Here is a 57,334-nt window from a genome sequence, read left to right as displayed (position 1 = left end):
TCCTGGGTCGAATCCGGTGTTCTCGGGAATATCTCGCTCCCGGACAACACCGCAGTTGCGATCCGGTCCCGGCAATGGCTCGGTGCATTTCTTTCATGAAAGAACTTTCCCGAATAACCGTGCCGCACGTCAATATTCGTTCTACTTAAAATAAGTCGGAGTCAAACGGCCGCCTCCAGCGCGCGCAGCGGAGTGTGGAACAGGCTGTGCAGCACTACCGCGCCCGCGGACATCTCCAGGACTCGTCCCTCGAACGACGAACCGACCACCAGTTCGGCCGGGTCGGTACACAACAGCGAATGTTCGCGAACGGCCGCGAGATACGCCTCCCACACGCCGCCGACGCGACGGCCGCGGTCGACCACTACCACCGATTCGGGATCGAGCAGATCGATCAGCGCCGCGACGACCCGGCCGAGCACGCGGGCGCGCTCCAGGAACAGCCCGCGCACGGGCGCGCCTTCGGCCGCCACCGCCACCAACTCGGGCATGGTCGACGCCACGCCGCAGCGCTCGAGCAGCGCATGATCGGAGTAGTAGTCGTCGAGCGAGGAGCCCCCCTGCGGGCCCGCGCTCTTTCCCGCGCCCAGGCCGAGCAGCGACTCGATCGATCCGGCTCCAGACCTCGGCCCATAGTGCACCTGCCCGTGCACCGCGATGGCCACATCGATCACGTTGCCGACGAACAGCACCACCGAGCTCGCCGTCGCGCCCATGCGGCCGAACAGCTGCTCGGCGTGCATCAGCGCTCTGGTGTGACTGTCGAGCTGGGTCGGCAATCCGGTGCGCGCGGCGAGATACTCCCGCACCGGGACGTCACGCCAGCGCAGGAAGGAATGGTCCACCACCGACCCCGCCGTTCGGTCGACCCGGCCGCCGGTAGCGACGCCCAGACCCACGATCCGCAGGCCGCCGGACTCGTCGCGGACCCGGCACACCTCGGCGGCGGCGGTGGCCAGGATGTCGTACGGGGCGTGCGTGCGGTGCGGCACCTTCGTGCTGTGCCGGAGCGTGCCGCCGATGTCCACCAGCGCGACGGTGGTGTGGGTGGCCGCGATGTGCACCGCTATGGCCACGTTGTCGGCGGTGTCGAGCGCCAGCGGGCTGTGCGGTCGGCCGATCCCGGACGCGCCCGCGGTCTCGGGCAGCTCGACGATCAACCCCGCCTCCAGCAGCGCGCGAGTCTGCCACGTCACCGTGGCGGGTGAGATTCCCGCGTGTCTGGCGATCGAACTGCGCGGAGCCGGACCCAGCTCGAGCAACGCTCGAAGTACCGCTCCCGCGCTGCCGTCCGCCATCGCCGTCACCTCTTCATCGCCGCGCTGCCCAGCCACGCTACGGACGCGGCCCGCGGCTGCGAAGCATTTGGCGCAGGCCGATCCGAACACACCGGCGGCACAGGCCCTAAACTGAGCGGATGCCGAGTTACAGCTATCGGTGCCGCAGCTGCGGTGACACGTTCGAGGTGACCCGTCCGATGGCGGAGTCGGCCGCGCCGGCGACCTGCCCGATCGGCCACGACGACACGGTCAAGTTGCTGACCACCTTCGCCACCGTCTCCCGAGGCGGCGCGGGCGCGCCCGCACCAACCCCGGCGGCGCCCCCGGCGGGCGGCGGCTGCTGCGGTGGCGGCTGCTGCGGCTGAGTTCCCGGCGCGGTCTCACTCGCGCCGGTCGACATGACCGAGGTCGCGCTCGGGTGCGACCCGGTCGCGCACCCGCTGCTTCAGCACCGTGATGTCGGGAAATCCGCCGTCGGCCTTGCGCTCCCAGATCTGTTCGCCGTCCACGGTGATCCGGAAGACCCCGCCCGAACCCGGCAGCAGCGCGACTTCGTCCAGGTCGGTAGCGAAGGTGCTGAGCAATTCCTGCGCCATCCAGCTCGCCCGCAGCAGCCAGCGGCATTGGGTGCAGTACTCGATCGCGACGCGTGCCATGCCCGCTGACGCTACCGCTCAGTCGTCGTGCGTGCCGTCCAGGTAGACCCAGGCGCCGTCGGATCGGGCGAACCGGCTGGTCTCGTGCAGTGCGCCGCGACCGCCCGCGTCGCGGTAGTGCGCGACGAACTCCACCCTGCCGGTGTCGTCGAACAGTCCACCTCGATCGGTCCGGGTGATTTCCAGGAACAACCAGCGCTGGGCGGGATCGAGGGTCAAGGCGGCCGGGCGAGTGCGCGGATGCCACGAACGCAGCAGATAGTCGACATCGCCCACCGCGAACGCGGTGTAGCGCGACCGCATCAGGGCTTCGGCGGTGGGAGCGGGACGCTCGCCGCTCAACACCGGACCGCAGCAGTCCTCGAATGCCTCGCCACGCCCACACGGGCAGCGCCGTGCCTTGTTCATTCCGCGCCCTTCCGACCTGTGTCAGGAATCCCGGCGCGCCCGCACCGCCGCCAGGTCCTCGGCCAAGGCTACGGTCTGCTCCCGCCAGCGCCGCAGATCGGTGACGCTCGGCGCGAGTTCGTAGTCGTGATGGTGCGCGGCGCGCGACAACGCCGCCCAGAGCACGGCCACGCGCGCCGCCACGTCCGGTCCCGCGAAGGCGCGCAGCGCGATGAGCTGTGCCCGCATCGGACAGCGGACCAGCGGGGGCGCCAGCCGCAGCCACAGTTCGTCGACGGCCTGCTCCAGAGCGATCCGCAGAATCCAGGCCGTCGCGCGGGACCACAGCCCGCCCGCGGCGGTCACCGATCCGGCGAGCAACAGATCCACGGTTTCCAGCCGCTCGGCGACCGACGGCCGATTCGCGCGCGAGCGTTGCGCGCCGTTGTTCGGCCCACGCTGCCCGTGCCTGGCCGCGCGTCCGCCGCCCGCGGGTCCACGACGTGCGCCGACCGGCCGACGCCGCCCGCTCATCGGCGCCTCACCGGGCCAGCCACGCGACGAACTTCTCGGTCTCACCGATCAGCTCACGCATATCGCGCCCGATCGGCACGTGCGCGCCCGCCGTGGCGTCGCGCAATGCGTCCACCACCCACCGTCCTTCGCGCGCGATGAGGTTCTTGTTCAAGTCGTCGACCTTGCTGCCGACCCCGAAGACCGCGAGCGCCACTTTCGCCCGGGTCGAATGCGCGGCATCGATGTGGCGTTCCACTTCCGCGTGATCCATGCCCGCGGCGAGCAGGGTGCGCCGCGCCCTGGCCAGACTGGCCGCCTCCACCGCGGAACGGCAGCACGTGGCCACCAGTTCGTCGGCGATCGCCGCGGGCAACTGCGGGGTGCGCACCAATGCGCGGGCGTCGTCCAGATAGCGGCGAATCGGGTCGCTGGACACCCGCACCTCGACCACCGAGCGGTCGCGGCGCTGCACTTCCAGCACGGTCGCGTCGAGCTGCATCCGCCGCACCGCCTCGGCGAGGCGCTCGTCATGGGTGAAGACCACCACCTGCCTGGTCCAGGCGACCGTGGCGAGTACTTGGGCCAGGCCGTCCACCTTGGCCGGGTCCATCGCCTGCACCGGGTCGTCGATCATGACGAAACGGAACGGGCTCTGCTCCACCGTGGCGCGCGGCAGGAACAGCGAGAGACCGAGCGCGTGCAGCTCACCCTGGCTCATCACGCCCAGCGCGGCGCCGTCCACCTCGTCGACGGTCACGTCGAGCAGCACGCGCCGCGCGGTGCCCGCGTTGCCCTGCAAACGGATAGCGCCCAGTTCGACGTTGCTCTGCTGCCGCAGCGTGCGCCACACCCACCGGGCCGTCGTCTCCAGCGGCGTCATGCGCTCGCCGCGCAGACCCGCGGTGGCCGACTTCAGCCAGTCCTCGGCCTTCTTCACGGTGCGCAGCTCCGCGGCGTGCGCGGCCACCTCGCGCGCGCCCTCCAGCCAGGCCACGATCCGTGGCACCAGCGGCGTCCACACCTCGTCCAAGCGGTCGAGTTCCTTGCGGGTGCCCTTCTGCAACAGGTCGAGTTCGTCGACCAGTCGCGCGTGGGCGGCGCGCAGCCGGGCGGGCAGGTCCGGGGCGTATTCGGTGTTGGTCAGCGCGGCCCATTCGGCCCAGGCCTCGCGCACCGCCGTGGTGTCGACCGACGGCGGGTTGCGCGGATCGAAATCCAATTCGGCGGGAACGAGGTCGGGAAGCGCCCGAGCGGCCCGCACCGCGTTGCCGAGTTCGATCCGCGCGGTGGTGAGCGCGTCGACTCGGGCGGTCAGCCGCTCGATGGCGGCATCGGTCTCGCGCGCCCACGCGTCGTCGAGCGCGCCGCGGCCGCACACAGGGCACGGACACGGCCCGCTCGCGGCATGGTGTTCCCGCGCCTTGCGCAGCAGTTCCAGCAGGCGCAGATCGGCTTCGGCGTCGGCGGTGGCTCCCGCGGCCAGCGCCGCGCCCCATTCCTCGAGCCGGGTGGCCACCGCCTCCACTTCGGCGTCCTCGGGCAGCGCCAGCCGCACAATGGCGCGCAGGCCGTCCGGTCCGGTCGGGTCGTCCACCGCGCCGAGCACTTCCCGGCCCACCGCGGCGAGATCCGGTTGGGCGGGCCGCAGCAGCCCGGCGACCCGGACCGCGCGGTCGTCGGCCACCGACGCGAGCAGCTCCAGCAATTCCAGGCGTTCCTGACGCGAATCCCGCACGGCGCGTTCCAGCTCCAGGCGGCGCATCCGGATCCGTTCCTGCGCCAGGGTGAGTTCGTCGAGACCGAGCAGCTGGTGCAGCGCGTCGAACAGGTCGCTCGGTTTCCCGTCCACCAGCGCGCCGAGTTCGCTGTAGGACAGGAAGGGGCGGTAGAGCTCGAGCTGGGCCGCCCACCGGTCGGTGTCGAATCCCGTCGGCGGCGCGGGCGGATAACGCTGGGTCCAGTGCGCGTCCGGCAGGTCCGCGTCGGCCGCCCATTCCTTGGCGATGGTGAGGCGCGGCGCGGCGCCGGCGGTGAGCAACTCCAGCTCGATGCGGGCTGCCGTGCCGTCGTGCAGGTTGCGCCAGCCCTCCCGCCACGCCGCCGAGCGACCGTCCCACCGGCGGTTCCCTCCGGTCATCGCCAACTCCGCGGCCTCGGCGAAACTGGATTTGCCGCTGCCGTTGCGGCCGACCACGAGCGTGAGGCCGGGCCCGGGCGGCAGTTGCAGCGTCGTCTCGGGGCCGATACCCCGGAAACCGCACACCCGGATGGCGCTGAGGAAGATCCCAGAGTGATCGAATGCCGTTGACGCGTCCTCTGTTTCGGCGGCGCCGATGGCGCGCAACACGGTCCGCGCTACCGACGGCGTGACCGCGGGATCCTCGGCCAGGCGTCTCGTCACCACCTCCGACAGCCGGGGCGGCGCGTCCGTGGAACCGGCGGCGTCGACAGCGTCGGGATCCAGGCGCATGCGAAAAACCCCTCCACCATCGAGCCGCAACACGTCCTCCGACCCCGTGCACGGCGCCTTGTCGAAGCTGTGCGGAACGCTACCCGATCACGCCGGAATCGCCCACCGCGCCCGAGCGAATCTGCCCGCGGGGATGGATATATGGTCATCGAAACGCCTGCGCCATGTCTCGATGTCCACCCCTCGCGCCAACCCCGGCGGGCAGCCTCGATGGTGTCTACACCCGGTCCGGGTGGCTCGGTCGAGCCGAACAGGACAGAATGCCAGAGCGCGCCGATCGGCGCAAGATTCGTTCGAAAGACGAATGCGGCACCGGGACAAGCGGTTCCGAGGGCGGCGCGGCGCCGGCGGCGGTACTTGTCGGTGCGCTGGGGTAGAAATCCGGTCAACCGAGCAATGAAGGAAGGCGATGAGGCAGCAGCGAGCCGGAGCGAGCCGATGACGACGCCGTGGACCGAAGCCCAGGTCACGGCGTTGGCGCCGGATGCGAATTCGCTCTCGGCGGCCCGCAAGCTGGTGGGTCGCTGGCGCGAGTGCGGGCAGCACGGCACGGCGCTGTGGGGCCGGTGCCAGGGCAGCGGCGCCATGCCCTATCAGACGATCGTCGACCTGTCCGGTCCGGCGTACCGGTGCTCCTGCCCGAGCCGCAAGTTTCCTTGTAAACACGCGCTGTCGTTGCTGCTGCGCTGGTCCGCGGGCGAGGTCGCCGTCGCGCCGGAGACGGCGGACTACGCGGCGGCGTGGATCGGCGGCCGTACGGCGCGGGCCGCCGCGCCCGCGGAGCGGCCCCGCACCCCGAATCCGGCGACCGCCGAACAGCGCCGGGTGCGGGTGACGGCGGGGCTGGAGGAACTCGACGTCTGGCTCGGTGATCAGGTACGCACCGGGCTCGCGCAGGCCGATCGCTCGTATCGCGCCTTCGAGGCCGTGGCCGCCAGGATGGTCGACGCGCAGGCCCCCGGCCTCGCCTCCGCTCTGCGCAGGCTTCCGGCCGCCGTGGCCACCAGAACCGACTGGCCCGACGTGGTGCTGCGCGAGTACGCGCGCATGCACCTGTTGATCGCCGCGCACCGGCAGCTCGACGCGGTATCGCCCGCGCTGCGCGCCAGCATCCGCACCCATGTCGGCTACCCCAATCCGGCCGAGGCGGTGCGCGCCGAGGCTCCGGTGCGTGATCGGTGGATGGTGTTCGGCTCGCGGATCACCGAGGACGAGCGCCTCTACACCCGGCGCACCTGGCTGTACGGGCGGGAGAGCAGGCGCTGGGCGCTGGTGGTCGACCATTCCTTCGGCTCCCCCGGCTTCCCCGCCGACGTTCCCGCGCTGGGTCAACTGGCCGACGCGGAGTTGCATTTCTACCCGGGCGCCGCGCCGCTGCGCGCGCTGTGGGGCGAGCGGCACGGCACGGTCGAACCGTTCACCACGTTGCCCGCCGACGCGAACCACCCCGCCACCATCGCCGCCGCGCTCGCCGCGCACGCGTCCGCGCTCGGCGCCGATCCGTGGCTGCGCTCGTGGCCGATGCTGCTGGCCGATGTGATTCCCACCCGCACCGAAGAGGGCTGGTACCTCACCGAATCCGGCGGCAGCGCGCTGCCGATCCGGCCGGGCGAACAACCGTGGACGCTGCTGGCCGTCTCGGGCGGTCATCCGGTGACGGTGGCCGGCGAGTGGAGCGCCGACGGATGGGAGCCGATTTCGGTGTTCACCGCGGGGGAGGTGATCGATCTGGCACCTACGGAGACCTTCGTGCCCGACGCGACTCCGCCCGCCGGGCCGACCGGGAGTGCCGACCTCACCTCCGTCGCGCTGCTCGGCACCGCGCGCCGCGCCCCGGATCTCGCCGCACTCGCGCCCGCGATCGCACGCGCGGCCGACCGGTTGCCCCATGATCCCGCGTTGCGACTGCTCGAAACAGCCGCGCTACAAGACCTTTTCACTCGGGGCGGGGTCGTGCCCGCCACTGCCACGGCACCGGAACCCGCGGCGGACGATCCCCGTCCGTCGCTGCCGCGCCCTGCTGCCGTGCGCCTGGCACGCATGCTGCGGGAACGCTCGGCGTTCCTGCCCGAATGGTTCGACGCGGCGCGGCCGCACGATTACCGGGCGCCGGTCGCGCTGTGCGAGCAACTGCTCGAGCACGCGAAGATCAATGCCGGTTTGCGCGAGCCGCTGCTACGCCTCGCGGGCACTCGCGGCAGCTGGCTGGCGGCCCGGCATCCGGATCTGCGCGACTTGGTGCGGCTGCCCGTCGAACGGTCCACGGACACTTGGCTGTTCGGTCGGCCACCCGAGCGGCGCGACTGGCTCGCCGACCTCCGGCGCGGCGACGCGGGTGCGGCCAGGGCGGAGCTCGCCGCGGCGTGGCCGAAGGAATCCGGGCCGCTGAAGGCCGAACTGCTGGCCGTGCTCGCCGACGGGCTCGGCCCGGACGACGAGCCCCTGCTGGAAACGGCGCTGGACGACCGGCGCGCGGACGTGCGCCGCACCGCCGCCGGACTGCTCGCACTACTGCCGGAATCGGCGTTCTCGCAGCGGATGCGCGCCCGAGCGAGCGCGTGGATCCGCGCCGAGCACCGAATGCTGCACACGAACGTCGTTCTCACGCTGCCCGACCGGCCCGACGCCGCCGCGCAGCGCGACGGGATCACCGATCGCACCATCGAATTCGCCTACCGCTGGAACGGCGCGCCCGACGTGTCCGCGGCCCGGCTCCGGCAGGTGGTCGCCGCGACGCCGCTGGCGCACTGGACCGGTGTGCTCGGCACACCGCAACAGGCGGTGTGCGCCACGATCGAAGACCGGTTCCGGCAGCCCATCTTCGACGGCTGGGTGGACGCCGCACTGGCTCAACACGATTCGACGTGGGCTCGGGCATTGTTCGAGGCGGGCGTGCCCACCGATCTGGCGATGCTGCGCAGACGGGAGCTGTTCGCGCTGCTACCGCTGCCGGATCGGACCGCGCACCTGGTGCGGCTGGACGGCTCCTGGCTGTCGGAGATCGAGGCGCTGCTGCCCGCGATGGGCCATCCGTGGCCGGAAGCGCTGGCCCAGCACGTGGTGCTGCTGCTGTTCGAACGGGCGCGGGCTGCGGCGCGGCGCCCCGAGACGCACGGCGCGTCACCGAACGCGCACCGCTCGCTGCTCGCCGCGGCCTCGGTCCACCTCCCCGTCGCCGCCGCCGCCACACTGTCCGCCGTGGCCCGCAAATGCGACGATCCCGCCTGGCAGCGGGCCTTCGACCAGCTCGCCCATGACCTCAACAACCGCTCGATGATGCTCGAGGAGTTGCGATGACCACCACCGACCCGACGCCGGACCTGCTGCGCCCCCACGCCGAACAGGAGTACGCCGACGAGCTGCGCGCCCTCGCCGCCGCCGACGACCGGCCCCGCCCGCCGTCGTGGCGGCTGTCGCCCTGGGCGGTGGTCACCTACCTGCTCGGCGGCACCCTGCCCGACGGCACCGTGATCACCCCGAAGTACGTCGGCCCGCGCAGGCTCATGGAGGTCGCGGTCGCGACGCTGGCCACCGACCGCGCACTGCTGCTGCTCGGGGTGCCGGGCACCGCCAAGACCTGGGTGTCCGAGCATCTCTCCGCCGCCATCAGCGGTGCGTCGACGCTGTTGGTGCAGGGCACCTCGGGCACCGCCGAGGAGGCGATCCGCTACGGCTGGAACTACGCGCGGTTGCTCGCCGAGGGACCGAGCGATGCGGCGCTGGTGCCGTCGCCGGTGCTCACGGCCATGCGGACGGGCTCCATCGCCCGCATAGAAGAGCTCACCCGCATCCCGTCGGACGTGCAGGACGCGCTGATCACCGTCTTGTCCGAGAAGACGCTGCCGGTGCCCGAACTGCGCACGGAGGTGCAGGCCGCGAAGGGCTTCAACGTGATCGCCACCGCCAACGATCGCGACCGCGGGGTGAACGAGTTGTCCTCCGCGTTGCGCCGCCGGTTCAACACAGTCGTGCTGCCGCTGCCCGCGAGCGAGGACGAGGAGGTCGCCATCGTCAGCAGGCGGGTCGAGCAGCTCGGCTCCGCGCTGGAACTGCCGACCGTGCCCGCGGCGGCCGAAGAGGTGCGGCGGGTGGTGCGGGTCTTCCGCGAGCTGCGCTCCGGCAGTACGGCCGACGGCCGCACCAAGCTCAAGTCGCCGTCCGGAACACTGTCCACGGCCGAGGCGATCTCGGTGATCACCAACGGAATCGCGCTCTCGGCGCACTTCGGCGACGGCGTGCTGCGCGCCTCCGACATCGCGGGCGCGGTACTCGGGTCGGTGATCAAGGACCCGGTGGCCGACGCGGTGGTGTGGACGGAGTACTTGGAGGCCGTGGTCCGCGAGCGACCGGATTGGGCGGATTTCTACCGCGCCTGCCGCGAGGTCACCGGGTGACCTCCGGTGTCGAAACCGCCCCTGTGACCAGGGTATTCGGCATCCGCCACCATGGTCCCGGCTCGGCGCGCTCGCTGCGGATGGCCCTGGCGGACTTCCGGCCCGACATGATCCTCATCGAGGGGCCCGCGGACGCCGATCCGCTGGTGGGCTTCGTCGCCGCCGAAGGGATGGCCCCTCCGGTCGCGCTGCTGGCGTACGTGCCCGACGCCCCCGCCACGGCCGCGTTCTGGCCGTACGCGGTGTTCTCCCCCGAGTGGCAGGCGCTGCGGTACGGCGCGGACAACGCGGTGCCCGTCCGGTTCTGCGATCTGCCCGCGAGCGTCACGCTCGCGACCGAGGACGAGCCCGGCGACCGGTTCGATCCGCTCGCCGCGCTCGCCGCAGCGGGCGGCTACGACGACGCCGAACGCTGGTGGGACGCCGTCGTCGAAACCGTGCCGGACGCAGAGGCGTTCGACGCGATCACCGAGGCGATGGGCGCGCTGCGGGAAGGCGCCGAGCGCGACGCCACGCATGGCGACCCGACGTCGGCCGCGCAAGACGGCCAGGCGCGCCAGGGGCCTGCGGGCACCGAACCGGCTGATGACCGACCGACCGCCGAATCGGGACGCGATCGAATGGACTCCACGTCGGAGTTGGATTCGGTCGCGGAGGCAGTAGCCGAATCGACCCTCGTGCCGGAACCACCGCCCGAACCACTCGTGGTCGACGCCCACACCCTCCGGCGCGAGGCTTATATGCGCCAGACGATGCGCAAGGCCCTCAAAGACGGTGCGATGCGGCTGGCGGTGGTGTGCGGGGCGTGGCACGCGCCCGCGCTCGCAGGCGCGCTCGGTCCCGCCGCGCCGGACGCACGGATGCTCAAGGGCCTTCCGAAGATCAAAACCAGGCTCACCTGGGTGCCGTGGACGCATTCGCGGCTGTCCACGACCTCCGGCTACGGCGCGGGCGTCACCTCGCCGGGCTGGTACCACCACCTGTTCACCGCCACCGAGCGGCCGATCGCCCGCTGGCTGACCAAGGTCGCCGGTGTGCTGCGCGCCCACGATCTGCCCGTCTCCAGCGCCCACGTCATCGAGGCCGTCCGGCTCGCCGACACCCTCGCCGCGCTGCGCGGTCGCCCGCTCCCCGGTCTGTCGGAGGTGACCGAGGCCACCCGGTCGGTGCTGTGCGGCGGCGACGAGACGATGCTGCGGTTGGTGATCGGCGAACTCGTCGTCGGCGAGGCGCTCGGGGCCGTTCCGGAGCAGACGCCGACCGTGCCGCTGGACGCGGACCTGCGCGCCACCATCCGATCGCTGCGGATGAAGCAGGAGCCCTCGATCCGCACCGTCGACCTGGATCTGCGTAAGGATCGCGAGGTGCGGCGGTCGCGCCTGCTACACCGGCTGCGGGTGCTCGACATCGAGTGGGGCACGCTCACCACCAGCGACGTGCGCAGCACGGGCACCTTCCGGGAAACCTGGACGCTGCGATGGCAGCCCGAGTACGCGATCTCCATCATCGAGGCCTCTCGCTGGGGCACCACCATCCGCACCGCGGCGGAGGCGAAGATTCTCGACACCGCCAGCCGCGCCGACCGCTCGGTCGGCGAATTGACCGCCGCGCTGGAAGTCGCGCTGCTGGCCGACCTGGGCGGCGCCACCGACGGATTGATCGCCCGGCTGGAATCCACCGCGGCGCTCGACCACGACGTCACCCACCTGCTGGCCGCGCTGCCCGGCCTGATCCGCACACTGCGTTACGGCGACGTGCGCGGCACCGACACCAAAGCGCTGGCCCACGTGGCCGACGGGTTGCTGGTGCGTATCTGCGCCGGCCTGCCCGCGGCGGTCACCGGATTGGACACCGACGCCGCCACCGATCTGCGCGGTCTGCTGGACGCGGCGCACACCGCCATCCACACCAGGGACGACGGCTGGGCCACCGGTGAGTGGCTCGCCGCATTGCGCCGGGTCGCCGACCGCGACGACGTACACGGCGCGCTGGTCGGTCGTGCGGTCCGTTTGCTCGCCGACGCGGGTCGCATCGATGACGCCGAATCCGCGCGCAGACTGTCCGCCGCCCTCTCGGTGGGCGCCACCGCCGCGGCCAAGGCGGCGTGGATAGACGGATTCCTCGGCGGTCGCGGCCTGCTTCTGGTGCACGATCGGGAGTTGTTGCGGCTCATCGACGACTGGCTGCGCGGACTCGGCGACGACACGTTCGTCGAGACGCTGCCGCTGCTGCGCCGTACCTTCGGCGCGTTCGAATCGGGTGAACGCCGCGCGATCGGGCAGGCGGTCCGCGACGGCGGAGCGGTATCACCGGCGGCGGCCGTCGCGGGCATCGACGCCGATCGAGCCACGACCGCGGTGCGCACCGCGGCGGAGATCCTGGGGGTTACGGTATGAGCGGTCGGACCCGGAGCGTAACCACACCGGGCCCCGCTCACGCCGCAATCGGACACCGCGTGAGCGGTGCGGCCGGAAACGACAGAGCACCATGACCACGCAGCGCCCCGCTGATGCCGAAAACCGGCACAGCATGAGCGGCCGGACCCGAAAGCGGCAACGCACCACGCGCAGAACTCCACTGATGCCGAAATCGGGCACAGCACGAGGCTCCGCAGCGGAAGCACAGCGCAATCACGCAGGATCACGGCCCCTGCCGAAAACCCACACAGCATCAGCGGCCGGACCCGAAAGCAGCAACGCACCACGACCACACAGGCCCACTGATGCCGGAACCGGACGCAGTATGAGTGACAAGGCAGCGGGGCGAGGCCGCACCGGCGCTCTCGCCCGTACCGAGGAGGACAAGCCGTGACCGACGAAGCACAGTCTCGGCGTTGGCGATTGGTGCTCGGCGCGGCCGCGGAGGAAGGACTGGGCGGGCTGGGCTCCGGCGCCGACGCGGCGATGGACCGGGCGCTGTCGGCGCTGTACAACACCGATGAGGAGACCTCGCCCGGCAAGCGCACCGGTGGTTTGCAGGGCTCGGCGCCGCGCGTGGCCCGCTGGCTCGGCGATATCCGCAGCTACTTCCCGGCCTCCGTTGTCGAGGTCATGCAACGCGACGCCGTGGAGCGGCTCGATCTCACCCAATTGCTGCTGGAGCCGGAACTGCTCGAGGCGATGGAACCGGACGTGCACCTGGTCGGCACCCTGCTGAGCTTGAACCGGGTGATGCCCGAGACCACCAAGGCCACCGCGCGCATGGTGGTGGAGAAGGTGGTGCGGGAGATCGAGCAGCGCATCGCGGCGCAGACCGTCGCCGCGGTGTCCGGTGCGCTGAACCGCGCCGCCCGGGTCACCCGGCCGAAATTGCGGGATATCGACTGGGACCGCACCATTCGCAAGAACCTAGCCACCTACCTGCCCGAGCATCGCACCGTGGTGCCCGAACGCCTGGTCGGCTACGGCCGTAAGGCCCAGGCGGTCCGGCGGGACGTGGTGCTGGCCATCGACCAGTCCGGTTCGATGGCCGCCAGCGTCGTGTACGCGTCGGTGTTCGGCGCGGTGCTCGCCTCGATGCGGTCGCTGCGCACCTCGCTGGTGGTCTTCGACACCGAGATCGTCGACCTCACCGACAAACTCGACGACCCGGTGGAGGTGCTGTTCGGCACGCAACTCGGCGGCGGCACCGACATCAACCGGGCCCTCGCCTACTGCCAGTCCCTGGTCACCCGCCCGGCCGATACGTTGTTCGTCCTGATCTCCGACCTCTACGAGGGCGGCATCCGCGACGAGATGCTGCGCCGCGTCCGCTCGCTACAGGATTCCGGCGTACAGGTCGTCGTGCTGCTCGCCCTCTCCGACGACGGCGCCCCCGCCTTCGACCACGACAACGCCGCAGCCCTCGCCGCACTGGGCATCCCGGCCTTCGCCTGCACCCCCGACAAGTTCCCGGAACTCTTGGCACTGGCCCTCGACCGCGGCGACGTCCAGTCCTGGGCCCACGCCAACGCCGCCCAGCACTGACGCGAATCCCGCCGGGTCTGCCACGCGCGACGACTTGGTGCTGGATCCGTCGTTACGACCCACAAGACCTCGAGAAGGTGTGGCACTACCTGGCCCGATTCGGCGCGACCGAACCAAGTCCGCCACGGTAGCCCCGAATCGGCGCCGAGAACACCACCGACCGTGGCGGCCAGGCGCGAGGGCTACCGTCGCCCGGGCTGGAAGCGCGAGGCCTGGGAAAGCGCAGCGGCGCAGGCTGATTCCGCGCCCGATCTCAGCGGCTCGGTTGAGTGGTTTCGGTGAGTAGACGGCGCAGCGCCGTGGGGGTGTGGCCGAGGTGTTCGCGGACGGTGCGGGTCAGGTGTGCCTGGTCGGCGAAACCGAGGTGCGCGGCGAGGTCGGCGAGGCCGGTTTCCCCGTCGGTGAGCCGGTCGATGGTCCGGCCGACCCGTACTCGGTTGCGGTAGCGGGTCAGCGACAGCCCCATGTGCTGCGAGAACACCCGGCTCAGCCGGTACGGCGAGACCTTCAGCGATGCGGCCAGAGATTGCAGGCCCACCGATTCCGGTGCGTCGTCGATGATCGCCTCGCGGGCCGCGGTAACCAGCGCCCGGTCGGTCGGCCGCGATCGAGGGATCGGCCATCCGGCGGCGAGTGCGACGAGCCGGACAAGCTCCTCGGTCAACGCGTAGTCGATGTCGCCGCCTCGGACGGCAGCGAGAACACGGTGGTGCGCGAGATCGATACGGGCATCGAGGTACACCGCGCGCGGATCGACGGCCCCTTCCCAGCGGCCGGGCGCGACGGTCACCACGGTGCAGACGTCGCCGCCGACGGGATGGGCGAACCGTTCCTCTTCGCCCGGTACGCCCAGGTAGCCGACTGTCGGGTCCAGGTCGGCCCGGTCGCCGTCGGACTGTCGCTGGAACCGGCCACGGCGCACGAGCACGAGGCGATGGTCGTCGCGGACCTCCGGGGCCGAGAAGTGGGTGTGGTCGGAGCGGCAGGTCACCGTGGTCACGGTGAACTCGGGCCGGGCGGCAACGGTTGTCGTGGACAGCACCTGCGGACCGTACGCCGAGGGTACGACGAAAAACGCCGCGCAAGGATCTTCAAGACCAGCGGGTGGGCCGGCGGGAATGCTGAGACGGCAACCGAATCACCGCGGCCGACCAGGAGGACCCCATGGCATCCGTTCACAAAGAATTCGACATCCACGCCACGCCAGAGCAGGTATGGGACGCTGTCAGCGATTTCGGCGCGGTGCACGAGCGGCTCGGCCCGGGTCTCGTCACCGACGCACGGCTCGACGCGGACACCCGTACCGTCACCTTCGCCAACGGCACCGTGGTCGTGGAACGGCTCATCGACCTCGACCCGGTGAGCCGGCGTATCGCGTACTCCATCGTCGGAGGCAGTCTGCATTCCTCCCATCACCACGCCTCGATGCAGGCGCTGCCCGGCAAGGACGGCGGGACCCTGGTCGTGTGGCACACCGATGTCCTGCCCGAGGCTCTCACTGTGCCGATAGCCGAGTTCGTCGAACAGGCGTCGGCTGTCATGCGCCGGACCCTGGAGGCAGGGGGATCCCAGGAGCCGGGTGGCAGCGAACTCGCACCGTAGGGCGCTCATCGGGCAGGCTGCGTGCCCGCGTGCCGCCGCGGCCGGTCGGCCAGGGTGACCCCGCCCGCCGCGGCCGTGGCGACCGCGGCGAGGGCGACCAGACCGGGCCAGCCGAACCAGCCGACGGCGGCCGCGCCGAATGCGGTTCCCAGGCTGCCCCCGACGAAGTACACAGACATGTAGGCACTGTTGAAGCGAGCAGGCGCGGACGGGTCGATGGCCAGGACCGTGCTCTGGTTGGCCACCTGGGCCGCGAACAGTCCGGCATCGAAGAGCCCGAGGCAGGCCAGGGTCACCACAGTGTTCGAGAGGGCAACGCCCAGGACAACCGTCGCGACAAGGGCGAGCGCGAGCCCCACCAGGATCACGTTTCGCGGGCCGACCCGGTCGGTCCATCCGCCGGCGATCCGGGTCGCGAGGACACCGGCGAGTCCGGCGCAGGCGTACAGGCCGATCCGTTCGGGTGAATATGAGTACGGAGGCTGCGACAACGCCACCGCGAGACCTGCCCAGATCGCACAGAACGCGAAGAACCACAGCGCTCCCCGTGCCGCCGCCCGGCGCAGTGCGGCGAAGCGGGCGAAGAGCCCGGGAATTCCGCGCACCGTATCCAGATATCCGGCATACGTGCGACCCCACGCGGTCGGCAGGGTGGACAAGGACACCGCCGCGACCACGACACACGGCGCAGCGAATACGAAAAGCATTGCTCGCCAGCCGATCACGTCGGCGAGCCAGCCGCCGATGATGCGCCCGGCGAGGATTCCGGCAGATATGCCCGCGGTCACGATACCCAAAACCGTGGCCCGCCGACGACGCTGCGCGAAACGCCCCGCCACCGAACTCAGCTGGGCCCCGACCGCCGACCCCGCCCCGACCAGGCCCATGACGAATCCAAGGGCCCAAGGCGATCCCGCTACCGCACCAGCGGCGGAGGCAACCGCCAGCGCAACGAACTGGGCCGCCACCACGGCCCGTGGCGCGAACCGGTCGACCAGCGGCACCAGCAGAACCAACCCCACCAGATAGCCGACCGGCCCGCACGCCAAAGCGGTGCCGGTCGCCGCCGTAGAGGCGTGCAGTGAACCGGCAACCTCCGCGACGGCCGGTTGCAGTAGGTAGACACTCGCCGTCCCGAGCGCAGCCGCCAGTGCCATGAACCACACGCCTGGCGTCCGCAACTCAGCATTCCCGGCATCCGGGATCCGTTCGCTTTCCATTGCATCGACGGTAGGAATCGCGGCATCAGGGTTCCGGCGAGAAATAGACAACACCGTCCCGTTCCCGGCCGCGTTCCGCGACATGGTGTGGGGATTCACCGAGCCGCGGCAGCGCTACGGTCGATCACGCGGTCGCGGCTTTCGCGTTCCGCGATCAAGGCGGCCGGACCGCGGTGACCTGGACCTATTCGTTCCAGCCCACCGCGGCCCCGTTGCGACCACTGGTATCGGCCCTTGTCGGCCGGACCATGCCCGCGCTCATGCGGGAGACACTCGCCGCGATGAAGAGCGGCGCGGAAGCAGCGGCAACGGATCAGCCGGGGTAACCCCCGGGGAATCCGCCCAACAGGGCGAACACCTGGATGGCAAGCGAAGACAGCAGATCCGCGATAGTCATCGGTTCCATGGCAACTCCTTGTCCGGATGGGCGAACAGGACGGCTCTGCGATCGTACGCGCGCCGGAGCGCTTTTCCGGTCAGCGCCGCCGGGTGCGTGATGGACTGTCAGGAGCTGGTCAGCACGGGTTTCGACGGAACGGGACCCATCACGCCCCACGCCGTGGCCGCCGCGGGCACCACGAGGGGATGCAGTACGGCGGCCACCGCGAGCAACATAACAGCGACAATGGTGTCCAGCCAGTAGTGATTGGCGGTGCCCACCACCACGAGCGTGGTCAGCGCCGGATGGGCCAAAGCGAGCCAGCGCCACGGTGTGCGAGTCGCGGCGACGACGGCAACACCGAGCAGCAACGCCCAACCGACGTGCAGCGAGGGCATGGCCGCGAACTGATTGGACAGACCGTCGGAATCCGCCGCGCCGTAGACGGATTGGCCGTATCGCACGGCCAGATCGACGAAACCCTGGTCGGGCAGCATGCGCGGCGGCGCGAGCGGGATCAGGATGTGCACCGCGAGCGCGGCTCCCGTCAGCGCCACCATGAGGTTCCTGGTCCAGCGATAGTGCTCCGGCCGGAACGTCCACAGCCACAGCAGGACTCCGACGGCCAAGGTGAAATGCGCGCTGGCGTAGTAGAAGTTGGCCGGAACCGCGAGGAACTCGCGGTTCAGGAACAACGACTGCACCGTCTGCTCGTCCAGCAGGCCGAGCCGGTCTTCGAGTCCGAGCAGGCGGTGCGCGTTGACCAGGGCACGCCCCGTGTCGTCGGCGGTGATCAGACGGCCCGCGCGATAGCCGAGGTAGAGCACGGTGATGAGAAGAAGCTGCCCGACCGCCTCGCCCCCGCGACCGCGCACGGCCGCGCGCACCCGTTCGACGACTCCGCCCGACGCGAGCTCGAGCCCGGCGCCCGGACCCCCGAAGTCCACAGCGACCATCGCGCGGCCTCCTTCCCCGTTGAATCAGGCCGTTTACCGAGAATTAAGTGGAGTGGTAACCTCCGTTTAAACTAGCACTACCGAACGGACAACTTCAGCAAGATGTGACGGGGTATACAGCCGCCTGTCGCCAATTCGAGTTTGCTTGCAAGACAGGCGATCTCGCGATTTTCGCTACCCATCGACCGCGCCGCCGAGCACGCCGGACGCATGGCTGACGACCTGGTGCGGCCACCGGCTCCAGCCGTTCCACGCGCGATCCGCGCTTGCCTCAACCGGTGGGCGAATGTGGCCGCAGAGGGCCCACCCTGCGGCCACCAGCACACCCCAGGCGGCGCGTTTTGCGGGCACACCCGTGTTCGCGATGCCACTGCATGGCGACATGGGCTTCGGCGACCGTGAAGGGCTCCGGCGGTGCCGCGCAGGTCCATTCCGCAGGCCACCGGAACGCCACCCGCTTAACGCAACTTATCGACCTAAGCATGAGAAAAGCCGACCCACCCGAGGCGGCTTGCATTTCCCCTGGTCAAAGGCTGGTTTTCACCACCTTCGAGCGTCCGGCCGGATGTCCTCCCAATCCAGCATGATCCGTTGCCACAGAGCCCGGGGCATGTGCTCGTCCAGGGCTTCGCCCAGAGTCATCATTTTCAGGTTCACCAGGCTTCCCCCGGGCGGAGCGATCCATTCGACACGGATCACGCCATCGCGAACCCTCCAGCTCGCGAGCCAACCCTCCGCCACGCTGCGCTGTGTACCGACGTTGACAGTCACCGTCCCTCCCCTTCTCCCGGAAGGTGTCCCATGTTCAGCATCTCGGCCCAGTAGTCGTGTCTCAGCGCGTCCCAGAGCGACGCGAGACGCGGGTACCGCTCGCGGGCCTCCGTCAGATCGGGCCACGGCACGAACGACACCGGGCCGCTGTCCCCCTTCAGGTGGACGATATGAGCGGTCTTCCCGACCAACTTCCACTCGGCCGATGCTCGGCCGTCCGGGGCCGTCGTCTTGTACGTCTGGTTCGGCTTCGCGGTCATCCCTCCCCCTGCAACTGCTCCAACAGCCGATGCTCCAGGGCGACGCGAATCCCGATCCATGGGCACTTCTCGCCGTCCGGGGCATCCATCGGGGAACTGTGGTCCGCCAGCCGTCCGGAGACGACAGGGACGCGCTGACCGAAACACATCATGGAAGGGCACTTCACCCAGATCAGTTCGCCGGTCCGATTGTCGTACCCGAAAACGCCGCAGTGTCCGGCGCTGATCCACGGCTCACAACCCGGGTTGCACCCGTGCGGTTGGTTAGAAGTCATTCGCACTCCCCCCAGCTCCGTTGGTTGTCTCCCGGGTACGGGGATGCTGGTTCACCCGCACCCGGGGACGTCCTGTAGGCCCAGTCCGCCATAGCCTCCGCATACAGCCAGAGCGTCAGAAGTGGGGGAGGTTCGTACCGCCGTCCCTCTGGGACGTCAGAGCCCCCTGGGACACGTTGGGTCAGGTCTCTATTCACACGGGACCCCCTGAGGTTCACCGGCTTCGGGCGGGCTTCGTCCGCCCCGCACCGGGGACCGAATCGACCGATGCTGAGCGCTGTCTCAAAAAGGTATGGATGCACAAGGGACGCCAGAACTTCGCTGAGGACGTTTTGCCGGACATTTAAAACGTCCCGTGTGTCTCAGCGGGACCTTTGGGAAGATGGCCGTATGACATCTCGACTCGAGTCCGCGATGCTGAGGGCAGGACTCGACTCCGCAGCGCTGGCGGCAATCGCAAGCGTGGACGTGAAGACCGTGAACCGGTGGCTCGCCGGTCGGGTACCGCACCGCCGGACCAGGATTCAGATAGCCGAAGCTCTCCAGGAGACCGAAGAGACCCTATGGCCTGTGGCCCGGCCGGACCTGCAATCCGGTGCACCGGCTACCGCAGAGGTCATCAGCGCATTCGCCCACCGGGCAGACATCCCGAACGATCTATGGACTTCGCTGCTGAACAGGGCCACTGAGCGGATCGACATCATCGGGTATGCGTACCCGTTCGTGTTCGAACTGCTGCCGAGGGCAGCCGAGATCATCGCTGCCAAGTGCCGCTCGGGATGCGAGGTCCGGCTAGGCTTCGCCGATCCGGATTGCGCTCACGTCTTGGAGCGCGACGCGCTGGAGCAGATGGGAGGGACTCTCCGCGGCCGGATACGCAACGCGCTGTCCATGCTGGGACCGCTTGCAGACACCCCTGGTTGCACCGTGGGACTTCACACGACGCATCTGTATAACTCTGTGTTCCGGTTCGACTCCGAAATGATCGTGACGCCGTACCTGTTCCGTGCCCGTGGCTACCAGCACACGGCGCTGTACCTGCGCCGGTTGTCGCAGCACGGGATATTCGAGTCGTTCGCCGACCAGTTCGAACAGATCTGGGGCACCATCACCCCGTACTCAACGACGCAAGGATTCGCCAATGGGCTCACGGCGTGACTACTACCGAGATCCGAACGCACCACGGCCGAACTCACTGAAGCCGGGGGCTTCAGCGTTGGTGACCGACGAGAACGGGCGCGTGCTGATGCAACGCCGTGGCGACTCGGGTAACTGGTCTCTACCCGGCGGAATCATGGAAGTAGGCGAGACTCTTGAGGATTGCGCGGTTCGGGAGACCCGCGAAGAGACCGGGCTGGACATAGAGATCACTGGTTTGCTCGGTATATACACCGACCCTGAGCACGTGATCGAACACGCGGACGGAGAGGTCCGGCAAGAGTTCGCAGTGGTCTACTTCGGCAGGGTGACCGGTGGGGAAATCTCCGTATCCGATGAATCGACCTCTGTCGAGTTCCTACGACTCGACGAACTCGAGACGCTGCCCATACACGAGACTGTCCGGCTCCGGTTGCAACACCACGCCGAACAGCGCACGAGTCCGTATCTTGGTTGAGAGATAGCGATGACCCCAGAGAAGGGGCGGCGGTTGCAGAAGATCACGAAACGGAATCGCCGATATCAGCCGCGAAACTCTGCGTCAGATCCTCGAGGCCGAGGGGTTGACTCCAGGTCAGTGGGACACGTTCACCGATGCCGTTCGGCTCGACGGGTCCACCCGTCGAGCCTGAGTCCGCAAAAGCTGACGTGAGAACTTGCCGCAGTCCGTGCGGCGCACAATGATTGTGCGCCGCACGGACCTGTCAGAGATCGGCGATCGCGGCCAGTGGCGGCGTGCGCGCCGCCCGCACCGCAGGCCACAGCGCGGCCAGTACTCCGACGACCGCCGAGCTGACCAGGACCAGGACCAACTGGCTCCACGGGATGGCGATCTGGTCGAGCCCCAAATCCCTTAGCGTGCGCAGGAATCCGACGCCGAGTCCCAGGCCGAGCACCATGCCGACGACCGCGCCGAACACCGCGATCAGCATCGACTCCAGATAGATCGTGCGGCGCACCTGGGCGCGCTGCATACCGACCGCGCGCAGCATGCCGATCTCCCGGCGGCGCTCCACCACCGACAGCGCCAAAGTATTGACGATGCCAAGGATCGCGATCACCACCGCCAAGGCGAGCAGGCCGTAGAGGATGGCCAGCAGGGTGTTGATCTGCTTGCCTTGCGCTCCCTTGAATTCCTCGCGGTCCTGCACCTGCACCACGACGAATTGCTCGGTGGCCTTCTCCAGGTCGGCGCGCATCGCGCTGGTATTCGCGCCCGGTTGCGCCTTGATCAGCACGAGGAAGTTGGTCCGGAAGTTGAGCGGGACTACCTCGTCGTAGACCGTCTGCGACACCACCATCGGGCCGAGCAGCGGGTTCTTCTTGTACACACCGGTGACGGTGAGCGGGACCTTCTTGCCGTCGACGCTGGTCGGGGTCACCTCTTCGCCGACTTTCCAGCCGCGGTCGTTCGCTTCGTCCTCGGACACGAGCACGTCCCTGGCGCCGAGAGTGTCGCTGCCGCGCACGATCTCGTAGTTCAGCACACCGGTCAGCGGACCGTCCGGTGAGGACGCGAACACCTGATCGCCGCCGAGCTTGAACGCGGCCCCCCGCATTCCGACCACCTGCGCCACGTTCGGCACCTTCGTCCGGGCGGCGTCGGCGGCACCGAACGGCACCCCGAGCAATTGCGGGCCCGCCAGCACGTAGTCGGCCCGCACGCCCTTGTCGACCAGCACGCCGACGCTCTCCTTCGCCGAAGCGCCCAGCATGCCGATCGCCGAGACGAGCATCAGACCCAGCGTGAGCGCGAAGGCCGTCGCGGCGGTGCGGCGCGGATTGCGCGACGCGTTGTTGCGCGCCATGCGACCGATCGGCCCGAACGGGCGCACCAGCACGCCGAGGCCGCCGACCAGCGGTCGCGACAACGCGGGCGCGGCCAGCAGCACCGCGAAGATCAACCCGAGCGCGCCGACGCCGACCGTGGCGGCCGCCGTGCCACCGGTGCGCTGCGCGCCCAGCACGACGAGGACCGCGCCGAGCACCGCGAGCACCGCGCCGAAGATCGTGCGCAGGCGCAGCGACTCCCCGATGGACGCGAATTCCTCGCGCATGGCCTGCACGGGCGGGATGCGCGAGGCGCGGCGCGCGGGCGCGTAGGCGCTGACCATCGTCACCGCGAGGCCGACCAGCAGCCCGACCACGACGGTGCGCGGCCGCACCGCCATCGATCCGGTCGGCAAGCCGAGATCGAAGGCGTTGAGCACCGCCGACAATCCGAACGCCAGGGCGACGCCGCCCGCGAGGCCGACCACGCTGCCGATCAACCCGATGACGAACGCCTCCGCCACCACCGACGTGCCGACCTGCTGCCTGCTCGCGCCGACCGCGCGCAGCAGCGCGAGCTCCCGCAGGCGTTGCGCGACGATCATCGAGAACGTGTTGTAGATGATGAACGTGCCGACGATCAGCGCGATCGCGCCGAAGGCGAGCAGGAAGTAGTTGATGAAGTTGAGCGCGTTGGAGATTTCCTTCTTCAGGTCGGCACGCACCTGATCGCTGTTCTGCACTTTGTAGCCGGGCAGTGCCTTGGCGAGGTTGTCGCGCAACTCGTCGCCGGGAATGCCGGTGGCCGCCAGGTCGACGTAGGCGACGTGCAGGCCGTCGGTGAACAGCTTGCGCGCCTGCGTGTCGTCGAACAGCACGCCGATGAACCCACCCGTGTCGGAGGGAACCTCGTAGATGCCGGTGAGGGTCACGTCGATCGGATCGGCCTGGGAGGGGATGAGGATCTTGGTGCGGTCACCGATCTTCAGTCCGGCCCGGTCGGCCCCGCCGGTGTTGAGCGCGATCTCGCCGGGCCGGGCGGGCGGGACGCCTTGCAGGAACTTCTCCGGCTCCGCGACGGCCTTCTCCGGCGGCAGGTACGACTTGCCGAACGTCGGCGCCCCGCCGGTCTGCACGGCCTTCTTTCCGGTCGGATCGAGCAGCACCACCGGTCCGTTCACGCTCGGCGCGACCGTGCGGACGCCGGGATATTTCCCCAGCTCGTCCACCACATTGTTCGGAACGCCTTGCGCCTGACGTTCTTTCGGGCTGACCCGAACGTCGACGCCCTTCGCCTCGTTGGCGAAGATTCCGTCGAATGTGCTCTGCAGGGTGTCGGTGAACACGAACGAACCCGCGATGAACGCGGTGCCGAGCACCACCGACAAGAGGGTCAGCGCGAGCCGCACCTTGTGCGCCGCGAGATTGCGCAGCGCGACCTTGCGCATCGGACTTCCAGCCATTACGCCCGCCCCCGAATCTTCCGCGAACGCCCGGTCACGCCTGCTCCAACGCTTTCATCCGGTCGAGCACGGTGTCGGCGGTCGGATCGCGCATCTCGTCGACGATGCGTCCGTCGGCGAGGAACACCACCCGGTCGGCGAACCCGGCCGCGTGCGGTTCGTGGGTGACGATGACGACCGTCTGCCCGAACTCGTCCACCGCAGCGCGCAGGATCGACAACACCTCCTCCGAGGAGCGCGAGTCCAGGTTGCCGGTCGGTTCGTCGCCGAAGATTATGTCCGGCTTACCCACGAGCGCGCGGGCGCAGGCCACCCGCTGCTGCTGTCCGCCGGACAACTCGCTGGGGCGGTGGGTCAGCCGACCGACCAACCCGAGCCGCCGCACCACGGTCTCCAGCCATTCGCGATCGGGTGTTCGCCCCGCGATGTCCAGCGGCAGTGTGATGTTCTCCAGCGCCGTCAACGTCGGCACCAGGTTGAACGCCTGGAAGACGAAACCGATGCGGTCGCGGCGCAAGCGCGTCATCTGCTTGTCGGACAGCGAGGTCAGGTCGGTGTCACCGATGCGGACGGCGCCCGAGCTGGCGCTGTCCAGTCCGGCCAGACAGTGCATGAGCGTCGACTTGCCCGATCCCGAGGGACCCATGATCGCGGTGAACTCGCCCTTCGCGAACTCGGCCGACACCCCGTCCAATGCCCTGACCTGGGTATCGCCCGATCCGTAGACCTTGGTCAGTTCGATAGCGTGGGCCGCGACATCGGTCGATGCCGCCAGGTCGGCGGTGTCGGCGCCCAAGGCTTGCGAAGTCATGCCGTCCAGTCTTACCGGCATCGCCGCCGCACGCCATCAGGGAACACCCTGTGTTTCAGGCCTCACCTACGACCCACTCGAAGGCGGATGCTTTGGATCGGGCGCCTTCGAGGGTGCGGGAGCGGTTGGGTTCGCCGAGTTCGGACAGCAGGTCCTCCGACAGGTTGACCAGGGCGGCCAGGGCGGTTGGGGTGAACCAGTCCGGCCTGGTGGCGAACAGGATGTCCTCGGAGGCGGTGTTTCCGCTGGCACCCGGCGCGAAGGGGCAGCCGCCGAGACCGCCGAGCGCGCCGTCGACCATGTCCGCGCCGGCCGCGACCGCGGCGAGGGTGTTGGCCACGCCCATGCCCCAGGTGTCGTGACCGTGGAAGACGACGCGCCGGGGAGGCGTCCGGTCCCGCACCGCCGCGACCAGGGCGGACACCTCACCGGGGTGGGCCTGTCCGAGCGTGTCGGCCAGGACGATGTCGTCCGCGCCCTCGGTGCGCGGGTCGCGGGCGATGGCCAGTACCCGTTCCGGGTCGACCGGGCCGTCGAACGGGCAGGTGAACGCCGTCGCCAAGCAGAGCTGGATCGACCCGTCCACCTCACGGGCCAGGCGCACCGCGTCCGGCATGGCGGCGACGCTGGCCTCGGTGTCGCGTCCGATGTTCGCCCGGTTGTGCGCGTCGGAGACCGAGAAGCAGTACTGGAAATTCCGCACTCCCGCCGCGGCGGCCTTCTCCACATGGCGCGGCGTCGCCACCCATACCCAGCAGCGGCGCAGTTCCTCCGGCGTCAACGCGGCGACCAGCTCCATGGTGTTCGCCATCGGCGCGACCAGGTCCGGGCGCGCCATAGAGCCGATCTCCAGCGCGGGCACCCCCAGCGCGAGCAGGCGGCGCACGATGTCAACCTTGCGCTGCACCGGCAGCAGCTTGCCGGTCAGCTGCAGTCCGTCGCGCAACGTGACATCGCGCAGCAAAGGCGCGGTCATCGCTGCTCCCGCGCCCGGTGATGGCCGCACATCACGCCGCCCCATGGCTTCTCGCCCGCCCCGGTCGGATTCGGCTGCACCGTGGGCCTGCTGATCCCCGGCGAGCGCGGTTCCCTCGCGTCGCGCCCCTTCGGACGCCTCCGGTCGTGTGGCCGCGTGCTCATCGCGCCTCCAACGCATCGATCTCGGCTTCGCTCATGCCGAGCAGGCCGGACAGAACCTCTCGGGTGTGCTCACCCAAGTCGGGTCCGACGCTGCGGATGGGCAAGGACTGTTCGCCGATCACCGGGACGATGCCGGGGAAGCCGACAGCCTTGGGCTCCGGCGCGCCGACGTCCACGGTGAACGACTGGATCATATTGCGCGCCCGGTACTGCTCGTCGGCCACGATGTCGGCCGCGGTGTAGATCGGGCCGCACGGAATAGCGGCGGCGTCCAGCAGCTTCAGCGCCTCGTCGCGGGTATGCCGAACCGTCCACTCCCCGATCGCCGCGTCCAGCCGCTCGCGATTGCGCCAACGGCCCGCGTTGTCCTGCAGGTCCGGGTCGGCGGCCAGGTCCGGCCGATCGATGACCGCCATGTAGCGCTGGAAGATGGCGTCGCCGTTGCCGCCGATGATGATGCTGGTGCCGTCCGCGCACGGGTAGGCGTTGCTCGGCGCGATGCCCTCCATCCGGCCGCCGACGCGTTCGCGCTGGATGCCGTAGGCGAGATAGTCCGGCACCAGCGATTCCATCACCGACAGGATCGCCTCGTTCAGCGCCACGTCGATCACGCGCTCCCGCAACGGGACCGGCGTGTCCGACTCGGCGCGGCGCTCGCGCTGGAACAGCGCCATCACGGTGCCGAACGCGGCGTAGATACCCGCGATGGAGTCGCCGATCGAGACGCCGGTGCGCACGGGTGGACGGTCCGGATCGCCCACCAATTCGCGCAGTCCGCCGATCGCCTCGGCCACCGCCGCGAAACCGGGACGCTCCGACAGCGGGCCGGTCTGCCCGTAAGCGGAGATCCGGGTGATCACCAGATCCGGATTCGCCTCGTTCAGCACCTCCGGCCCGAGACCCCACTTCTCCAGCATGCCGGGCCGGAAATTCTCCAGCAGCACGTCACAGCGCCGGATCAGGTCGAGGACGATCCCGCGCCCCGCCTCGGTGCGCAGATCCAGCGTGATCGACTTCTTGTTCCGGTTGATCGTCCGGTAGAGCATCGAGGTGTCGCCGCCGTAGAGCCGCCAGTTGCGCAGCTCGTCGCCCGCTTTCGGGCGTTCCACCTTGATCACCTCGGCACCGAAGTCGCCGAGGATGCGCCCGGCGGTCGGCGCGGCGATGTAATTGCCGAGCTCCAGGACGCGCACCCCGTCCAGCGGCCGAATACTCATGGCAACCAGTATGGGCTGTGTTGGTTTTTGCAGCGCCTGCGGCGCTGCGTGTTCACGGCCCCGAGAAGTCTCGCGCCCGAGCGACCGAGACTCGCGACTGCGTCGCATGCACTTCGGTCACTCGGCCGCGAGACGGGCCGCGAACGGCGCTCGTAAGACTCGCGCCCGGCGGGGTTGGGTCGGTTTCGGGCGGCTCTAGGTTGTTGTGGCAACCTCCGGTGCCGGGGGCAATACGCGAGTACGCCTGCCCCCGCGTCAGTGGACCGATCCGCGGTTCGCGGTCAGGTCACTTACGGCATTTCGTAGCCCGACCTGCATATATGGCAGGCCGGGCTCCTCGGCGACGGCTCACAGCGACCCGAAGACACCGCATGGCCCCTCAACAGCCGGAGGCCCGGCAACCATGCGGGGTCCGCGTTCAGGACGCGAGCAGCTGGGTGTTCTCGACGATCGAGTAGTGCTCGGCGTTGCCCGCGATGATGGTGCTCGTCGAGCCGTCGACGCCGACCGGGACATCGCCTGCCAGGGTGATGCGGGTCAGTTTGCGTGGCTGGTCGTCGTAGTCGTCGATGGCGTAGTGCTGGGTGGCGCGGTTGTCCCAGATGGCGACGTCGCCCGGCTCCCAGTTCCAGCGGGCGGTGTTCTCCAGGCGGGTCACCCGGTCCTGGAACAGCCGGAACAGCGCGTGCGACTCCGTGCTGGACAGCCCGACGAAATGCTTGACGAAATGGCCGAGCAGCAACGCCCGCTCCCCGGTCTCGGGGTGCACGCGCACCACCGGGTGCTCGGTCTCGTAGTAGGTGGACTCGAACTCGGCGCGGTAGGCGGCCGTGTTGGGACGCGGCGTCTCCTCGGCGCGGGCGTAGTCGTAGACGTTGGTGTGCACGGCGCGCAGGGATTCGGCGAGCCGCTTGAGCGGCTCCGGCAGCGACTCGTAGGCCGCGACGGTGGACGCCCAGGTGGTCGCGCCGCCGTAGGACGGCAGGTGCACCGCGCGCAGGATGGACGCCTTCGGGATGCGGTCGACGAAGGTGACGTCGGTGTGCCAGCTGTTGGCGCGGCCGTGCTCGGAATCGATCGCCAGGCTCTTCACACCATGCGAGGTGACCGTCGGGTGCGGGGTGGTCGGCGAGCCGAGCAGCTGGGCGAACTCGTACTGCCCGTCCTCGGTGAGGTGGTCCTGACCGCGGAAGAAGATGACCTTGTGCTCCAGCAGCGCGCGACGGATCACGTCGATGGTGGCCGGATCCAGGTCTCCGCCGAGCCGGACGTTGTCGATCCGCGCGCCGATACGAGCGCCGAGCCTGGTCACCGAGGCTGTGGATGGGGTGGCGGGTGCGACCGTCATGAGATCACCTTCGCTGTCGAGATCGGTTACTGCTCCGGAGAGCAGACCACCCAAACGACCCCTCTGACCAGGGTTTTCGTCGCACTGATCGCAAACGGCGCGAAAGCACCACCACTTCGGCCCACCGAGCGCGAGCCCGACCCGGACACCGCCCAGCTCCATTCCGTTCTGCGGGGCGCTGCCCAAACATCGTCGGGACGACCGAGCTGACCCAGCCCCGCCGGGTGCGAGTCTTACGAGCGCCGCAAGCGCTGCAAATCAGACACAGTGCTCGCGCAAGTACGCCAAGTCCTCCGCGAGGCCGTCCGCCGGAGTCTCCAGCACGACCGGCGCGTCCGCCGTGCGGCACACCTCGGCGAGCAATTGCGGGTCGATGGTGCCGTCGGCGAAGTTGGCGTGCCGGTCGGCGCCGGAGTCGAATTCGTCGCGCGAGGAGTTCAAGTGCACCAGGTCGATCCGGCCGGTGATCGCCTTGATCCGGTCGACGACGCCGATCAGCTCCTCGCCGCCCGCCCAGGCGTGGCAAGTGTCAAGGCAGAAGCCGGCGCCGTACTCGCCGACCGCGTCCCACAGCCGGGCGATGGAATCGAAATGCCTGGCCATGGCGTGATTGCCGCCCGCGGTGTTCTCGATCAGGATCGGCACCGCGAAGCCGCCTTTGTCCTGCTGACGCTCGAACAGTTTGCGCCAATTGTCGATTCCGGTCTCCAACTCGGCGTCGGAACGCACGTGCCCGCCGTGCACCACCAGACCGAACGCGCCGAGTTCGGCGGCCGCCTTCGCCTGCTGGGCCACCGCGTTGCGCGAGGGCATGCGCAGGCGGTTGTTCAGGCTGGCGACGTTGATCTGATAAGAGGAGTGGACCACGACCTCGATCGGGCTGGCGAGAATCTCCTCGGTCCGCGGATGCGGGGTGGGTTTGTCCCAGCTCTGCGGATCGACCACGAACATCTGGATGACGTCGGCGCCGAGTTTCTCCCCGAAGCCGATCGGGTCGCTGTCGAGCCGGACGTGTGCTCCAATGCGCATGCGGGTCACAGTACTGGCTGCTACCGACGACAATCGAGGTTGCGCCGCGAGGTGTTGCATCCCGATGGCTCATCGAGATACATGGGTAGTGTCCGCGCGCTCGACTCGACAAGGGGGTGTACAGGTGTTGCAGACCGGCGAGATCTTCGCGGGCTACGTCATCAAACGCGTCCTCGGCCATGGCGGCATGGGCACGGTGTACCTGGCCCAGCATCCTCGGCTGCCCCGCCTGACGGCGTTGAAGCTGCTCAAACGCGAACTGTACGCCGACACCGACATCCGCCGCCGCTTCGAACGCGAGGCCGATCTGGTGGCACGGCTCGATCACCCGAACATCGTCACGGTGTTCGATCGCGGCGCCGAGGACCGGCAGCTGTGGATCTCGATGCAGTACGTGCCCGGCGCGGACGCCTCCTGCGCGGACGTCGACGTCCTCGCTCCGTGGCGCGCGGTGCGGATCGCGGCCGACACCGCCGCGGCGCTGGATTTCGCGCACGCGAACCAGGTGCTGCACCGCGATGTGAAACCGGCCAACATCCTGCTGGCCAAGGCGCCGATCGGTCAACCGGAACGGGTGCTGCTCACCGATTTCGGGATCGCGGGCATCCGCGGCGCGGAGAGCACGATCGGCTCGTCCGGCACGATCACCGCGACACTCGCCTTCGGCGCCCCGGAACAGCTGATCGGCAGGCCGCTGGACGACCGTGCCGATCAGTATTCGCTGGCGTGCACGCTGTTCTGGATGCTCACGGGAGCGCCGCCGTATCCCGGCGCCAACCCGGCGGCTGTGGTGAACAGCCATCTGTACGCGCCGATCCCGGTGCTCAGCCGCACACGTCCCGGACTGCCGCCCGCGCTGGATCCGGTGCTGGCGCGTGCGATGGCCAAGCGGCCAGAGGATCGCTTCAACAGTTGCGCCGAGTTCGCCGCCGCCGCGAAATCCGCCCTGTCCGAACAGCGGGCCGGGCATCGGACGGCGCCGCACGGCATTCATCCCGACGGGTATCCAACCGCGCCGACATACCACGCGGCCGCGCCGCAGCACCTACCGAGGCCGCGGGAAACCCCTCGACCGTCCCCGAGTTTCCTGCCGCCGCGCCGCCCGGCCCATCCCGGCCTGATCGAGTTGCCGAACTTGCCCATGCGCCCGGGCTCGGTAGTGCGACCGCACCAGCAACCTCCGGACGCTCGGCCTCCGCCGGGCGGTCCGACGCATGTCGATCGCCCGCGCCGCACCACGCTCGACGAGCGATAGGTGAGGCGCGATTACTGCTATGGTTTCGATGTTTTCCGTGGTCGGGCCCATCTCCGGCCACGCGTTCTTTTGCTGTACGCCTGTTCGCCGGTGGGTCCCGGCGGGCGGCGGGAAGTGGAGCAGTCATGCTGGCCAGCGGTGACGTTTTCGCCGGCTATGTCATCGAGCGGCAACTCGGCCGCGGTGGCATGGGCTCGGTATATCTGGCGAAACATCCGCGGCTACCGCGGATGACCGCGCTGAAGCTGCTGAATCGGGAGATGTTCTTCGACAAGGAGGTGCGGGCGCGGTTCGAACGGGAGGCGGATCTGGTCGCCCAGCTCGATCACCCGAACATCGTCACGGTCTACGACCGCGGGCTCGAGGACGAGCAGCTGTGGATTTCGATGCAGTACGTCGACGGCATCGACGCCGCCTCGGTGGAGCCGAAGTCGCTTCCGCCCGTACGCGCGGTGCAGATCATCAAGGAGACCGCCGACGCGCTGGACTACGCGCACGGCAACGGGGTGCTGCACCGCGACGTGAAACCAGCCAACATCCTGCTGGCCCGCTCCGGCGCCGGTCGCGGTGAGCGGGTGTATCTCACCGACTTCGGCATCGCGCGGCTGCGCGACGACACCGGCCACCTCACCCAGACCGGCACCTTCACGGCAACGCTGGCCTACGCCTCGCCCGAGCAGCTCACCGGCGCGTCGCTCGACCACCGTTCCGATCAGTATTCGCTGGCCTGCTCGCTGTTCTGGTTGTTCACCGGCACCGGCCCGTTCTCCGCGACCAACCCCGCCGCGGTCATCCAAGGGCATCTGCAGGGCACGCCGCCCGCGCTGAGCGGCGTCCGGCCGGGCCTGCCCTTCGCGCTGGACGGCGTGCTGGCCAAGGCGATGGCCAAGCGACCCGACGACAGGTACGGCAGTTGCGCGGAATTCGCCGCGGCAGCCAAGCAGGCGCTGACCGGTTCCAGCGCGCCGTCGATGCCGGTGGTGGGCGGTCCCCGCCCGGTCACCGGGCCGCAGCACCCCACGGCGGGGCCGCGCCCGGCCACCGGGCCGCAGATCCCCACCACGGGATCGCCGTATCCGGCTGCGCAAGGTCACTACGTCAGCGGCCCTGGCCACCAGGTGCACACCCCGCAAACCAGCGGGCCGAACGCGCTCGCCTCGGCGTCGCCCGCGACTCCGCCGCCCGCGCCGGTGGTGAACTCGCGGCCGCACACCGGTCCCGCGCCCCAGCCGACGGCCGCCAACCCGTATCCCCAGCAGCAGGCCGGGTTTTCCACCTTCGCCCCGCCACACGGCGCGCACGTGCACCACTCGGCCGCGCCGCCGCCCAAGAAGAACACCGGCCTGATCATCGGCCTGGTGGTGGGCGTGGTCGTGTTGATCGTGGTGGTGCTCGGCATCATCGGCGCCGTCTCCGATTCGGGCTCGAGCAACGCGGGCACGACGACCACATCGGCGGTGAAGCCGAATCTCGTCGACGCGACCCCGGAGTCGGTCAGCGCGGAGTTCCCGCGGATGGTGCCCGCCTCCAAGTCCGAGGAGGTCGGATACAACGGCGCCGAATGCTGGCTGGCCTCGCCGAGCTCGCCACCGTCGCCGTCCAAGGGCGAACCGGACTTCGGTGACTGGGCCGCGCAGTGGCGCTGCTTCAAGGGCGGCAACAACGAGGATCCGTACTACCGGATCTACGTCTACAAGGCCCCCGCCGATGTGCAGGCGGTGCTGAAGGGCCTGCCCTCGTCGGCCGCCAAGTCCACCGACACCAACGGCGGAAAGTCCTACACCAATTACAAGTACGTCGACGACGGCGCCAAGATGGTCACCGCGTTCACCGGCGATCCCGATCGGACCCAGTACCTCATGTACACCGACGGCTTCTCCCACACCACCGTCGACGAGCTGCTGCGCTGGTGGCGCTCGGCTCCGCTGAACTGACCGATGCACCACACCGGCGAGGTCTTCGCGGGGTACACCATCGAACGCCTGCTCGGCCGCGGCGGGATGGGATCGGTGTACCTGGCCCGGCATCCGCGGCTGCCCCGGTTGACGGCGATGAAGCTGTTGAACCCGGACCTGTTCGACGACACCGAGTCCCGCGCCCGCTTCGAGCGGGAGGCGGACCTCGTCGCACGGCTGGATCACCCGAATATCGTCACGGTGTTCGATCGCGGCGTCGAGGGCGACCAGCCGTGGATCTGCATGCGCTACATCGACGGCACCGACGCCGCGGCGCTGGACGCGTGGACGCTGCCGCCGCCACGGGCGGTGCAGATCATCGCCGAAACGGCCAAAGCGCTGGACTTCGCGCACAGTCGCGGCGTGCTGCACCGCGACGTGAAACCGGCGAACATTCTGCTGGAGCGCGTCGAGGGAGACCAGGAACGGGTCTTCCTCTCCGACTTCGGCATCGCCCGATTCCGGGACGACACCGGACGGCTCACCCAGACCGGCACCTTCACCGCCACCCTCGCCTACGCCGCGCCGGAGCAATTGTCCGGTGCGCCGCTGGATCACCGCGCCGACCAGTACTCGCTGGCCTGCACGCTGTTCCGGTTGCTGACCGGCACGGTGCCGTTCGACGCCACCAATCCGGTCGCGGTGATCCAGGGGCATCTCAACGCACCGCCGCCCGCGATCAGCAGGCTGCGGCCCGGATTGCCGGTGGCGCTGGACGGCGTGCTCGCCAAGGCGATGGCCAAGCACGCGGCCGATCGCTTCGACTCGTGCGGCGAATTCGCCGCCGCCGCGTGGCAAGCGCTGACCGCGCCCGCGGCGTGGCCCTCGCCGAGTCATCCTCCGCTGCACGCGGAACCACCGCTCCCCAGCGCGGGCGGGGGCCTTCGTCCGCAGCGGCGTCCCCGGCGCAGAGCGCGACTGGAGGCCGTGATAGGTCTGATGCTGGCGCTGGGCCTGGCCGCCGCGCTCGCCGCGCCATCGTTCCACGACACCTCATCCGGCTCCGCCGCATCGACCACCACGGTGGCCACGCGGAACACCGACGCCACCACGCCGCCGACCGCCCAGCGCCCGACGACGAGCGTCTCGGCCACCGCGGACCGTGCCACCATCGGCGCCCGCGCGGCCGAGCTGAGCGCCGCGTTCCCGGACATGCTTCCGGAGACCTCCGCCCAGCGCCTGGTCCACTCCGGAACCGGGTACAACAAGGCGGGCTGTTTCGCCCACGCACCGGATTCCGCGACGACGCGCGACCACGAGGATCCGGATTTCGGCCCCTGGCTGGTGATGTGGAGCTGCTTCGGCGGGCCGAACAAGGCGTCTTTCGACTTCTACCTCTATGGCTCCCCGGCCGACGCGCAGGCCGCGCTAGCGGCGTTACCGGCCAACGACCGCGCGACCGCCACCAACAACAGCGGGCACAGCTACACGAATTACACCCTGCACGACAGTCGGAACCTGCGGCCGCGAATGGTCACCGCCTTTTCCGCGGACCCGGGACGGGCCGCCATGCTGATGTACAGCGCCGGATTCATCGCCACCGAAGCCGAGTTCATGAATTGGTGGAAATCCGCGCCGCTGAATTGAGTTTCCCCCAGGGGGAGACGCGAGGGTAGGCACATGGACGACACCCGCTTCACCATCGGCGCCGTTGCCGAACGCACCGGCCTCAGCGTCAAGACGATCCGGTTCTACGCCGACAAGGGCGTCGTCCTGCCCACCGAAATCAGCCCATCCGGCTACCGCCTCTACGACATCCGCGCGCTGGCGGAACTGGATCTGGTGCGGACGCTGCGCGCTCTCGGACTCGACCTGGCCACCGTCCGGCGCGTGCTCACCCACGAGCTCGCGCTGTCCGAGGTCGCCGCGGCGCACGCCGACGCACTCGACACCCAGATCCGGATCCTGCGTCAGCGACGAGCGGTTCTGCGCGCGGTGGCCGGGCAGGGCTCGACCCCACAGGAGTTGGATCTCATGCACAAGCTCGTCACCTTGTCGGCTGCCGAACGTCATCGACTGATCGAGGATTTCGTGGAGGCGACCTTCGGCGGACTGGACGCCAACCCGGAACTCACCGAGTTGCTGCGCACCGCACTGCCGGACCTGCCCGACGATCCCGCACCCGCGCAGGTGGCCGCGTGGGTGGAACTGGCGGAACTCACCGCAGACACGGACTTTCGGGCGGCGATCCGGCGGATGGCCGAGTACCAGGCGCGCGAACGCGCCGAGGGCGATACGACGGGTCTGCACCACGCACTCACCGAGGCCGTGCGCGACCGGGTCGAGGCGGCCATGGCGGCGGGTGTCGCGCCCGGCTCTCCCGCGGCGGCCGAGGTGGTCGCCGACCTCGCCGCGCGTTACGCGGCCACGTTCGGCAGGCCCGACGATCGCGCGCTGCGCGAGTGGATGCTGGAACGCCTCGCGGTGGCCGATGACGAACGCGTGGAGCGGTACTGGCGGTTGCTCGCGGTGATCAACGGCTGGCCCGCGCCGCCGAGCCTGACGCCGGTGTTCGCCTGGTTCACCGCCGCCCTGCGCAGCGTCCTGGCGGGCTACTCGAAGACATAGTGCGCGAATTCGTGGGTCGGGTGGAAGCCGATCGCCCGGTAGATCCGGTTGGCCGTCGTGTTGTCGGTGTCGGCGAAGAGGCAGACCTCCAGGTTCTGGGCTCGCAGCTGCTTCGCGACGTGCGCGGTCACCGCGCTGGCGTACCCGTTTCCGCGGGCGTCCGGCGGGGTGTAGACCGGCCCGATCCGCGACCAGCCCTGAATCGGGATCTGATGCGCGGCAAGACTGACCGGTTGCCCGTCGCGTTCCCACAGCCACCACCGGCCCGCTTCGACGCGGCGCCGGATCGCGGCCTCGTCCAGTCCGGACGCCATGCCGGACTCCGCGCGCATGGCCGCGAGCCAGTCCCCGCACAGGGCGACATCGGATTCCAGGGCGCGGCGTGGCGCTCCGGCCACGTCCGGGATCCGCAGCGCGCCGAGCCGGTGCAGCCGGGTGCGGTACGACTGCTGAAAATCTCTCCCCAGCAGTCCACACCAGTGCTGGGCGAAATCGGTCGCGTCCGCGACGACGCCCTCGACGCCCGCGGTTTCGGGGACGACCTCGGCCAGCGCGCGAGCCACCGCGGGAATGCCGTCGGGCGGTAGCGCGCCGAGATACACATCGCGACCGGCCACGCGCATGGCGGCGCCTACCACCGCCGCGTCCTCGCCGTGGACGGTAAGAAATCGCGATGGCTCAGCCGGGGCATCCATGCCCGTGACATGGTTGGCGACGCTCGTGGTGAGCACGGTGTGCCGCAGCGGATCGCGGAGCAGGAACGCCCCCGCGACCGAGCGGAACTCGGCGGCGTCGGTGGTGATCTCGATCCTCATACAGATCACGGTAGGCGCCTGAGATCTTGCGCGCCTTCGTTTCTCACGCCCGTCGCCAGGCCTGTGGGCGGCCGACCGGCCGGTTTACGGTCCGTCCGCTTCGCCGCCACCCGCGCGGAGTTTGAGCAGAACCAGTCCCGCGGTGCAGGCGAGAATGAGTCCGGCGACGGTGATTTCGACGTGCAGTCCGGCGATGCCGAGCACCGCCCCGACGAGTCCGCCGATGAAGATCAGCCAGGCGAGCGTCCGCGACACGATCGTGGACAGCGAGCGGCCCTGCTGGTTCGACGCGGGATGCTGTGCCGTTGCCGACACGGCATCTTCTGCGGCGCGGGACGAACCACGCCGCGACGCTGTCGAGTAAGCTCCCATCATCTACTCCTCGATGACGCCGGTCAGAGAACCACAATCACGTTCTCACACAACGTGTCTCTCATCCTTGAACCGGCGTCTCACGCGTAACTTTGCTCACACACGCTACGACTCCGGGACGCCGGAAGATAGCGACACGTGCCCACGACACGCCGAAGAGACCAATTCGATATCTGAATCAGAACTGTTTTAAATGCGCCATCCGGCGCATACCCAGCGACCACTCGCCTCGCCGGACCGACCGGCCTCGAGTAAGGTGAGTCCACTCGATACACACCGAGGAGCGTCACCGTTGGAAAGCAGCAGGGCCAAGATCGCCGGTCCGGCGATCGCCGTAGGAGCGGTTTCCATCGGGCTCGTCCTGATCGGCGCCTGTGGCGTCGGTAAGCACGACACCTACGTGCCGCCCCCGCCACTCAAGGCGGGCGAGTACGCCGAACCCGTTGTCCACGAGAACACCACCGGCTCGACGACCCCCAAGGTCGTCATCCCGCCGTCGCCCAGCTGGCGGATCGCACCAGCCGAGCAGCGGCACCCCACCCCGTTTTCGGGCTTCATGAGCAGCACCACCGCCGAGCCGTCCCCGGGGAATCCGCACGACGACACCACGCAGGCGGCGCCCCCCGAGGAGCCGAGGCCGACGGCCGCGCGAGCGCCGGCGAGCGACTCGACGGACGAAGCGCCCAACCAACTGCGGACGACGCCGCGAGACGACGAATGACGCGGTGGTGCGCGAAACGCACCACCGCGGCACTCCTTACAGTTCGGGCAACTCGTAGTCGCCGACCCGCGAGCTGAGCACCCGCAGATGCTCGAGGCCGCTACCGAGGGTGCGCTCGATCGCGGTCAGCCGGGCCACGTAATGGCTCACCGGATACTCCGCGGTGACGCCGATGCCACCGTGCATCTGGATCGCCTCCTGCCCGATGTGACGGGCCGCGCGGCCGACCTGCAGCCGTGCGCGCGACGCGATCACCGGATCGTCGGCCCCGTCCGCCAGCGACGCCGTGGCGTACAGGCTCATGCTGCGCGCCAGTTCCAGCGAGACGTACATGTTGGCCGCTCGCTGCGTGAGCGTCTGGAACTTCGACAGCGTGACACCGAACTGCTTGCGCTGCTTGAGGTAGTCGGTGGTCAGGCGCAACGCCTCTTCCATCGCGCCGACCGACTCCGCGCACAGGCTCGCCTGCGCGTGGGTCAGCACCGACTCGATGGCATCGGTCGCGTCCGCCGCGCCGAGCCGCTCGGCGGGCGCGTCGGTCAGCTCCACCTGCGCGCCGCGCTGGCCGTCCACCGTGCGGTAGGACTTGCGGACCACACCCGTCGCGTCCGGCGCGACCAGGAACAGACCGACGCCACCCTCGGGCAGCGCGGCGCTGACCACGAGTTCGTCGGCGCTGTCGCCGTGCGCGACGGGGTTCTTCACGCCGGTCAGCGTGTACGAATCGCCCTGCGCCGTGGCGGTGGTCGCCAGTTCCGCGGCAGGCCAGCGCACCCCGGGCTCGGCATGGGCGAAGGCCAGCAGTTTCGCACCAGAGGCCACCTCGGGCAGGATCCGCTGCCGCTGTTCGGCGCTGCCCGCCGCGGCGACCAGGCCACCGGGGACCAGCACCGCGTCCAGGATCGGTTCCGGCGCGAGCCTGCGGCCCACCTCCTCGAGCACGACCATGGTCTCCACCGGACCGGCGCCGACGCCGCCGTCCTCCTCGGTGAAACTCAGGCCGAGCACGCCCAGTTCGGCGAGCTGACGCCACACGTCGCGGCTCCAGCCCAGTTCGGAGTCCACCACCTTCAGCCGTGATTCGGCGTCGTAGTTGCGCGCGAGCAGGTCACGGACCGTGTCGCGGAGCATGACCTGTTCATCGGTGAGATCGAAATCCATGGTTGCGCCTCACAATCCGAGGATCGTGGAGGCGATGATGGTGCGCTGCACCTCGCTGGAGCCTCCGTAGATGGTTGTCTTGCGGTAGTTCAGGTAGGAGGGGCCGCTGCGCTGCGCCCAGCCGGGCGAGGCGATGTCGTCCGCGCCCACCGGGATGGCGTCCGGTCCGGCGATGTCCAGCAGCAGCTCGGTGGCGGCCTGCTGGAGTTCCGAACCGCGCAGCTTCAGCACCGAAGAGGCCGGATTCGGCTTGCCGTCGGAGGAGTTGGAGACCACCCGCAACTGGGTGAGCTCCAGCGCGAGCAGCTCGTTCTCCAGTTCGGCGATCCGCGCCGCGAACACCGGGTCCTCCAGCAGCGTGCCGTTGCCCGACTTGATCTTCGCCGCGTACTGCTTCGCCACGCCGATCTTGACCTTGGTGCGGCCGACGCCGGTGATGCCGGTGCGCTCGTTGCCGAGCAGGAACTTCGCGTAGGTCCAGCCCATGTTCTCCGCGCCGACCAGCTGATCGGCGGGTACCCGGACGTTCTCGAAGAAGACCTCGTTCACTTCGTACCCGCCGTCGATCAGCTTGATCGGGCGGATGGTGACACCGGGCGACTTCACGTCGAACAGCAGGAAGGAGATGCCCGCCTGCTTCTTCGCCGCGCTCGGGTCGGTGCGCACCAGGCAGAAGATCCAGTCCGCGTACTGGGCCAGCGTGGTCCAGATCTTCTGGCCGTTGACGATGTAGGAATCACCGTCGCGAACCGCCGTCGTGCGCAGCGACGCCAGGTCGGAGCCCGCGTCCGGCTCGGAGAAGCCCTGGCACCACCAGATGTCCAGTGCCGCGGTGGGCGGCAGGAAACGCTCCTTCAGCTCCTGCGAGCCGAAGTGGGCGATCACCGGGCCGACCATCTGCGCGTTGAACGTCAGCGGCTCCGGCACCGAGGCCAGCTGCATCTCGTCCTGCCAGATGTGGCGCTGCATCGGCGTCCAATCCTTGCCGCCCCACTCCACGGGCCAATTGGGCACCGCGAGGCCGTGGTCGTTCAGGATCTTGTGCGCGGTGACGATGTCGTCGCGGGTCAGCTCACGGCCGTCCCGGACGCGCTCGCGAATGTCGGCCGGGATCTCGGTCCGATAGAACTTGCGCAGTTCGTCGCGGAAAGCGACGTCGTCGGGGGACAAGGATAGTTTCATACGCATCTCCCTGCGTGTCTCGTACGTCCGAGTTCAAACTACCCCCCGGTAATCCTGCCCTGTCGACTGGATCACAAGTGCGGGACACACTCGCCGTTCGCGGCGTCGGATTCCGCGCCGCTCCCCGGGACGGCGACCGTCGCGAGCTGGTACGTTGCTGCAGGTGGGCCGGGGGCCCACAGGGTTCGGTATCGAGGAGAACGAGTGAACGGCAGGACTATCGCACGCGCCGCGGCCGCCGCGGCATCCCTCGGCATCGGCGCGGTTCTCACCTTCTCCGCGCCCGCCACCGCCGAGCAGACCCAGGCGCCGGTGGACACCGGCCTGGCGCATCTGACCGACATCGCGGGGGCCGACCCGTCCGCACAGGAGGGCGTCGCCGCGCTCACGCGCTACGCGGGCTTGATCGACGCCGCGCACCTGCGCGAGGTCTCCAGCGTGTTCACCCCGTTCTCCTACGCCGCGCCCACCTTCGGCTGCGGCAGCAACGGCCCGATCACCACGATCATCGCCGCCGCGACGACCGAGGGGACCGGCAACGGCCGTGACCTGAACGTGGGGCCCGGCGAGCTGCGGTTCAGCGCGACTCCTTCGCACTCCGGCGCTCCCCTGGCCTCCGGGCTCGTGGTCGCCTGGGTGAACGTGAACACCGGCGCCAGCGGCATCGACCCGCTCGACGACGTGACCGAGTACCGCCAGCCCACGCTGTCCAAGACGGTCCGCAGCGGTCCCGGCACGGTGCTCGCTTCGATGTGGGGCATCATCGACTACCCGTTCGCCCACTGTGTGATGACTCCCACCGTGGGACTTTTCACGGTGCCGGACAACCCGCCCCCGCCGCCTGCGGCTCCTGCGCCCAACCCCGCCCCTGCTCAGCCCGCGCCGAGCGGCTCCGGCGGCGAACCCACCCCGTAGCAACGCTTCGTCGCTGACGTCGGCCGACCGGCGTGCCCGGCCCGACGGTCCGAGGCCCGGCCGCTCGATGCGACCGCGCCGTCGCGTCGGTAATCGAACGGCCAGGATGGCCCGATCCGCCGTATGGACTCCCGCCACCCGTGGAGCAACCGGGCACCGGGTGCTCCACGCACCGCCGAATCGACCGCGCGCCGGGCAGGTGCCGCCTCCCTATCGGACGGCGGCGAAGAACGCGCGGATGTCGGCGACGTGCGCGTCCGGGCATTCCATCGCGATGAAGTGGTTGCCCGTGTTGCCTTCCGGCCAGTGCACGATGGTGTTGTCGCGCTCTGCGAGCCGCCGCATCAGCGCGGAGCCGCCGCCGTACGTGCCGGTCGGCGCCGCTTTCTGTCCCTTCGGCCAGGTGAACCCGCCGTCGCCGAGGCCGTTGTACATCGGCCAGGACGACGAGGCCGCGGTACCGGTGAACCAGTACAGGCTGACGTTGGTCAGCAGCTGATCGCGGCTGATCACGTCCTCCACCCGGTCGGCGAGCGGGGCGAACTCGGTGAACTTCTGCATCAGCCAGGCGAGCAGGCCCACCGGTGAATCGGTCCACGCGTGGGCGAAGGTCTGCGGGGCGGGGCGCAGCAGGACGTGATGGTCCACGCCGCCGGTCATCCACTGCTGCATGAGGTCCCACTCGGCACGTTCGTCCGGCGTCATGGTGGGCACGTCCGCTTCGGTCGGCATCCCGATCCCGCCGTCGAGGTGCACGCCGATCACCCGGTCCGGCGCGGCGATGGCGAGTTCCGGCGCGACGTAGGCGCCGAGATCGCCACCCTGTGCGCCGAAGCGCCGGTAGCCGAGCCGATCCAGCAGGGTCAGCCACATCCCGGCCACTTTCGCCGGTGTCATGCCTGGCTCGCGCGGCCCGTCGGAGAAGCCGAAGCCCGGCACCGAGGGCACCACGACGTGGAAGGCCTGCGCGGGATCGAGTCCGTGCGCACGCGGATCGGCGAGCGGGCCGATGGTCCCCGCGAATTCGGCGAACGAGTTCGGCCAGCCATGGGTGAGGATCAGCGGCGTCGCGTCCGGTTCCGGCGAACGCACATGCAGGAAGTGCACGTCGAGCCCGTCGATATGTGTCTTGAACTGCGGGAACTCGTTCAGCGCCGCTTCCTGGGCCCGCCAGTCGAATCCGGTCCGCCAGTACTCGGCCAGCTCGCGCAGATAGTCGACCGGCACGCCGCGATCCCAGCCCGTGCCCGGCAGCTGGGCGGCCCAACGGGTGCGAGCGAGCCGATCGTGCAGGTCGTCCAGGTCGGACTGCGGAATCTCGATGCGGAACGGGCGAATGGCGGTGGTCATCGGTACGCCTCCTCGGCGGTCGGTGCTGCGGTACAGCGATGACGTTAAGCAGCATCTAGGACCGAACAAGTCCTAGATTTCCGGCATCATCTGATTCGTGAACGACACTCCCGCCCGACTGCTTCGCCTGCTGTCGCTGCTCCAGACGCCACGGGAATGGCCGGGCAGCGAATTGGCCGAACGCCTCGGTGTCACCGACCGCACGGTGCGCCGCGACATCGATCGGCTGCGCGAACTCGGCTATCCGGTGACCGCGACGCTCGGCGCTGCGGGCGGATACCGCCTCGCGGCGGGCACGGCGATGCCGCCGCTGCTGGTCGAGGACGACGAGGCCGTCGCCATCGCGGTCGGGTTGCGGGCCGCCGCCGGGTCCGCGGTGGCCGGGATCGAGGAGGCGTCGGTCCGGGCGCTCGCCAAGGTGGAGCAGGTGCTGCCCGCGAAGTTGCGACGCAGGGTGCGGGTACTCGCCGTCGCGCTGACCCCGCCCACCGCCGACGGGCCCACGGCCGACCCCGAGGTGCTCGCCACGCTCGCGGCGACCGTGACCAACCGGGAGCGGGTGCGTTTCGCCTACCGCGACGAGGCGGGCGCCGAGACCAGGCGCAACACCGAGCCGGTCGGCCTCGTGCCCGCCCGGCGGCGCTGGTATCTGGTCGGCTACGACCTCGATCGGGCCGGCTGGCGGGTCTACCGCGTCGACCGGATCGACCGCCCGCAGCCCACCGCCGCCCGCTTCTCGCCGCGTGCGCTACCCGCCGCCGATGCCGCCGCCTACGTCGCGGGCCGCCGCACCGACTGGGGCACACCCTCCTTCCGGCTCCGAGTGACCATCCACACCTCCGCCGACCGGGTCACGGGGCGACTGGGTGAAAGCCCCGGCGATGTCGTCGCGATCGACCCGGACACCTGCCGGATCGACGCCCGGCGCGACGACGCGCCGGAATGGTTGGCTCACCGGCTGCTCGCGCTAGGGGCGGACTTCGAAGTCCACGAGCCTCCGGAACTCATCGCCCATCTGCGGGCCATCGCTGACCGCGCCGAGCGCGCGATCGACCCACGGCAGGGACCTATGATCTGAGTTCGCCGGTCCCGCTTGCCGATGACAGCATCACCGGCCGCTTGCACAAGCAAGGCGTACTCAAAACCCCTGCCGGACAGGATATTCACCTCGCTGCGGTGTGTGGACCGCACGTTCGATGCCGGCTCGTGGACACGCGGTCCTCCAGGCCCTGCGGCGCGATACCCGCGCGGCCGGATTGCCGGGCGCGCCGACACGGTGCCGCCGATCGATGTGGAGATGGACGCCGCTTCGCTCCCTCTTCGCGCCGATACCGCGACGGCGCCGAAGCCTGTGATCCCGACGACAGCGGCTCGACCTCAGCGCGAGAGCTGGATTCGGAGGAGAGCGCCGGATTCCGTGCTCGCCGTCAATTCGTCCGGACGGCCGGGGACGGCGGCGACCGCGGTGAGCGGCTGGCCGTTGAGCACGGCGCAGGTGACGCCGGTGGTCGGATCGACGCGGATCAATTGGCCGGTGAGGGTGGTGACGTAGAGGATGCCGCTCGGATCGGCCAGAAGATCGTCGGCGAAATCCGGGAGACCGGCCAGTTGCGAGGACAGGTCGGCGACGGTGCTGCGGGACGCGGGCGCGTCGAGCGGGACGCGAACGATCCGGCCGAGCGGGCCCCCGTTGGCGGTCACGTAGAGCACGCCGTCGTGCACGACCGCGCCGTTGGCGGCCAGTCCGGCCAGCGGCGCCGCCCACTCGGTGTCGAGGGAGGCGTCGGGACGGACCTTGATCACGCCGGAGAGGGTCGCGACGTACAAGTTGCCGCTCGGGTCGAACGCCGCGCCGTTGGGCATCGTGAGGCCGGAGACGAAGACCTCCGGCTTCGGCACGGCCGCCGCCGGATCGAATCGGAGCACGCCGCCGGGACGGACGACGCTGACCGGCGCGTCACCGTAGACCACGTACAGCAGTCCGTCGGGACCGAGCCGCACCGCGCCGGGGAACTCCACCGGAACAGTCGCTGTGAGGTTGCCAGCGGTGTCGTAACGCTGCACCTCATTGCGGTAGAGCCGCGATACCCACAGATTGCCCTGCGCGTCGTAGCCCAGGTTCTCCGCCCAGTCGAGCACCGGCACTCGCGCCGCGACGGCCGTGACCGCCACCGCGGGGTCGCAGGCGGCGATGGATGGCGCGGCGCCCGCGCCCGGCGCGAGCACTCCGGTGAGGGCCAGCGCCACGGCGGACAAGAGGAAGGCGCCTCGACGGCGGAGAGTTCGCAACGCGGGCACCTCGGGCTCCGGTAGGTATGAGTCGCCGCGGATCTTAACCGTTTCCGGCGCGGAATCGCGCGGTCCCACCCGCGACACGATCTTTGGCACTATCGGTGGATGCCATTCTTCGACGGCGCGCGCGGCCGGATGCACTATCGGCGGTGGCCGATCGAACACCCGCGTTACACCGTGGTCCTGCTGCCCGGAATCGGCCAGCACAGCGGCCACTACCACCGCTTCGCGCGCGGTCTGCGCCCCGCCGGTGAGGTATGGGCGCTGGACACCGCCGGGCACGGGTTGAGCGAGGGCGATCCGGAACGGCCCGGCACGCTCGCCGAGCTGGTGGCGGACGCGGTGCGGCTGGTCGAGCTGGCTCGCGGCGACCGGCCGCTGATCCTGATGGGCCACTCGCTCGGCGCGGTGACCGCGCTGGGCATGCTCGGGGCCGCCGTGCCGGAGTCGGCCGATGCCGCAACGGGTTCGACGGTGCTGGACCGGAACTATCCACTGCGGCCCGCCCTGCCCTCGGACGCGCTGGCGGGCCTGGTGCTGTCGGGCGTCCCGAAACGCGCGCTGGGCGGCGGTGCGCCGGGCGCGCCGGGAACGCCCCTGCCGCAGCGTCTTCCGGTGCTCGCGGTGCATGGCGTGGACGACCGGCGCGCGCCGATCGATGCGATCAGGGTCTGGACTAGCCGCCACGAATCGGTAGATTTACGGGAGTACATCGACGCCGGGCACGACCTGCTGCACGAGCCGGTGCACGCGCGGGTCACTGCCGACATCGCGGATTGGATGCAGGGTGTCGTCGTGGGGTTGGCACGACATCCGTAACCGCACTTCGGACGAGGAAGGGGGACGGCGCAGATGCCATCGCAAGAGAACGGGTTCGGCGGAGAGCCGCGCGCGGAAGTCACCGCACCCGGCGTCGACATCGCCGCGCTGAACCGAGCGGTAGACGACGGCTCGCTGTGGATCGACGGCCTCCTGGTCGCCGACGGCGCGCACGAACGGTGCGCGCGCCAGTACGAGTTGCTCGCCGATCGGGTCGACGAGCAGATCCGCATCCTGAGCGCCGCCACCGCGCTGCCCGGCTTCGGCGGATTCGCCTCCGGCGACGCGCTGCGCGCCGGTTTCGAGCGCAAGGCCGACGGCGCGATCACCCGACTGAACGAATACGCCGCCGCCGCACGAGAACTCGCCCAGACCTTCCGCGCCGCGGCCGCCGTCTACCAGCAGGCCGACGAGGCGCTCGCGCAGGCGGTCGAACGGGTCGACGTGACGGGAGTCGCGCATGCGTGAGATGCCGCGCGCCGGGGAGCGGGCCACCCACCGGCGCACCGACCCCGCCTACGCGCCGAACGTCGAAGTGTTCGACAACCTCACCCACGACGAGATCCACGCGAAGGTCCAGTTGCTGAACCCGGCCGTCCTCGCGGGCGGCGAGCAGGCGTGGAGCGACGCGGCGGCGCACCTGGCCGACGCGGTCTTCCAGGCGCACACCGAGATCCGCGCGGCCATCGCCGACGGCTGGCGCGGCTCCGCCGCCAAGAGCGCGGACGCGGTGGTGCGCGTCTTCGAACAGAGCGGCCAAGACCTGGCCGACGTGTTCGCGGTCGTCTCGCAGCGCCTCGGACAGGCGAGCGACGCGGCGGAGGCGCTGCGCGCCGCGGTGACCGAGCCGTCCACCGGCGCACCGGATCTGGGGGCGGCACTGCTCGATCCGTCCCGGGCGACCAGCAATGTCGATGGGCAGAAGGCGAGCGAGCACGCCCGTCAGGACGTCGTGCGCGCGATGAACGACATCTACGCGGGGGTTTTCGTGCGCACCGGCACCGACGTGCCCGCGTTCCCCGACGAATCGGATCAATCGGCCGCCCCGGCTCCCACCGCCACGCCGACGAGCAAGATCGTCGGGACAACCCAGGTCGCATCCGACGCGCAGCCCACTTCGCTCGGGACGCACGCGCCGAAGCCGATCCACATGGTGGAGCAGAGCGTCTCGGCGACGTCCACCGATTCGACACCCGCCGACGAGACGCCCGCCACGTCCGCCGCCGCTGCCGCCGTGCCGACGACCGGCGCCGCGGTCGCGGACGAGACACCGGCCCCGGCCGCGCCACGAGTCGCACCCGCCGCCACGGCGGCGCTCTCGACGGTTGCGGCCGCCTCGGTTCTCCGCACCGCGCCCCCCACCGGATCGCCGGGTCCGGCGACCGCGCCAGCCTCGGCGACGAGCGAGCCGACGACGCTGCCCGCCGTGCCCGGCGTCGGCGGCCAGGTTCCGTCCGAAGAGCAGCGCAAGCGCGACGAGCGGCGAAAGCACGACGACAGCTCCGACGCGGCGGTCACCGGTCTAGGCGCCGGAGCGATGGGTGGCCTGATGGGTGGTGCGGTGGCCGCCGTCGACACCCCGCGCGGCGGTTCGAGTGTGGTCGCGAACGCCGCGAGCGCACGCTTGGCGCCGATCGATGACGAGGACGACGAGTTCGACCTCGATGATCTCCCCACGTTCCTCGAGCCCTCCGACGACGGCGGCGAACTCATCGGGTCGCTCGATCCGACCACCCCGCCCGTGCTCGGCGAATGGACCGAGTACGAGTGAACTGGACGCTGACCCCGGATCAGTTCGCGCTGGCCTGGTCACGCACCGATGGGGATCGCATTCCCTATCCACTCGCCGTGCGCCTTTCGGCGCGCGACACCGCGGAACGCACCGCGCAGCTTCCCGCGCTCGATCGCTGGTGCGATCAGGTGCTGGACGCGGATCTGGAAGCGGCGCTGCGCATCCTCGCCCAGCCGGACCTGCGCGTCGAGGTGTTCGGTCAACGTGACGCGGCGCCAGAACCGCCGTCGCGCGAGAACGGTGGACCACGCCCACCGGCGATCGACACCGGGCGGCGATCCGAGGCGCGGCCGATCCGTATCCTCGGCGCCGCCGCCGGGAACATCGCGGTGGTCGCCGCGCAACGCCCCGGTGCGACCCCCGATCGCGGCGGCGACGTGCGATTGTTCGCGGGCAGCTCGAAAACCCTGTGCCCGCGGATCGTCTCGATGCTCCCGGAGAACAATCCCGGCATGCTGCCGCGCCTGACCGCTCCCCTGTCCCAGGTCGGCGAGGACAGCCGCAACCTGGTCACCGTTCCGGTCGCGGGCCCGTCTATTCCGTCCCGGATCCGCAAGCTGCTCCGGCAGCCGCGTGAAGGTATCGGCCAGATGGTCGTCTCCGCGCGCCGCGGCGTGGGCGAACCGCGCCCGTTCGGCGTGCTGTGCTGGATCGACGTGGTCGCCGACGGCCGATACGCGGTGCGCACCGGCACGGACGTCGACATCGTCGCGGTGACCGCCGAGCGTTTGGCCGCCCAGCTGCGACCGCTCGTCGCCGCGGCCGCGCGCACCTCGACGGCCTACGCCGGGCGCTGAGCGGCGCGCAGACCCGACGCGAGTCCGACCCCGGCCCGGCACACCGACCGGCCGCGACGAGCGGGGCGCGCCACCCCTGTCCGCATCGGATCCGTCGCTGAGCCACGCGGCGGATGCCCGACACCGCTCCGGTTGGCGCCACGGGACCATTTACGGTGTTCGAGTGCCACTCTACGAATTCGAAGGCAAACGTCCGCAGGTCGACCCGACCGCGTTCGTCGCGCCGACGGCGACCCTGATCGGCGACGTCCGGGTCGAGGCGGGCGCCTCGATCTGGTACGGCGCGGTGCTGCGCGCGGACCTGGCGCCGATCGTCATCCGGGAACGCGCCAACATCCAGGACAACGCGGTGCTGCACGTGCCGCCGGATGTGCCGATGGAGATCGGGCCCGGCGCGACGATCGCGCACAGCGTGGTGTTCCACGGCGCCGCGGTCGGCGCCGAGGCCATCGTCGGCAACGGGACCACGGTGCTGGACCTGGCCAAGATCGGGGCGGGCAGCATGATCGCCGCCCACTCGCTGGTGCCACCGGGGGCGGAGATCCCCGACGGCGTGCTCGCCGCCGGTTCCCCCGCCGAGGTGAAACGGCCGATCGAAGGCACCCAGGCGCAGATGTGGGTGCGGCTGAACCCGGGCTTCTACGCGGACCTGGCGCAGCGCCACCGTACGGGCATCACCGAGGTCTGATCAGCACAGCAGCGCGGTGACCTCCGCGTCCTCGAGCTGGTGGAAATCGCGGTACGCGCCGCCGACGCCGCCGAGCGAGCGCGGCACCCACGGGCAGACCGCCTCGTCGGCCTCGTCGGTGACCCGGCGCATCGCCTCGGTCGAGGAGACGGGAACGGCGGCGACGACGCGCGCGGGCCGGTGCAGGCGCGCGACCCGGCAGGCGGCCACGACCGTGGCGCCGGTCGCCATACCGTCGTCGACGATCACCACCGTGCGACCCGTCAGCGGGATCGGCCGCGACGCACCGCGCAGCACCTGCCTGCGCCGCTCCAGCTCGGCCCGCTCCCGCGCCTCGATCGAGTCGACCTTCTTGGGCGTTATCCCGGTGTGCGCCAATACGTCCTGATTGAGCACCCTGACCCCGTCCTCCCCGATGGCGCCCAGCGCCAGCTCGGGCTGCCACGGCACACCCAGCTTGCGGACCAGCAGGATGTCGAGGTCACCGCCGATCACCGCACGCACCGCGGCGGCCACCGGAACCCCACCGCGCGGCAGCCCGAGCACCAACGGGTCCGACGCGCGTAGGTGTTCCAGATGCGCACCCAGCGCGTGACCGGCCGAGGTCCGATCGGTGTAGACCATCGATTCCGAACGCTACTCCGGTCCACGCTCGGTGATCGCGAATCGACGCAAGGCGAGACTCGGGTTCGCCGTGCGCACCTTGCTCAGGTACGCCAGGTCGATTCCGGCGGTCAGCACGCCCGGTTCGTCGCCGAGTTCGGCGAGCACCGCGCCGGCCGGGTCCACGATCATGGACGCGCCCGCGCCCCGGGGAGCGGCCTGGTCGGCGGCCGCGACGTAGACGGTGTTCTCGATCGCCCGCGCCCGCACCAGCGTGCTCCACTGGTCGACCTTGCCCGGTCCCGGGATCCACTGGGCAGGCAGCAGCAGCACCTGCGCGCCCGCCGCGGCGACCCGGCGCACGCCCTCCGGGAAACGCAGATCGAAACAGGTCTGCATGCCGAATGTGATATCGCCGACGGTGAAGGTGGCGGGCGCCTCGATCGCGCCCGGCTCGACCACATCGGATTCGAGGTGGCCGAAGGCGTCGTAGAGGTGCACCTTCCGGTACCTGGTGACGAGGGAGCCGTCGGGCCCGAGCACGACGAGAGTGTTGCGAATGCGGTCGCCGCCTGGCGCGACCTGTTCCACCGTCCCGGCGACCAGGAACACGCCGAACTCGCGGGCGATCGCGCCGAGGCCGGTGACGAACGGGCCGGTCAGCGGCTCGGCGACGGCGACGACCCGCTCATCGAGCCGGGTCACGGCGAACATCGAGTATTCCGGTGCGACGACCACGCGCGCGCCCCGTTCGCGCGCCGTGCGCACGTGTTCGCGCACCGCGGCGAGGTTCTCCGCGGGGGCGGTCGAAGGGGCGAACTGGACGACCGCCACGTCCAGCTGATCCGGCGTCGCGTCCCGATGCGCGGGCGAGTTGTCCAGTTGCATAGGTCTCACCGTATTGGGGCGGTGGCCGGGACGACCAGCAGGAGGCAGTAAACTCCTGGTCAATGAGCACCAATCAGGTCGACAGCGTTCCTGGCGACGACGACAGGGACATTGACGGCCCGTCCTTCGCCGATCTGGGCATCGATGACCGCATTCTGGCGGCCATCGCCGATGTCGGTTACGAATCGCCCTCGCCGATCCAGGCCGCGACGATTCCGCCGTTGCTCTCCGGCGCCGACGTCGTCGGTCTCGCGCAGACCGGCACCGGCAAGACGGCCGCGTTCGCCATCCCGATCTTGATGGGGCTCGAGGCCACCGGTCGCAGCCCCCGTGCCCTCGTGCTCGCGCCGACCCGTGAACTCGCGATCCAGGTCGCCGAGGCGTTCGGCCGCTACGCCGCGCACATTCCCGGCCTGCACGTGCTGCCCATCTACGGCGGGCAGAGCTACGGCGTGCAGCTGTCGGGGTTGCGCCGCGGCGCGCACGTCGTGGTCGGCACGCCGGGCCGGGTGATCGATCACCTGGAGAAGGGCACGCTCGACCTGTCGCAGCTGCAGTATCTGGTGCTCGACGAGGCCGACGAGATGCTGAAGATGGGCTTCCAGGAGGACGTCGAGCGCATCCTCGCCGACACTCCGTCGGACAAGCAGGTGGCGCTGTTCTCCGCGACCATGCCAGCCGCGATCCGCAAGATCTCCAAGCAGTACCTGCACGATCCGGTGGAGATCACGGTCAAGGCGAAGACCTCGACGGCCACCAACATCACCCAGCGCTGGGTGCTGGTGTCGCACCAGCGCAAACTGGACGCGCTCACCCGGGTGCTCGAGGTCGAGTCGTTCGAGGCGATGATCATCTTCGTCCGCACCAAGCAGGCCACCGAGGAACTCGCCGAGAAGCTGCGCGCCAGAGGCTTTTCCGCCGCCGCGATCAACGGCGACATCGCGCAGAACCAGCGCGAGCGCACCATCGGCCAGCTCAAGTCCGGCGCCCTGGACATCCTGGTCGCCACCGACGTGGCCGCGCGCGGGCTGGACGTGGACCGCATCTCGCACGTGGTCAACTACGACATCCCGCACGACACCGAGTCCTACGTGCACCGCATCGGCCGCACCGGCCGGGCCGGGCGCAGCGGCGAGGCGCTGCTGTTCGTCGCGCCGCGCGAGCGGCATCTGCTCAAGTCGATCGAGCGGGCCACCCGCCACCCGCTCACCGAGATGCAGCTGCCGAGCGTGGAGGACGTCAACGCCCAGCGCGTCGCCAAGTTCGGCGACGCCATCACCGAGAACCTCACCTCGTCGAATCTCCCGCTGTTCCGCAAGCTGATCGAGGATTACGAGCGCGAGCACAACATCCCGCTGGCCGACATCGCCGCGGCGCTGGCGGTGGGCTCCTACGACGGCGACAACTTCTTCATGGAGCCCGAGCCGGAGCCGGTGGAGCGCCCGCAACGCGACCGGACTCCGCGCGAACGTCCCGCTCGCCGCTTCGACGAGGACCGGCAGAGCGCCTCGCACCACCGTGCCACCGGAACCGAGCTGGCGACCTACCGGATCAGTGTGGGCAAGCGGCATCGCGTGGTGCCCGGCGCCATCGTCGGCGCCATCGCCAACGAAGGCGGCCTGCGCCGCAGCGACTTCGGGCACATCAGCATCCGCCCCGACCACAGCCTGGTGGAACTGCCCGCGCAGCTGCCGGATGAAACGCTGGAAGCGTTGCGGCGCACACGGATCAGTGGCGTGCTCATTCAGCTGCAACTGGATCAGGGTGCGCCGCAGCATCGCACGTTCAGCCGCGGCCAGCGCCGGGAGCGCGAGGGCGGCAAGCGGCCGGAGCGCCGTAAGCCGCGTTCCTGAGCCGGGCAGGGTACGTCGAGGTCAGACGCGCTAGCTACAGTGTTGCGGTCCGTGTGTAATTCGGCGCACGCCTGCAGCGGGTGTCCCGCGAAGACACAGGAGGGCCGCGTTTGTTCGTGTTCGGTGATCGTGTCGTCTGCACCGCCGTCGATTTCGTCCGCGCGGCGCACTGCGAGTTCGCCCTGCTGCGCGCCCTCGACGCCGAACTCGGCACCATCCCGGCCGACCCCGGCAGCGTCGTATCGGGGTACGAACCCGCTCCGGGAACCGATGACGTCCGTCGACGCCTATTCGACGACTACCGCGCGCGGTTCGGTGGCGCGGTGGTCGAGATCGACCGCCCCCCGGACGAACCGGGCGAACCCGGCCGCCATGTCGCGGCGTTGACCGCCGCGCACGCCGACACGGTCGCCGCCCTGCGCTCCGGCGCGCACGTGGTGCACGGCGCGACCTTCTTCGACGGCCGATTCCATTGCTCCGCCGACTTTCTGGTGCGAGCCGAACATCGGGTCCGCTACACCGTGCACGGCATCGCGTCCACGACCGCCGATCGGGTGGCCGCCGCGCTCGAACTGGCCGCCTGCGCCGAGGCACTCGACCATTCGGGCGCGCTCACCGCACCGCTGGTCCGGCTGCATCTCGGCACGGAGAGCAGCGCCGGAGCGCTGAGCGAACTGCTTCCGCTGTATCGGGCGCGCAGGAGCCGGGTGGAGCGCATCGTGGACGAGAAGCTCGGCGAACTGCTGCCCGTGCAGTGGGGCGATCCTCGTTATCTCGCCTGCGGCCGCTGCCGCACCTGCGTCGATGCCCTCTCCGCCGCGCGCGACCTGCTGCTCGTGGCCGGCATGCCGCCCGCCGCTCGCGCCCGGCTGCGCGAAGCGGGGGTGAACACCATCGATCGGCTGGCCACCACCGAGAGCTCGGTGCCCGGCGTGCCGCCGCGCACCGTTTCCGCGCTGCGCCGCCAGGCGGAAACCCAGCTGCGCCGCGAAGTTTCGGGCGAGCCGACCTACGCGGTGCTCGACGCGACCGTGCTCGGGGCGCTGCCAGCGCCTTCCCCCGGCGATCTCTCGCTCACCGTCTCGGGGGGCGGACGGACTCCGCTCGTCGTCGAGGTCGGCGGCCCGGACACGGTGCACCTCTCGTTGCGCGGACCGAGCGGTTCGAGCGAGCCCGGCCGCGCCGCGGCCGCCGAACGCCGCGTGCTCGAGCAGGTGCTCGATTACCTGACCCAGCGCCGCCGGATCGATCCGGACCTGCACGTCTACCACTACTCCGCGGCGGTGCGGACGGCACTGCTGCGCTGCACCGGACGGCACGGGGTCAACGAGGAACTGGTAGACGAACTGCTGCGCGAGGGCGTTCTGGTCGATCTGTATCCGATCGTCCGCGGCGCGCTGCTCGTCGGCGAGTCCTCCTACCGGCTCGGCGGCCTGCGCCGACTGCTTCCCGGTACGACCGATCCGGCTGCCGTGGAACACGATTGCCACACGGTGCTGCGGTTGCGTGACTGGCTGCTCGATCGCGCGGCCGAGCAACGCATCGCCACCCGGACCCGGACTCCGGACACACGGTCCACCTCAGCGGTCGCCGGCGAGCCCGCGCCGCCGTCGTCCCGGCCGTCGTCGCTGGAGGCCGCGCTCGCGGAATACGCCGCAGCGCAGGGCGATCCGCTGCATCCGGCCGCGTTGATGGCCGCGACGCTCGGCTACCACCGGCGCGAGCGGCAGCCGCTGTGGTGGGCGCACGCCGACCGGCTCAGTCATCCGGTGGAGGAATGGGCGCAGGCCCCGGGAGTGCTGGTCGCCGACTGGGGCACCGTCGACACCAAGTGGCATCGCCGCCCCGACCGCCCGGGGATGCGGCGCTATCTCACCTTGACCGGACGGATCGGCACCGGTTCCAGCGGCGCCCCCGGCCCGAGCGCGCTGACCCCGGGTACCGCCGTCTACACCTTCTACGATCAACCGATGCCGGCCGGCATGGTGACCGATGCGGGGCAGCGGGCGACCGCTACCGCGACGGTGCTCGGCTGCTCGGTGGACGCCGAATTCGACGACACCGTCCGGCTGGAGGAATCGCTGCCGGAGGGCTGCGAACCCTACGACGAACTGCCCTCAGCGATCGCGCCGGGCCTGCCGGACTGGGATGAGAACGCCGAACTGGCGATCGAACTCGCGGCGCAGCAATTGCTGATGACCTTGCCGGAAACGCCGCGTACGGCCGTGTTCGACATCCTCGCGCGCCGCCCGCCCCGGCTGCACGGCGACGTCCGGTTGCCCGAGGTGCACGGCGACTACGCCGCGGCGATCACCGCCGCGCTGTGCGCTCTGGATCACTCCTACGTCGCGGTGCAGGGTCCGTCGGGCACCGGGAAGACCGCGACCGCGGCCCGGGTGCTGGAGCGGCTGATCACTCGGAACAAGTGGCGGATCGGCATCCTCGCGCAAACACCCGCCACCGTGGAGAACCTGCTCGACGCGGTGGTGCGGGCGGGTGTGCTGCCGGAACTGGTCGCCAAGAAGGACGCGGCGACCGTCGCACCTGAGTGGGTGGTGATCGACGCCGCCCGCTACCCGCGATTCCTGGACAACGCGATCAGCGGCTGCGTCCTCGGCGGCGAACCGGCCGATTTCGCGAACGAGGATCTGGTGCCCCGCGCGGGCCTCGACCTGCTCGTGATCGCCGACGCGGGCCGCTTCCCCCTGGCCGAGACGGTGTCCGTCGCGGAGTGCGCGCGCAATCTGTTGCTGCTCGGCGACCCGGTGGCGTCCACCGCGCGCGGCGCCCATCCGGCCCCGGTCGGCGAATCGGTGCTCGGCTGGCTGGCGGACGGACGCCAGACCTTGCCCACCGAGCGCGGCTACTTCTTGGACCGCACCTGGCGGATGCACCCGGCGGTGTGCGAACCCGTCTCCCGCCTGTACTACGACGGCCGCCTGCGCGCCAACGAGACGGTCACCCTGGCCCGGAAACTGCACGGCGAGGACCCCGGGGTGGACACCGTCCTGGTGGACCACTACGGCAACGCCACCGAGTCGCCCGCGGAAGCGCGCGAAGTGGTGCGCCGGGTCCGCGCGCTGCTCGGCATGTCATGGACCAGCGGCGCGACCACGCGCAGGCTGCATCCCCACGACATCTTCGTGGTCGCTCCGTACGCCGCTCAGGTGGGACGCATCCGGACGCTGCTGGCCCGCGCGAAGATCGAGGACGTCCTGGTGGGCACGCCGGATCGCTTCCGCGGCCGGGAGGCGGCGGTGGTGCTGCTGTCCATGACCACCTCCTCCCCCACCGACGCGCCCTACGGCATGCCGTCGCTGCTGTCGCGCGGGCTGATCCACGCGCTGTGCCGGGCCATGTGGAAGGCGATCGTCATCCGCTCACCGCTGCTCACCGAATACCTGCCCGCGAACCCGGACGAACTCGCCGATCTGGGCGCGTTCCTTCGGCTGACCGGCGCGGGTCAGCCGAAGCAGGCGCCCTCGCCCCGATAGGTCGGCGCGCTGACGCGGGAGCCGTCCTCGTCGACCACATGCACGGTGTCGAATCGCTCGCACAGTTCACCGGCCTTCGCGTGCCGGAACCACACCCGGTCGCCGATCCGCAGTTCCGCGGCGCCGGACAGCGGGGTCTGCACTTCGCCAGCGCCCTCGGTGCCGATCAACTTCAACCCGCGCGGCCACACCGGTTTGGGCACCCGCGACCGCCCTGTGGGGCCGGAGGCGATGTACCCGCCCGCGAAGACGGTGGCGATGTCGGTGGCGGGACGCCGCAGCACGGGCATCGCGAAATACAGCGACGGTCTCGGCGTGAAGGACCGGTAGCCGTCGAACAACGTCGGCACGTACAGCCCGGACCCGGCGGTCACCTCGGTGACGTCCGGATCGGCGACGCTGACCTCGATGGATCCGCTGCCGCCGCTGTTGACGATCTCGAGTTCGCCGGTCACCGACCGGACCGCGGCGAGCACCTCGGCCCTGCGCTTGCGGATCTCCGCCGCGGACGCCCGCTTCACAAGGCGCACAGCGAGATTGGCGTCCGGGAGCCCCGCGATCTGCGCCTCGTACGTCATCACGCCCACCACGTCGAAGCCGCGCCGCCGGGCCTCGCCCGCGAGCGTGGCCGCTTGCTGCGGCGTGTGAACAGGGGAACGCCGCACGCCCAGGTGCAGCGGGCCGATCCGCAGGGAGGCGTCCACGTCGAGGCAGACACGTGGCCGCACGCGATCGGAGCCGACGGCGGCGCGGATCAGGTCGAGTTGCGCGGCATCGTCGATCATCAGCGTGATGGAGCGCAGCGCGATGTCGTCGGCCGCCAGTTCGGCCAGCGCGGCGCGGTCCACGCTCGGATAGCCGAGCAGGACATCGCGCGCCCCGTGGCGCACGAGCCAGAGCGCCTCGCGCAAGGAATAGGACATGATGCCCGCGAAGCCGCCCGCCGCGGTGAGATCGGCGCCGAGGACTTCGGCGAGCACGGCACGGCAGCGCACGGATTTGCTGGCCACCCGCACCGGTGTGCCACCGGCTCGCCGCACCAGATCGGCGGCGTTCGCGCGCAGGGTGGACAGGTCGAGGGCGGCCAGCGGCGGGTCGAGTTCGGCGGTGGCCGCATGCAGCCCCGCGATCGGCGACGTCTCGGTCACCCGGACAACTCAACCACCAAGTTGGTCAAACGTCCAGTATTTGTCAGAGCTCCGCGGCCTTGGCGGCCAGCCCGCTGACCATCTCGTCGAGCACCACCAGCATGGTCTCGTCGTTGCAGTCGGACAGCCAGCGCAGCACCGTGCCCTGCACGATCGACACGACATTGCAGGCGATCGCCTCCACCGGCTCCAGCCACTGGGTTCCGGACAACTCGGCACACATCTCCAGGAACGCGGTGACTTCCGCGTCCTTCTCCTGGTAGAACTCCGTGGCGATCGGATCGGGGAAGCAGTCGGCCTTGACCGCCCAGCGGGCGCGCAGCGCCTGCAGGGTCATCTCATACGACCTGATCTGCTTCTCCGGTGTGGCCTTGACCAGCGGCCAGTAGGCGCTGACTCCCGCGTGCAGCAGCACGCGCAGCGCGCGGAGACCTTTGTAGTCGACCGTGGCCGCCGCCGCTTCGACCGCCTCGATGACGGCGGGTCGTAGCCGGATTTCTGTTATCACTTCTCCACGTGCGCTCAACGACGACTCCCTCTCGGCGAAAGAACTCACGCACCTCGTCGGCGCGACTCGCTGAACAGGGCGGGCAACATCGGGAAACACCTGGGCTGCCCGGTCCAACATTCACCAATGGTAGAGCGTTTCCGGGGTTTGAGAACGGGTTCGATGGGTAATTTCAGACTGAAAGAATGTTTTGTTACCCAACCGCGATCGGTATGCGATCAGGCCGTGTCACCCGGAAATCGCGCTATGACGGTGGATCTCGGCGGCGCTCGGCCACTCGGCAGACCGTTGACAACGGTACGGTCCTGGTGCCGAGCAGCCCAAATCCTGTGGCGAATCCCACAGTGTAACCTCTCAAAACGGTCAGCTTATCGTGGGAGGTTCGATCCACTACCGACACCAGTTCGTTCCGCGCTGCGGATAGCCTGGATCGGTGACTCTCTCGCCCCCCGCCGACCAGTACTTCCTCTCCGGCACGTTCAATTTCCGCGACACCGGCGGGCTGCGCACCGACGACGGCGCCAAGGTCCGTCCCGGCGTCCTGCTGCGCTCGGCGCAACTGAGCGGACTCGACGACGCGGGCCACGCCGCGCTGCGCGACCTGGGCGTCAGCGCCGTCCACGACCTGCGCGGACAGCGTGAGATCGACCACATCGGCGCCGACCGGCTGCCCGCGGACGTCCGGCTGAGCATCACCCCGTTCGACTCGCGCATGGCCGAGGCGCCGCCACACGAGGCGACCGCGCAGACCGCCTACACGCACATGCTCGAGGTCTACCGGATGTTCCCGGCACTTCCCGAGGCGCATGCCGCCATCGCGTCCCTCGCCGAGTCCGTCCTGCGCGGCGACGGCGCCGTGCTGGTGCACTGCGCGGCGGGCAAGGATCGCACCGGGTGGGCCGTCGCCACGCTGCTGCGCGCGGTCGGCGTCACAGAGACCGACGTGCAGGCCGACTACCTGCTCAGCAACGGCGCGGTCCCGGCGCTGCGCGCGCTCATGACGGCGAAGCTGCTCAGCGGTGAGGAACTCTCCATCGACCTGCTCGGCGTGCGGGAGGAATACCTGGACATCGCCACCGCCTCGATGCGCG

The 57,334-nt window shown here is 69.9% G+C and carries 50 protein-coding genes (1 of these 50 running past the window's edge); 23 read left to right on the top strand and 27 right to left on the bottom strand.

The window, feature by feature from the left end:
• Positions 1–161 precede the first annotated feature (161 nt).
• A complete protein-coding gene (locus tag ACFV2O_RS30340) occupies positions 162–1,298 on the bottom strand; it encodes an ROK family protein (protein WP_379254896.1) in 1,137 nt (378 codons plus the stop codon).
• 119 nt (positions 1,299–1,417) lie between these two features.
• On the opposite strand from ACFV2O_RS30340, the gene ACFV2O_RS30335 reads away from it, so the two are divergent.
• Positions 1,418–1,645: a zinc ribbon domain-containing protein gene (locus ACFV2O_RS30335; RefSeq protein WP_379254894.1), complete on the top strand. Its 228-nt coding sequence runs from the start codon at positions 1,418–1,420 to the stop codon at positions 1,643–1,645.
• A 15-nt stretch (positions 1,646–1,660) separates the two neighbouring features.
• Here the strand turns inward: ACFV2O_RS30335 and ACFV2O_RS30330 are convergent, their stop codons facing one another.
• The 4 genes from ACFV2O_RS30330 to ACFV2O_RS30315 are packed head-to-tail and all read right to left on the bottom strand — an operon-like array spanning position 1,661 to position 5,309.
• Positions 1,661–1,936: a SelT/SelW/SelH family protein gene (locus tag ACFV2O_RS30330; RefSeq protein WP_379254892.1), complete on the bottom strand. Its 276-nt coding sequence runs from the start codon at positions 1,934–1,936 to the stop codon at positions 1,661–1,663.
• Between the two features lie 18 nt (positions 1,937–1,954).
• Entirely contained in the window at positions 1,955–2,344 is a 390-nt protein-coding gene (locus ACFV2O_RS30325; RefSeq protein WP_379254891.1) for a YchJ family protein, read from the bottom strand.
• A 21-nt stretch (positions 2,345–2,365) separates the two neighbouring features.
• Positions 2,366–2,857, bottom strand: a complete 492-nt coding sequence (locus ACFV2O_RS30320) for a hypothetical protein (RefSeq protein ID WP_355077200.1) — start codon at positions 2,855–2,857, stop codon at positions 2,366–2,368.
• Between the two features lie 7 nt (positions 2,858–2,864).
• Entirely contained in the window at positions 2,865–5,309 is a 2,445-nt protein-coding gene (locus ACFV2O_RS30315) for an AAA family ATPase (protein WP_379254889.1), read from the bottom strand.
• A gap of 438 nt (positions 5,310–5,747) precedes the next feature.
• Here ACFV2O_RS30315 and ACFV2O_RS30310 point away from each other — a divergent pair, with 438 nt between their 5' ends.
• The 4 genes from ACFV2O_RS30310 to ACFV2O_RS30295 all read left to right on the top strand — a co-directional run bounded on the left by ACFV2O_RS30310 (position 5,748) and on the right by ACFV2O_RS30295 (position 13,668).
• Positions 5,748–8,606 (top strand): DUF5691 domain-containing protein, encoded by a 2,859-nt coding sequence (locus tag ACFV2O_RS30310; protein WP_379254887.1) that lies wholly within the window; start codon positions 5,748–5,750, stop codon positions 8,604–8,606.
• Complete coding sequence (locus ACFV2O_RS30305) at positions 8,603–9,703, top strand: AAA family ATPase (protein WP_379254885.1); 1,101 nt, start codon at positions 8,603–8,605, stop codon at positions 9,701–9,703. The genes ACFV2O_RS30310 and ACFV2O_RS30305 overlap by 4 nt, the downstream gene beginning before the upstream one ends.
• Positions 9,682–12,099 (top strand): DUF5682 family protein, encoded by a 2,418-nt coding sequence (locus ACFV2O_RS30300; RefSeq protein ID WP_379254968.1) that lies wholly within the window; start codon positions 9,682–9,684, stop codon positions 12,097–12,099. The genes ACFV2O_RS30305 and ACFV2O_RS30300 overlap by 22 nt, the downstream gene beginning before the upstream one ends.
• 411 nt (positions 12,100–12,510) lie before the next feature.
• The gene (locus tag ACFV2O_RS30295) at positions 12,511–13,668 is read left to right on the top strand and encodes a VWA domain-containing protein (protein WP_379254883.1); all 1,158 of its coding nucleotides are present in this window, start codon (positions 12,511–12,513) and stop codon (positions 13,666–13,668) included.
• A gap of 253 nt (positions 13,669–13,921) precedes the next feature.
• Here the strand turns inward: ACFV2O_RS30295 and ACFV2O_RS30290 are convergent, their stop codons facing one another.
• Positions 13,922–14,710: a helix-turn-helix domain-containing protein gene (locus ACFV2O_RS30290; protein ID WP_379254881.1), complete on the bottom strand. Its 789-nt coding sequence runs from the start codon at positions 14,708–14,710 to the stop codon at positions 13,922–13,924.
• A 122-nt stretch (positions 14,711–14,832) separates the two neighbouring features.
• On the opposite strand from ACFV2O_RS30290, the gene ACFV2O_RS30285 reads away from it, so the two are divergent.
• A complete protein-coding gene (locus ACFV2O_RS30285; RefSeq protein WP_379254879.1) occupies positions 14,833–15,270 on the top strand; it encodes an SRPBCC family protein in 438 nt (145 codons plus the stop codon).
• A gap of 5 nt (positions 15,271–15,275) precedes the next feature.
• On the opposite strand, the gene ACFV2O_RS30280 is transcribed toward ACFV2O_RS30285, so the two are convergent.
• From ACFV2O_RS30280 to ACFV2O_RS30260, 5 genes are all read right to left on the bottom strand, one after another.
• On the bottom strand, positions 15,276–16,490 hold the full coding sequence (locus tag ACFV2O_RS30280; protein WP_379254878.1) for an MFS transporter: 1,215 nt from the start codon (positions 16,488–16,490) through the stop codon (positions 15,276–15,278).
• Positions 16,491–16,994: 504 nt separating this feature from the next.
• Entirely contained in the window at positions 16,995–17,825 is an 831-nt protein-coding gene (locus tag ACFV2O_RS30275) for a phosphatase PAP2 family protein (RefSeq protein ID WP_379254877.1), read from the bottom strand.
• A gap of 540 nt (positions 17,826–18,365) precedes the next feature.
• Positions 18,366–18,596 carry a hypothetical protein gene (locus ACFV2O_RS30270; RefSeq protein ID WP_379254875.1) on the bottom strand — a complete coding sequence of 77 codons (231 nt, stop codon included), beginning with the start codon at positions 18,594–18,596 and terminating at the stop codon, positions 18,366–18,368.
• The gene (locus ACFV2O_RS30265; RefSeq protein WP_379254874.1) at positions 18,593–18,856 is read right to left on the bottom strand and encodes a hypothetical protein; all 264 of its coding nucleotides are present in this window, start codon (positions 18,854–18,856) and stop codon (positions 18,593–18,595) included. The genes ACFV2O_RS30270 and ACFV2O_RS30265 overlap by 4 nt, the downstream gene beginning before the upstream one ends.
• The gene (locus ACFV2O_RS30260; protein ID WP_379254872.1) at positions 18,853–19,131 is read right to left on the bottom strand and encodes a hypothetical protein; all 279 of its coding nucleotides are present in this window, start codon (positions 19,129–19,131) and stop codon (positions 18,853–18,855) included. Before ACFV2O_RS30260 ends, ACFV2O_RS30265 begins: the two co-directional genes overlap by 4 nt.
• A gap of 390 nt (positions 19,132–19,521) precedes the next feature.
• On the opposite strand from ACFV2O_RS30260, the gene ACFV2O_RS30255 reads away from it, so the two are divergent.
• Positions 19,522–20,289, top strand: coding sequence for an XRE family transcriptional regulator (locus tag ACFV2O_RS30255; RefSeq protein WP_379254870.1), 768 nt, complete (start codon positions 19,522–19,524; stop codon positions 20,287–20,289).
• Positions 20,273–20,746 (top strand): NUDIX domain-containing protein, encoded by a 474-nt coding sequence (locus tag ACFV2O_RS30250; protein WP_379254869.1) that lies wholly within the window; start codon positions 20,273–20,275, stop codon positions 20,744–20,746. Before ACFV2O_RS30255 ends, ACFV2O_RS30250 begins: the two co-directional genes overlap by 17 nt.
• A 247-nt stretch (positions 20,747–20,993) precedes the next feature.
• Here the strand turns inward: ACFV2O_RS30250 and ACFV2O_RS30245 are convergent, their stop codons facing one another.
• The 6 genes from ACFV2O_RS30245 to ACFV2O_RS30220 form a co-directional block, all read right to left on the bottom strand.
• On the bottom strand, positions 20,994–23,522 hold the full coding sequence (locus ACFV2O_RS30245; protein ID WP_379254867.1) for an ABC transporter permease: 2,529 nt from the start codon (positions 23,520–23,522) through the stop codon (positions 20,994–20,996).
• Between the two features lie 34 nt (positions 23,523–23,556).
• On the bottom strand, positions 23,557–24,333 hold the full coding sequence (locus ACFV2O_RS30240; RefSeq protein ID WP_355077231.1) for an ABC transporter ATP-binding protein: 777 nt from the start codon (positions 24,331–24,333) through the stop codon (positions 23,557–23,559).
• A gap of 55 nt (positions 24,334–24,388) precedes the next feature.
• Positions 24,389–25,309, bottom strand: coding sequence for a hydroxymethylglutaryl-CoA lyase (locus ACFV2O_RS30235; protein WP_379254865.1), 921 nt, complete (start codon positions 25,307–25,309; stop codon positions 24,389–24,391).
• Between the two features lie 160 nt (positions 25,310–25,469).
• The gene (locus ACFV2O_RS30230) at positions 25,470–26,690 is read right to left on the bottom strand and encodes a CaiB/BaiF CoA transferase family protein (RefSeq protein ID WP_379254864.1); all 1,221 of its coding nucleotides are present in this window, start codon (positions 26,688–26,690) and stop codon (positions 25,470–25,472) included.
• Between the two features lie 418 nt (positions 26,691–27,108).
• Positions 27,109–28,038 carry a TauD/TfdA dioxygenase family protein gene (locus tag ACFV2O_RS30225; RefSeq protein WP_379254862.1) on the bottom strand — a complete coding sequence of 310 codons (930 nt, stop codon included), beginning with the start codon at positions 28,036–28,038 and terminating at the stop codon, positions 27,109–27,111.
• A gap of 258 nt (positions 28,039–28,296) precedes the next feature.
• Positions 28,297–29,067: a deoxyribonuclease IV gene (locus ACFV2O_RS30220; RefSeq protein ID WP_355077239.1), complete on the bottom strand. Its 771-nt coding sequence runs from the start codon at positions 29,065–29,067 to the stop codon at positions 28,297–28,299.
• A 124-nt stretch (positions 29,068–29,191) separates the two neighbouring features.
• Between ACFV2O_RS30220 and ACFV2O_RS30215 the strand changes: the two genes are divergently transcribed.
• From ACFV2O_RS30215 to ACFV2O_RS30200, 4 genes are all read left to right on the top strand, one after another.
• Positions 29,192–30,322 (top strand): protein kinase, encoded by a 1,131-nt coding sequence (locus tag ACFV2O_RS30215; RefSeq protein WP_379254860.1) that lies wholly within the window; start codon positions 29,192–29,194, stop codon positions 30,320–30,322.
• Between the two features lie 125 nt (positions 30,323–30,447).
• Complete coding sequence (locus tag ACFV2O_RS30210; RefSeq protein WP_355077242.1) at positions 30,448–32,256, top strand: protein kinase; 1,809 nt, start codon at positions 30,448–30,450, stop codon at positions 32,254–32,256.
• 3 nt (positions 32,257–32,259) lie between these two features.
• Positions 32,260–33,864, top strand: a complete 1,605-nt coding sequence (locus tag ACFV2O_RS30205; RefSeq protein ID WP_379254858.1) for a serine/threonine-protein kinase — start codon at positions 32,260–32,262, stop codon at positions 33,862–33,864.
• A 33-nt stretch (positions 33,865–33,897) separates the two neighbouring features.
• On the top strand, positions 33,898–34,845 hold the full coding sequence (locus ACFV2O_RS30200; RefSeq protein WP_379254857.1) for a MerR family transcriptional regulator: 948 nt from the start codon (positions 33,898–33,900) through the stop codon (positions 34,843–34,845).
• Here ACFV2O_RS30200 and ACFV2O_RS30195 read toward each other — a convergent pair.
• Together ACFV2O_RS30195 and ACFV2O_RS30190 are read right to left on the bottom strand one after the other, a co-directional pair.
• Positions 34,830–35,660: a GNAT family N-acetyltransferase gene (locus ACFV2O_RS30195; protein ID WP_379254856.1), complete on the bottom strand. Its 831-nt coding sequence runs from the start codon at positions 35,658–35,660 to the stop codon at positions 34,830–34,832. The two genes, ACFV2O_RS30200 and ACFV2O_RS30195, sit on opposite strands and share 16 nt — an antisense overlap.
• A gap of 84 nt (positions 35,661–35,744) precedes the next feature.
• Complete coding sequence (locus ACFV2O_RS30190; RefSeq protein WP_355077249.1) at positions 35,745–35,975, bottom strand: hypothetical protein; 231 nt, start codon at positions 35,973–35,975, stop codon at positions 35,745–35,747.
• Between the two features lie 349 nt (positions 35,976–36,324).
• Here ACFV2O_RS30190 and ACFV2O_RS30185 point away from each other — a divergent pair, with 349 nt between their 5' ends.
• On the top strand, positions 36,325–36,753 hold the full coding sequence (locus ACFV2O_RS30185; protein WP_379254855.1) for a hypothetical protein: 429 nt from the start codon (positions 36,325–36,327) through the stop codon (positions 36,751–36,753).
• A 36-nt stretch (positions 36,754–36,789) separates the two neighbouring features.
• On the opposite strand, the gene ACFV2O_RS30180 is transcribed toward ACFV2O_RS30185, so the two are convergent.
• Both ACFV2O_RS30180 and ACFV2O_RS30175 read right to left on the bottom strand, forming a co-directional pair.
• Positions 36,790–37,914 (bottom strand): acyl-CoA dehydrogenase family protein, encoded by a 1,125-nt coding sequence (locus ACFV2O_RS30180; protein ID WP_379254853.1) that lies wholly within the window; start codon positions 37,912–37,914, stop codon positions 36,790–36,792.
• Positions 37,915–37,923: 9 nt separating this feature from the next.
• Positions 37,924–39,096, bottom strand: a complete 1,173-nt coding sequence (locus ACFV2O_RS30175) for an acyl-CoA dehydrogenase family protein (RefSeq protein ID WP_355077254.1) — start codon at positions 39,094–39,096, stop codon at positions 37,924–37,926.
• A gap of 204 nt (positions 39,097–39,300) precedes the next feature.
• Between ACFV2O_RS30175 and ACFV2O_RS30170 the strand changes: the two genes are divergently transcribed.
• Positions 39,301–40,011, top strand: coding sequence for a hypothetical protein (locus ACFV2O_RS30170; RefSeq protein WP_379254852.1), 711 nt, complete (start codon positions 39,301–39,303; stop codon positions 40,009–40,011).
• Positions 40,012–40,221: 210 nt separating this feature from the next.
• On the opposite strand, the gene ACFV2O_RS30165 is transcribed toward ACFV2O_RS30170, so the two are convergent.
• Entirely contained in the window at positions 40,222–41,361 is a 1,140-nt protein-coding gene (locus tag ACFV2O_RS30165; RefSeq protein WP_379254851.1) for an epoxide hydrolase family protein, read from the bottom strand.
• Between the two features lie 97 nt (positions 41,362–41,458).
• Here ACFV2O_RS30165 and ACFV2O_RS30160 point away from each other — a divergent pair, with 97 nt between their 5' ends.
• Positions 41,459–42,439: a helix-turn-helix transcriptional regulator gene (locus ACFV2O_RS30160; RefSeq protein WP_379254850.1), complete on the top strand. Its 981-nt coding sequence runs from the start codon at positions 41,459–41,461 to the stop codon at positions 42,437–42,439.
• 299 nt (positions 42,440–42,738) lie between these two features.
• Here the strand turns inward: ACFV2O_RS30160 and ACFV2O_RS30155 are convergent, their stop codons facing one another.
• Positions 42,739–43,650 (bottom strand): SMP-30/gluconolactonase/LRE family protein, encoded by a 912-nt coding sequence (locus ACFV2O_RS30155; RefSeq protein WP_379254848.1) that lies wholly within the window; start codon positions 43,648–43,650, stop codon positions 42,739–42,741.
• 108 nt (positions 43,651–43,758) lie between these two features.
• Here ACFV2O_RS30155 and ACFV2O_RS30150 point away from each other — a divergent pair, with 108 nt between their 5' ends.
• The 5 genes from ACFV2O_RS30150 (at position 43,759) to ACFV2O_RS30130 (ending at position 47,749) form a co-directional block, all read left to right on the top strand.
• Positions 43,759–44,472: an alpha/beta fold hydrolase gene (locus ACFV2O_RS30150; protein WP_364432630.1), complete on the top strand. Its 714-nt coding sequence runs from the start codon at positions 43,759–43,761 to the stop codon at positions 44,470–44,472.
• Positions 44,473–44,505: 33 nt separating this feature from the next.
• Entirely contained in the window at positions 44,506–44,940 is a 435-nt protein-coding gene (locus ACFV2O_RS30145) for a hypothetical protein (protein WP_379254847.1), read from the top strand.
• Positions 44,933–46,243: a WXG100 family type VII secretion target gene (locus ACFV2O_RS30140; RefSeq protein ID WP_379254846.1), complete on the top strand. Its 1,311-nt coding sequence runs from the start codon at positions 44,933–44,935 to the stop codon at positions 46,241–46,243. Before ACFV2O_RS30145 ends, ACFV2O_RS30140 begins: the two co-directional genes overlap by 8 nt.
• The gene (locus ACFV2O_RS30135; RefSeq protein WP_379254845.1) at positions 46,225–47,061 is read left to right on the top strand and encodes an ESX secretion-associated protein EspG; all 837 of its coding nucleotides are present in this window, start codon (positions 46,225–46,227) and stop codon (positions 47,059–47,061) included. The genes ACFV2O_RS30140 and ACFV2O_RS30135 overlap by 19 nt, the downstream gene beginning before the upstream one ends.
• Positions 47,062–47,224: 163 nt before the next feature.
• Positions 47,225–47,749, top strand: a complete 525-nt coding sequence (locus ACFV2O_RS30130; protein ID WP_356967238.1) for a gamma carbonic anhydrase family protein — start codon at positions 47,225–47,227, stop codon at positions 47,747–47,749.
• Here the strand turns inward: ACFV2O_RS30130 and ACFV2O_RS30125 are convergent, their stop codons facing one another.
• Positions 47,750–48,373 (bottom strand): phosphoribosyltransferase family protein, encoded by a 624-nt coding sequence (locus ACFV2O_RS30125; RefSeq protein WP_355077273.1) that lies wholly within the window; start codon positions 48,371–48,373, stop codon positions 47,750–47,752. It abuts the gene before it with no gap.
• A gap of 12 nt (positions 48,374–48,385) precedes the next feature.
• Positions 48,386–49,240: a carbon-nitrogen hydrolase family protein gene (locus ACFV2O_RS30120; protein ID WP_379254844.1), complete on the bottom strand. Its 855-nt coding sequence runs from the start codon at positions 49,238–49,240 to the stop codon at positions 48,386–48,388.
• 62 nt (positions 49,241–49,302) lie between these two features.
• On the opposite strand from ACFV2O_RS30120, the gene ACFV2O_RS30115 reads away from it, so the two are divergent.
• Together ACFV2O_RS30115 and ACFV2O_RS30110 are read left to right on the top strand one after the other, a co-directional pair.
• Positions 49,303–51,093, top strand: coding sequence for a DEAD/DEAH box helicase (locus ACFV2O_RS30115; RefSeq protein ID WP_379254843.1), 1,791 nt, complete (start codon positions 49,303–49,305; stop codon positions 51,091–51,093).
• A 116-nt stretch (positions 51,094–51,209) separates the two neighbouring features.
• Positions 51,210–54,587 carry an AAA domain-containing protein gene (locus tag ACFV2O_RS30110; protein ID WP_379254842.1) on the top strand — a complete coding sequence of 1,126 codons (3,378 nt, stop codon included), beginning with the start codon at positions 51,210–51,212 and terminating at the stop codon, positions 54,585–54,587.
• On the opposite strand, the gene ACFV2O_RS30105 is transcribed toward ACFV2O_RS30110, so the two are convergent.
• Positions 54,557–55,735: an amino acid deaminase/aldolase gene (locus tag ACFV2O_RS30105; protein ID WP_379254840.1), complete on the bottom strand. Its 1,179-nt coding sequence runs from the start codon at positions 55,733–55,735 to the stop codon at positions 54,557–54,559. The two genes, ACFV2O_RS30110 and ACFV2O_RS30105, sit on opposite strands and share 31 nt — an antisense overlap.
• A gap of 43 nt (positions 55,736–55,778) precedes the next feature.
• On the bottom strand, positions 55,779–56,261 hold the full coding sequence (locus tag ACFV2O_RS30100; RefSeq protein ID WP_379254839.1) for a TetR family transcriptional regulator: 483 nt from the start codon (positions 56,259–56,261) through the stop codon (positions 55,779–55,781).
• Positions 56,262–56,676: 415 nt separating this feature from the next.
• Between ACFV2O_RS30100 and ACFV2O_RS30095 the strand changes: the two genes are divergently transcribed.
• Positions 56,677–57,334, top strand: the 5' portion of a protein-coding gene (locus tag ACFV2O_RS30095) for a tyrosine-protein phosphatase (protein WP_379254838.1). The gene runs 89 nt beyond the window's last position; the window shows 658 of its 747 coding nt (coding positions 1–658); it begins with the start codon at positions 56,677–56,679; the stop codon falls past the right edge of the window.

Source organism: Nocardia sp. NPDC059691 (genome assembly GCF_042733915.1).
GTDB lineage: Bacteria > Actinomycetota > Actinomycetes > Mycobacteriales > Mycobacteriaceae > Nocardia > Nocardia sichangensis.
This window is presented reverse-complemented; position numbering and strand designations above follow the sequence as displayed.

Coding starts and splice junctions, on each gene's coding strand:
- ACFV2O_RS30240 (WP_355077231.1), bottom strand. CDS start 24,333: ATGACTTCGCAAGCCTTGGGCGCCGACACCGCCGACCTGGCGGCATCG.
- ACFV2O_RS30225 (WP_379254862.1), bottom strand. CDS start 28,038: ATGACGGTCGCACCCGCCACCCCATCCACAGCCTCGGTGACCAGGCTC.
- ACFV2O_RS30120 (WP_379254844.1), bottom strand. CDS start 49,240: ATGCAACTGGACAACTCGCCCGCGCATCGGGACGCGACGCCGGATCAG.
- ACFV2O_RS30280 (WP_379254878.1), bottom strand. CDS start 16,490: ATGGAAAGCGAACGGATCCCGGATGCCGGGAATGCTGAGTTGCGGACG.
- ACFV2O_RS30255 (WP_379254870.1), top strand. CDS start 19,522: ATGACATCTCGACTCGAGTCCGCGATGCTGAGGGCAGGACTCGACTCC.
- ACFV2O_RS30340 (WP_379254896.1), bottom strand. CDS start 1,298: ATGGCGGACGGCAGCGCGGGAGCGGTACTTCGAGCGTTGCTCGAGCTG.
- ACFV2O_RS30250 (WP_379254869.1), top strand. CDS start 20,273: ATGGGCTCACGGCGTGACTACTACCGAGATCCGAACGCACCACGGCCG.
- ACFV2O_RS30305 (WP_379254885.1), top strand. CDS start 8,603: ATGACCACCACCGACCCGACGCCGGACCTGCTGCGCCCCCACGCCGAA.
- ACFV2O_RS30330 (WP_379254892.1), bottom strand. CDS start 1,936: ATGGCACGCGTCGCGATCGAGTACTGCACCCAATGCCGCTGGCTGCTG.
- ACFV2O_RS30150 (WP_364432630.1), top strand. CDS start 43,759: ATGCCATTCTTCGACGGCGCGCGCGGCCGGATGCACTATCGGCGGTGG.
- ACFV2O_RS30285 (WP_379254879.1), top strand. CDS start 14,833: ATGGCATCCGTTCACAAAGAATTCGACATCCACGCCACGCCAGAGCAG.
- ACFV2O_RS30310 (WP_379254887.1), top strand. CDS start 5,748: ATGACGACGCCGTGGACCGAAGCCCAGGTCACGGCGTTGGCGCCGGAT.
- ACFV2O_RS30265 (WP_379254874.1), bottom strand. CDS start 18,856: ATGACCGCGAAGCCGAACCAGACGTACAAGACGACGGCCCCGGACGGC.
- ACFV2O_RS30145 (WP_379254847.1), top strand. CDS start 44,506: ATGCCATCGCAAGAGAACGGGTTCGGCGGAGAGCCGCGCGCGGAAGTC.
- ACFV2O_RS30260 (WP_379254872.1), bottom strand. CDS start 19,131: ATGACTTCTAACCAACCGCACGGGTGCAACCCGGGTTGTGAGCCGTGG.
- ACFV2O_RS30335 (WP_379254894.1), top strand. CDS start 1,418: ATGCCGAGTTACAGCTATCGGTGCCGCAGCTGCGGTGACACGTTCGAG.
- ACFV2O_RS30115 (WP_379254843.1), top strand. CDS start 49,303: ATGAGCACCAATCAGGTCGACAGCGTTCCTGGCGACGACGACAGGGAC.
- ACFV2O_RS30175 (WP_355077254.1), bottom strand. CDS start 39,096: ATGAAACTATCCTTGTCCCCCGACGACGTCGCTTTCCGCGACGAACTG.
- ACFV2O_RS30315 (WP_379254889.1), bottom strand. CDS start 5,309: ATGCGCCTGGATCCCGACGCTGTCGACGCCGCCGGTTCCACGGACGCG.
- ACFV2O_RS30140 (WP_379254846.1), top strand. CDS start 44,933: ATGCGTGAGATGCCGCGCGCCGGGGAGCGGGCCACCCACCGGCGCACC.
- ACFV2O_RS30165 (WP_379254851.1), bottom strand. CDS start 41,361: ATGACCACCGCCATTCGCCCGTTCCGCATCGAGATTCCGCAGTCCGAC.
- ACFV2O_RS30220 (WP_355077239.1), bottom strand. CDS start 29,067: ATGCGCATTGGAGCACACGTCCGGCTCGACAGCGACCCGATCGGCTTC.
- ACFV2O_RS30200 (WP_379254857.1), top strand. CDS start 33,898: ATGGACGACACCCGCTTCACCATCGGCGCCGTTGCCGAACGCACCGGC.
- ACFV2O_RS30275 (WP_379254877.1), bottom strand. CDS start 17,825: ATGGTCGCTGTGGACTTCGGGGGTCCGGGCGCCGGGCTCGAGCTCGCG.
- ACFV2O_RS30210 (WP_355077242.1), top strand. CDS start 30,448: ATGCTGGCCAGCGGTGACGTTTTCGCCGGCTATGTCATCGAGCGGCAA.
- ACFV2O_RS30125 (WP_355077273.1), bottom strand. CDS start 48,373: ATGGTCTACACCGATCGGACCTCGGCCGGTCACGCGCTGGGTGCGCAT.
- ACFV2O_RS30205 (WP_379254858.1), top strand. CDS start 32,260: ATGCACCACACCGGCGAGGTCTTCGCGGGGTACACCATCGAACGCCTG.
- ACFV2O_RS30235 (WP_379254865.1), bottom strand. CDS start 25,309: ATGACCGCGCCTTTGCTGCGCGATGTCACGTTGCGCGACGGACTGCAG.
- ACFV2O_RS30180 (WP_379254853.1), bottom strand. CDS start 37,914: ATGGATTTCGATCTCACCGATGAACAGGTCATGCTCCGCGACACGGTC.
- ACFV2O_RS30325 (WP_379254891.1), bottom strand. CDS start 2,344: ATGAACAAGGCACGGCGCTGCCCGTGTGGGCGTGGCGAGGCATTCGAG.
- ACFV2O_RS30135 (WP_379254845.1), top strand. CDS start 46,225: ATGGACCGAGTACGAGTGAACTGGACGCTGACCCCGGATCAGTTCGCG.
- ACFV2O_RS30320 (WP_355077200.1), bottom strand. CDS start 2,857: ATGAGCGGGCGGCGTCGGCCGGTCGGCGCACGTCGTGGACCCGCGGGC.
- ACFV2O_RS30245 (WP_379254867.1), bottom strand. CDS start 23,522: ATGGCTGGAAGTCCGATGCGCAAGGTCGCGCTGCGCAATCTCGCGGCG.
- ACFV2O_RS30230 (WP_379254864.1), bottom strand. CDS start 26,690: ATGAGTATTCGGCCGCTGGACGGGGTGCGCGTCCTGGAGCTCGGCAAT.
- ACFV2O_RS30195 (WP_379254856.1), bottom strand. CDS start 35,660: ATGAGGATCGAGATCACCACCGACGCCGCCGAGTTCCGCTCGGTCGCG.